The organism is Pseudomonas sp. NPDC089406, from assembly GCF_044900265.1.
Taxonomy (GTDB): Bacteria; Pseudomonadota; Gammaproteobacteria; order Pseudomonadales; family Pseudomonadaceae; genus Aquipseudomonas; species Aquipseudomonas fakonensis.
In genome coordinates this window covers 1-49,164 of sequence record NZ_JBJDNC010000043.1, presented here as the reverse complement: position 1 = coordinate 49,164, position 49,164 = coordinate 1, and the positions used below count along the sequence as shown (strand labels likewise).

Here is a 49,164-nt window from a genome sequence, read left to right as displayed (position 1 = left end):
AGCGCAGCGTAGGGGGCCGGATGATGGGAGCAGGCGGTTTTTGGTTACTTTTTTCCAAGAAAAAAAGTAACCCGCCGTAAGGGCGGAAAGGTGACGAAAAGCAGCCATCGTCAAGGAATGCGCATACATCTACCAAAGCAATCACCATGTACTACGAACCCGAACCCGAACCCGAACCCGAACCCGAACCCGAACCCGAACCCGAACCCGAACCCGAACCCGAACCCGACCCCGACCCCGACCCCGACCCCGACCCCAAAAAACCACCCCCTATCCCAACCCCACCCATTTCCCCTAACCTTGTAACCCTCGTCCAGTCACATGGCAGGCTCATGGAAAAGGTCATCATCATCACCGGCGCCAGCCGCGGCATAGGTGCCGCCACCGCAATCATGGCCGCACACCAGGGCTACCGCATCTGCATCAACTACCACGCCGACGACCAGGCCGCCGACTCGGTACTGGCCCAGGTCCGCGCCCTAGGCGCCACGGCCATCGCGGTACGTGCCGACGCCAGCGTCGAGGATGAAGTGGTGCAACTGTTCCAGCGCGTCGACCACGACCTCGGCCCGGTCACCGCGCTGGTCAACAACGCCGGCACCATCGCCACGCAAAGCCGCGTCGAGGACATGTCCGAATTCCGCCTGCTCAAGATCATGAAAACCAACGTGGTCGGCCCCATGCTCTGCGCCAAGCACGCGCTGCTGCGCATGTCCCGGCGCCACGGCGGGCAGGGCGGGGCGATCGTCAACGTATCCTCGGTGGCCGCGCGCCTGGGCTCGCCCAACGAATACGTCGACTACGCGGCCTCCAAGGGTGCACTGGACACCTTCACCCTTGGCCTGGCCAAGGAAGTGGCAGGCGAGGGCGTGCGCGTCAACGGCGTGCGCCCAGGCTACATCCACACCGGTTTCCACGCCCTGAGCGGCGACGCCGGGCGGGTCGCCAAGCTGGAACGTGGCCTGCCCATGGGCCGCGGCGGGCAGCCGGAGGAGGTGGCCGAAGCCATACTGTGGCTGCTGTCGGACAAGGCCTCCTATTCCACCGGCAGCTTTCTCGACCTGGGCGGTGGCCGCTGACTCAGTCCAGCGCCAACAGCTGGGCCACCTTGTCGACGATATCCGCCAGGTCGAAGGGTTTGAGCAACACCGCCGTGCGCGCCGGCAACTGGCCGTCGCGCAGCGCGGCACTCACGTCGTAACCGGTGATGAACAGCACCGGCAGGCCCGGCAACAATGCCCGGCTCGCTTCGGCGACCTGGCGGCCATCCAGGCCACCGGGCAGGCCGATGTCGCTGATCAGCAGTTGCGGGCGCAAGCCTTCGTGCAAGGCGGCGAGCGCGGCCTGGCCATGTTCGACGGCGCGCACCTGATAGCCGACTTCTTCCAGCACTTCGCCGATCACCATGCGCAGGGGCGCCTGGTCTTCCACCAGCAAAATGCTCGCGCAGCCTTGCGCAGGCGCAAGGGCGGGCGCAGGCCGCTGTTGCGAGGGTGCTGCCGCTTGGCTGTGGCGGGGCAGGTAGAGTTCGACCCGGGTGCCCTTGCCAAGGGTGGAATGGATCTGCAACTGGCCACCCGATTGGCGCACGAAACCATAGGCCATCGACAACCCCAGGCCGGTGCCCTGGCCCAGGGCCTTGGTGGTGAAGAACGGGTCGACGGCACGCTCCACCACATCCGCAGGCATGCCACGACCGTTGTCTTCGACGCTGACGCACAGGTACGGGCCGGCGGGCAGGTCGAGGGTTTCGCCCTGCACGGCATCAATTTCGCGGTTGTGGCACTGGATATCGATCCGCCCGCCGCCTGGCTGGGCGTCGCGCGCGTTGATGCACAAATTCAGCAGCGCGCTCTGCAACTGTGGCGGGTCGATGAAGGTGGGCCACAGCCCCGGTGCGCAGTGCACGCTGACGGCAATGGCCGGGCCGACGCTGCGCCGCACCAGGTCCTCCATCTCCAGGATCAGCCCATCGACGGCGGTGGCCTGGGGCACCAGGGTCTGGCGCCGCGAGAACGCCAGCAGGCGATGCACCAGTGCAGCCGCGCTTTTGGCTGAATGGCTGGCGGTTGCCAGCAAGCTTGCGACATCGTCCAGACGCGCCTGTTGCAGGCGTTGCTGGATCAGTTCATGGGCGCCGAGAATGCCGCCGAGCAGGTTGTTGAAGTCGTGGGCGATGCCCCCGGTCAGTTGGCCTACCGCTTCCATTTTCTGCGCCTGGCGCAGCGCCTCTTCGGCCTTGAGCAGGCGTTGCTGCTCACCCACCTGGCGCGTGATGTCATAGACGAACAGGTAGGCTGCGAACACAACGCCCGCGCTGTCGCGCAGCGGGTTGAAGCGCAGTTCGAAATGCCGCAGGCGGCCGCTGCGCCCGTACTCGATGACCTCGGTGAAGCTTTCACCGGCCAGCGCCCGGTGCCACAGGGCCAGGGCGCGCTGGCACTCGTCGGGGAAGCCCGCCATGCACTCGGGCAGGCTGTCGCCCGCCTTGAGGCTGCGCCCGAACAGGAATTCGAAATCCTTGACCGCGCGGGCGTTTACCGCCAGCAGGCGCAGCGAGGTGTCCAGCACCTGTACCCGCGCCACGCTGCGCTCGACCAGCTCGGCAAACAGGCCGCGCTCGGCCAGTGCCGCGCTGACGCGCTGCTCGAGCTGGTCATTGAGCTGTTGCAGCGCCGATTCGGCGCGATAACGGGCGGTGATGTCCTTGAACAGCACGGCAACCTGGCGCTTCTCGGCCGGCTCGATGCGAAAGGTGGTAACCGACAGTACGCGCCCGGTCGCCACCAGTTCCTGCTCGAACTGCAACTGCTCGCCGCTGCGCAGCACGTGGCCGTAGCGGGCAACCCACTGGTCGGCCTCGGCGGGCACCATTTGCCGCAGGTACTGGCCGACCACGTTGGGGATGCCGGCATGGCGGGCGTAGGCGGCGTTGGCCAGAATGTGCACGTAGTCGCTGTCGGGGCCGTGGGGGCCGTCGACGAACTCGATGATGCAAAAACCTTCTTCCATGGTTTCGAACAGAAAGCGGTAAAGCGCCACGTCCTCGACGTTGGCCTTCAGCTCGCGCACTTCGGCCTGCAGCCGCGCGTTGTCTTGCTCCAGCGCCTGCAGGCGCCGCAGCAGGGCGTCCTGAGCCGTGGTCTTTGGTGCTGGCATCAACGGGTCCGTCATGAAAGTTCGAAAGGGCTGGGGCTCAGGTCAGGGGGCGAGCAGGCCTCGGGTGACAGCAAGCATTGCGTCGAGCTGGAACGGCTTGCCGATGCTGGCCATCGCCTCGGTCAACGGGAAGTCGGCCAGTGCCTGCGCCTGATCATATCCGGTGATGAACACAATGCGCAGCTCAGGATGCAGTGCCAGCGCCTGCAGCGCCAGCTTTCGACCATCCAGCCCGCCCGGCAGGCCGATGTCGGTGATCAACAGGCCAGGGGCCGGGCCTTCACGCAGTGCATCGAGGGCCTCGATACCGCTACCGAAAGCCTCTAGCTGGTGGCCCTGGTCGAGCATCACCTCAGCGATCACCACCCGCAGAATCGGGTCGTCCTCCACCAGCACTACCCGGCAGGCGCTCAGGTGTTCGGGGGCTGCTGGCGCTTGCAGCACAGCCGCCGCAGGTGCCTCGGCGCTGCTGATGTGCCTGGGCAGATACAGGTGCACGCGTGTGCCTTGCCCGGGGCTTGAGTGGATATGCAACTGGCCACCGGACTGGCGCACGAAGCCGTACACCATCGACAGCCCCAGGCCAGTCCCCTGGCCGAGTGGCTTGGTGGTGAAGAACGGGTCGACGGCCCGGGCGCTGACGCTTTCGCTCATGCCCGAACCGTTGTCCAGCACCTTCAGTTGCAGGTAGTCGCCGCCAGGCAGCTGCAGCGCTTCGCCCTGGGCCTGTGACAGGCTGAGGTTGGCGCAAGCCAGGGTCAGGGTGCCGCCACCGGGCATGGCGTCACGGGCATTGATGCACAGGTTGAGCAGGGCGTTTTCCAGTTGCGAAGGGTCGACGCACGCCTGCCACTGGTCGGATTGCGTCAGGTCCACCAGGGTGATGTGTTCGCCCAGCGAGGTGAGGATCAGCGGCTGCATGCCCTGCAGCAGGGTATGCAGGTCGATCGGGCGGGGCTGCAGGGTCTGGTGCCTGGCGAAGGTCAGCAGGCGCTGCACCAATTGCGCGGCGCGGGCGGTGTTTTGCTGGGCGATGCCCAGCAGGTTGCGGGCATCGTCGTCACGGCCCTGGTCAAGGCGCATGCCGGCAAGCTCCAGGGCGCCGGAAATTCCCCCCAGCAGGTTGTTGAAGTCGTGGGCGATACCGCCGGTCAGTTGGCCCACGGCTTCCATTTTCTGGGCATTGCGCAGGGCCTGTTCGGTGTCGCGCAGGCGGTCCTGCTCGGCGACTCGCTGGCTGATGTCGTAGGCGAACAGGTAAGCCCCCAGCCTGACGCCCTGGGCATCACGCAGCAGGTTGAAGCGCATCTCGAAGTGCCGCTCGGCCGGGGGCACCTGCAGGGCGATGTTCTCGACGAACACCTCGCCGGCCAGCGCTCGCTCCCACAGTGCCAGCAATTGCGCCTTGGCTTGTGGGAACACAGGCGGGTAGTCGCGAAAACTCACCCCCGGCGGCGGCTCGGGCAGGCCCAGGGCGAGAAAGGTTTGCCGCGCGGTACGATTGATCGCCAGCAGGCGCATGTCGCGGTCAACCACCATCACGTTGGCCAGGCTGCTGTCGACCAGCTGGGCGAACAGCTTGTGCTGCGCCTGCGCCTCGTCCACTTGCTGGCCCAGTTGCTGATTCAGGTGCAGCAGGTCGGCGCGGGTTTCCCAGGCTGCGCTGCGTTCGTGCAACAGTACGGCCATGCGCCGCGCACTGGCAGGCTCCAGGCGGTGGATCGACAGCGCCAGGTTGCGCCCGGTGATTTGCAGGCGCTGTTCGATGTACTTGGGTTCGCCGCTGTGCAGCACCGAGGCGTAGTGCCCGATCCAGGCCTCTGCTTCGCCTGGCAGGGTTTCGCGTAGCGTACTGCCGATCACCTTGCGCAAGCCGGTATGGCGGGTGCAGGCTGTGTTGGCATAGATATAGCGATAATCGCTGAGCGGGCCGTGGGGCCCGTCTATCAGCTCGACGATGTACAACCCTTCGGCCATGTGTTCGCACAGCCAGTCCAGTTGGGACGATGCGTTACTCGCGGCCGGGGAAGGCCAGGCTGTTGAGTCGGGGCTGGGCATGACGTGGATCCAACGTGGCGAGCTTTCACTATAGCCAGCGGCCACGACACGCGCTCGGCACCTGCCTGTTCAATGCTGGGCGTTCAAAACGACCGGATGATTTTCCCCAGTGTTTCCATGGCGTGTTCCGCGCTGTCCCCCCACGGGCTGCCATAGTTGAGCCGGATGCAATTGGCAAAGCGCCGGGTGGGCGAGAAGATCGGCCCCGGGGCGATGCTGATGCCCTGGGCCTGGGCCATGTGGAACAGCTTCAGTGCGTCTATCTGCTCAGGCAGCTCCAGCCACAAAAAGTAACCACCGCTGGGCTGGCTGACCCGGGTCTGCGCCGGGAAGTGCCGGGTGATCGCCGCCAGCATGTTGGCCTGCTGGCCTTCCAGGGCGTAGCGCAGCTTGCGCAGGTGGCGGTCATAGCCGCCGTGCTGCAGGTAATCGGCAATCGCCGCCTGGGCCGGCATCGAGGCGCACAGCGAGGTCATCAACTTGAGCCGCTCGATCTTCTGGGCAAAGCGCCCGGCGGCCACCCAGCCGATGCGGTAGCCCGGTGCCAGGCTCTTGGCGAACGAGCCGCAGTGCATTACCAGGCCCTCTGTGTCGAAGGCCTTGGCTGGTTTGGGCGCCTGCTGCGAGTAGTACAGCTCGGCGTACACGTCGTCCTCGATCAGCGGCACCTGGTGGCGGCGCAGCAGCTCCACCAACTGCTGCTTCTTCGCCTCGGGCATGCTCGCACCCACCGGGTTCTGGAAGTTGGTCATGCACCACACCGCCTTGACCGGGTGCTTGTCCAATGTTTGTGCCAGCACCGCCAGGTCCATGCCTTCGCGCGGATGCACCGGAATTTCCACGGCCTTGAGCTTGAGGCGTTCGAGCACCTGCAGGCAGGCGTAAAAAGCCGGTGCCTCGATGGCCACCAGGTCGCCTGGCTGAGTGACTGCCTGCAGGCACAGGTTCAGGGCCTCCAGCGCGCCGTTGGTGATCAGCAGCTCTTCCATGGGCAGCATCAGCCCGCCGACCATGTAGCGCAGGGCGATCTGCCGGCGCAGCTGCGGGTTGCCCGGCGACAGGTCGGTGACCACCATGCGCGGGTCCATGGCGCGGCTGGCGCTGGCCAGCGAGCGCGACAGGCGTTGCAGCGGGAACAGCGTGGGGCTGGGGAAGGCCGAGCCGAACGGCACGGTGTGCGGGTCCTTGATCGAATCGAGGATCGAGAACACCAGGCCGCTGACATCCACCTCGGTGGACTCGCCCGCCGGCACCTGGGTGTCCGGCTCGCTGAACGGGCGCGGGGTGTGGGCGTTGACGAAATAGCCCGAGCGCGGCCGGGCGCGGATCAGCCCGCGGCGCTCCAGCAGGTAGTAGGCCTGGAACACCGTGGACGGGCTGACCCCGTGGGTCTGGCTGGCATAGCGCACCGACGGCACGCGTTCCCCGGGGCCAAGCACCCCGGTGCGGATCAGTTCGGCAATGTCATCGGCAAAGCGTTCGTAGCGTTTCATGGGGTCTGCACTGGCAAGGTGGTGGTGAGTGTATCGGCTCAGCGGTTCATTGGCGCGACGAAGCGGCTTTGTGCGCTGCTGTTGATGTCGGGCTGGTCGCTGTCCTGGATCTCGAAGGTCAGTACCTGCGAGCTGCTGGCCGGGCGCTCGGCGAGCATCGCCACCGACACTGGCAGCTCGCTCATCTCGCCTGCGCCGATGCTGAAGGTGGTGCTGCCGTGCAGCTCGAAGGCGTCGGCGTCCACCAGGCGCAGGTGGTACTGCTGGGGCTGCTGGGTCTTGTTGATGATCTTCAGCAGGTAGATGTTCTCGATCTGGCCCTGGGCATTTTCGCGGAACAGGCCGCGGTCCTTGATCACGTCCAGCGACACCATCGGGCGTTGCTGCAAGGCAATCACCAGCGCGACGATCATCACCAGCAGCGCGGCGGCATAGCCCAGCAGGCGCGGGCGCAGCCAGTGGGTGGTGCCGCCCTGCAGGGTGTGCTCGGACTTGTAGCCCACAAGGCCACGGGCGTAGCCCATCTTGTCCATTACCTCGTCGCAGGCGTCGATGCACGCCGCGCAGCCGATGCAGGCCATTTGCAGGCCGTCACGGATGTCGATGCCGGTGGGGCACACCTGCACGCACAGGGTGCAGTCGATGCAGTCGCCCAGGCCCTGGCTGCGCGGGTCGCTGCCTTTTTTGCGCGCCCCGCGCGCTTCGCCACGGGCCGGGTCGTAGGCCACCGCCAGGGTGTCCTTGTCGAACATCACGCTCTGAAAGCGCGCATAGGGGCACATGTGCAGGCACACCGCCTCGCGCAGCCAGCCGGCGTTGAGGTAGGTGGCGGCGGTGAAGAACACCACCCAGAACAGCGCCACGCCTTCGAGCTCGAAGCTCAGCAGCTCTGCCGCCAGCGGGCGAATCGGCGTGAAGTAGCCGACGAAGGTCAGCCCGGTGAGCAGGCCGATGGCCAGCCACAGCGTGTGCTTGAGGCTGCGCCGGGCGAGCTTTTGCAGGCCCCAGGGTGCGGCGGCGAGTTTGATGCGCTGGTTGCGGTCACCCTCGCAGACCTTCTCGCACCACATGTACAGCCAGGTCCAGGTGCTTTGCGGGCAGCTGTAACCGCACCACACCCGGCCTGCGAACACGGTAATGGCAAACAGGCCGAAGGCGCAGATGATCAGCAGCGCCGACAGCAGGATGAAGTCCTGCGGCCAGAAGGTCGCGCCGAAGATGTGGAACTTGCTCTCGGCCAGGTCCCAGAGCACGGCCTGGCGGCCTCCCCACTGCAGCCAGGCGGTGCCGAAGAACAGCGCGAACAACAGCCCCGCGAAGCCGATGCGCAGGTTGCGGTAAAACCCTGTGAAGCTGCGGGTATGGATGCCGCCGCCAGGCTGGCTTTTGCTCTGTTTGACGGCGGCGGGGGCAATCTCGATGACTCGGAAGGGAATACGGTCGCTCATGGTTCATCGCTCATCAGGCCTCGATCAGGCCTGGGCACTATGGCCGCCGATCTGTTTGCAGCACAGGCTCAGCTATTGCGATAAAAACCGTATCAGATTGCCCCCTGTTACCGCGCAGCCCCTAGATTACCGAGCCTGGCGTGCTGGCCTTGAGGTGCCTGCGGCTATCCACCGCACCTGCAACAGTCAGCGCATCGGCTTCGCTTTCGGTGATGGGGATGCGTTCACCGGCCAGGATCGCCACCGACATGCGTAGCTGTTCGTCGGTGACGATCTCGATTTCCGGGCCAGTGCCTTCCAGGCGGATATGGTCGCCGATCAGGGTGCAACGGCGGGTGCTGGGGTCGACTTCGACGGGCATGGGGGTGGCCTCCGTTGGGGTGTTACGCGGTGGACCGCAGGGGTGTGGCAGATGCTGCAATCATCCGCTGGGTGGTTGCCGTGGCACTTGCGGCACTCTGTGGGGTCGCTTTTTGTAGGGGCTGGCTTGCCAGCGATGGGGCCCGCCAGCTTTGTACTGCCCTTGCTGCCCTCATCGCCGGCAAGCCGGCTCCTACAAGGAACGCATGACCTTCAAAACTGCGCTGTACCTGTAGGAGCCGGCTTGCCGGCGATGAGGACGGTACAGGCAGCACAACACAGTTGCTTGCACAGAAGATCGCTGTTCAGGAGCCCCATGGACACCATCCTCGCAGCCATCCAGGCTGAATTCGCCGACATTACCGACGCCCGCCAGGTCACGCAGATCCTCGTGCGCCTGCTGATGGCCGCGCTGCTGGGCGCGGTGCTGGGTTTCGAGCGCGAGAGCAAGGGCAAGTCGGCCGGGGTGCGCACGCACATGCTGGTGTCGATGGGCGCGGCGTTGTTCGTGCTGGCGCCGAGCATGGCCGGCGCCGACGCGCAGGCATTGAGCCGGGTGATCCAGGGCATCGTTGCCGGTATCGGGTTTCTGGGGGCGGGTACCATTCTCAAGGGTAACGGCCAGGACACCAGCCACGTGAAGGGCCTGACCACCGCTGCCGGGCTATGGATGACCGCCGCCATCGGCACGGCCGCCGGCATGGGCCGCGAGGCCACGGCGTTGGTGAGTACGGTGCTGGCACTACTGGTGCTGGGCAGCATGCCATTGCTGGTGGAGAAGGTGGAGGGGGAAAGCGAGGAGAAGCGCAAGGAGGAGGAGGGCAGGAAGCACTGAGGGGAGCCGAAGCTCCCCTCAAAGCGTTGTTGCCTGCTCTTTTATTATTATTGGAGACTGGCCTGTTGTTGTTTTTGTCGGCCTTTGCCTCGGTGCTGCGGGGGCCCCTACCCGGGGCCAAGAGCAAACGTATTTTTTTGAGCGCTGACTTGCGTTCATCCAACGTGTGATCCAACCGTGACTGCCGCTACCTTGCAGGTAGTTTTATTGTTCTGTGACCGGTTGCGGGGCTTTTCTGCGAAAGCTTCCCTGGAAAGCACGTCGACTCCAAAAAAATCTGCTTGCTACGCCTCTGCCGTGTTGTTCTTGTTATGTCAGAGCCGTTACATGTTGTTTTTATTAGATGCCGCTGTTTTTTTGTTCTTGTTGTGCCAGAGATATAGCAGGTGCCGTGCCAACTTTTGAAAACCCTTTAAAATCAATGGCTTGATGATTTTTGCGGAAAAGCTGGCACCTGAAATTTTGTCGATTTGTTTCCCTGTTACCCGATTTTTTGCTGCCAACCGTGTAGGCGGTAACACTCGCGCCCACACTTGTGTGACAGCCGTGTGACCTAGCGGGCGCTGCGTGCCCGTGCCACCCGCGAGCCTGTGGCGCGGCCCAGCACCTCGCTGATGCGCAGGCCCGCTGCAATCAGCTTGTCGAGGTCGATGCCGGTGTCGATACCCAGCCCCTGCAGCAGGTACAGCACATCCTCGGTGGCGATATTGCCGGTGGCGCCCTTGGCGTAGGGGCAGCCGCCAAGGCCGGCCACCGAGCTGTCGAACACCGCAATGCCCTCCAGCAGGCTTGCGTAGACATTGGCCAGCGCCTGGCCGTAGGTGTCGTGGAAGTGCCCGGCCAACTGCTCGCGTGGCACCTGCGCCGAAACCACCTCGAACAGCCTGCGGGTATCACCGGCGGTGCCGGTGCCGATGGTGTCGCCCAGGGATACCTCGTAGCAGCCCATGTCGTGCAGGGCGCGGGCCACCGGGGCCACCTGCTCGGCCTTGACGGTGCCCTCGTAGGGGCAGCCCAGCACGCAGGATACATAGCCGCGCACACGCACGCCGTGGCTGCGCGCAGCACTCATGATTGGCTCGAAGCGCGTCAGGCTCTCGCTGACCGAGCAGTTGATGTTGCGCTGGGAGAACGCCTCGGTGGCGGCGGCGAACACCGCCACTTCCTTCACCCCGGCCGCCACGGCATCTTCGAAACCGCGCAGATTGGGCGCCAGTGCCGCGTAGGTAACCCCTTCACGTTGGCGAATGCCGGCGAACACCTCGGCGGAGCCGGCCATCTGCGGCACCCACTTGGGCGAGACGAAGCTGCCCACCTCGATATAGCCAACGCCTGCGTCGCTGAGGTCGTCCACCAGCCGCACCTTGTCGGCGACGCTGATGGGTTGGGCTTCGTTCTGCAGGCCGTCACGCGGGCCGACTTCGACCAGGCGCACTTTACGGGGCAATGACATGACAGGGTTCCTGTGGCAGTTCAACGGTGGTGGGGCTGCTTGTTCAGCGTGGCGGCCAGGGCCTGCTCGCAGCGCTCCTGGGCGGTGTCCAGCTCCAGGTGCATCTGCTGGATATCGAGCATCTGCTGCTCCAGCTGGGCGCGGCGCTCGGTGATTTTGGCCAGCATGCTGGTTAGCTGCTTGAGGTTACCGCCGGTGGGGTCGTACAGCTCGATCAGCTCGCGGCATTCGGCCAGCGAAAAGCCGATGCGCTTGCCGCGCAGGATGAGCTTGAGGGTCACCTTGTCGCGCGCCGAATAGATGCGTTCCAGGCCCTTGCGTTCGGGGCTGAGCAGGCCCTGTTCTTCGTAGAAGCGGATAGCCCGGGTGGTGATGTCCAGCTCGCGGGACAAATCGGAGATGCTGTAGGTCTGGCTGGTCATGGCGCGGCTCGAAGGGGCGGTCGCGCTAACCTAAAGCCAGCTTTACGTATACGTCAAGCTCAGCGCGCGCCGCCCGCGCCCCGCTCACGCAGGGCCTTGGCCACTTCGGCCTCGATCTTGTAGGCGGGTGCCTCTAGCTCGTCGTAGTTGCGGGTGTAGCGCCGGGCGAATTCCTCGACCCCCAGTTGCTGGTACTGCTGCACGTGCTTGAGCTCGTGGGCCCACAGCGCCACGTTGTCCTCGGCGTCGGTGCTGCGGCGGAAGACCACCGTGTCGATCAGCGTCACCGCATTCACGTCGGGGTTCTGCAGCAGGGCGTTGGCGGCGCTGATCTGCTGTTCGTTACCCACCTGGTAACGTGCGGCGTCCAGCACGGCGAAGTCGTACCAGGGTTCGAGCTGGGCGCGGATATGCAACGGCATCGGCTGAGTGCCGCTGGCGTTGGCATCGTCGCGGGCCTGGCGCAGGGCGAACACCAGGCTGGCGGTGGCCATGTTCTCGACATCCTTGAACACATCGCCCGGCTGGCCTTCGCCCACCGGCATGCAGAAACACACCACCACACAGGCCTCGTACTGGCCCTCGGGGCAGTTGCCGGCCAGCGCCGGAGTGGCGAGCAACAGGCCGAACAGTGCGCTAATCAGCTTCATCGAGCACCTGCTCCAGCAGCGTGCGGCTGGCCTGCAACACTTGTTCCTGCACCGGCTCGCTGGCAAGCATGCGCCCGACCACCAAGGCGCCGACACACTGGCTGATCAATGCCCAGGCCAGTTGCGGGTCGCCAAGGGTGGCGCCCCAGGCTTGCTGCAGTTGCACCAGCCAGTGTTCGGCTTCTTCGCGTACCGGGCGCTCGGCGCGGGCGATCTCCACCCCCAGTGGCGGCAGCGGGCAGCCGCCCTCGGCGTTGTGCAGGTGGGCCAGTGACAGGTACTGATCGAGCAGGCGCTTTAGCCGCGGGCGGTCGATGCTGGTACGGGCCAGCGGGCTGTTGCCCAGTTCGCGGCGCACCACCTCGGTGAACAGGTCGTCCTTGGACGGGAAGTGGTTGTAGAACGCACCGCCCGTCAGGCCGATGGCCTTCATCAGCCCGGCCACGCCAGTGCCGGCAAAACCGCCGCGCTTGGCCAGTGCACCACTGCTGGCCAACAGCTTTTCGCGGGTTTGCTGCTTGTGTTCGGTGGAGTAACGCATGGGGGTACCTGGCTTGACGATGGCGTGATCGTAGCATAGCGTTCGTTTACTAAACGATCATTCACCAATGGAGTGATTCATGGCAGAACAACAAAAAGTCGTGCTGGTGGTGGGGGCGGGCGATGCCACTGGCGGCGAGATTGCCAAGCGCTTTGCCCGTGAGGGTTACATTGCCTGTGTTACCCGGCGCCAGGCCGAGAAGCTGCAACCGCTGGTGGACGAGATCTTCGCCGCTGGCGGCCAGGCCCATGGCTTTGGCTCCGATGCGCGCAAGGAAGACGAGGTGGCCGAGCTGGTCGAGACCATCGAGCGCGATATCGGCCCGATCGAGGCGTTCGTGTTCAACATCGGCGCCAACGTGCCGTGCAGCATCCTCGACGAGACCCCGCGCAAGTATTTCAAGATTTGGGAAATGGCCTGCTTTGCAGGCTTTCTTACCGCCCAGGCAGTGGCCCGACGCATGGTGCAGCGCGAGCGCGGCACGCTCCTGTTCACCGGGGCTACTGCCGGCACCCGCGGCGCTGCCGGGTTTGCCGCATTCGCCGGGGCCAAGCACGGCCTGCGCGCCCTGGCTCAGAGCATGGCCCGCGAGCTTGGCCCGCGGAACATCCATGTCGCCCATGTGGTGGTGGACGGCGCCATCGACACGGCGTTCATCCGCGACAGCTTTCCCGAGCGTTACGCGCTGAAGGGCCAGGACGGCATTCTCGACCCTGCGCACATTGCCGACAGCTATTGGTACCTGCACAGCCAGCCGCGCGATGCCTGGACTTTCGAACTCGATCTGCGGCCGTGGATGGAGCGGTGGTAGGCCTGTGAGGGCCCTATCGCCGGCCCAGGCAGCACAACCCCCACAGGCATTCAAGGAACCCCCATGCACAAAACCCTCGACTTCTACTTCGACCTCGGCAGCCCCGCCAGCTACCTGGCCTGGACTCAACTGCCGGCCCTGTGCGCCCGCCATCAGGCACACCTGCTGTACCGCCCGATGCTGCTGGGCGGCGTGTTCCAGGCTACCGGCAACGCTTCGCCGGCAATGGTGCCGGCCAAGGGGCGCTACATGTTCATCGACCTTGCCCGCTACGCCGAGCGCTATGGCGTGCCGTTCGGCCTGCCGCCGGGCTTTCCGGTCAATACCCTGAACCTGATGCGCGGCTTGCTCGGTACGCAACTGCACGCACCCGAACGCTTCGAGGCCTTGCTCAAGGTGCTGTTCGAAGGGTTGTGGATGCAGCAGCGCAACCTGTCCGACCCCGAAGTGCTGGGCCGTACCCTGGCCGAGGGCGGGTTCGATGCGCAAGTCTTCCAGGCCCTGGCTGCACGTGCCGACGTCAAGGAGGCATTGAAGGTAGCGACGCAACAGGCGGTGGAAAGGGGCCTATTCGGCGCGCCTACCTGTTTTGTCGGCGAGCAGATGTTCTTCGGCCAGGACCGGCTGGACTTCGTCGAGCAGGCCTTGACCGGCCAGTAGCTGCTCGATCTGCCGGCGCTCCCACAGGCTCAGGTGGTCCACCGGGTTGGTGCCGTAGCGCGGCCAGTCGGCCAGGCTGGCCTGGCGCCCGTCGGGGCTGCGGGCCTGGCTGCAACTGGCCAGGCCTTCGTCATCCAGCACCAGGGCCAGCTGCCAGCCGTCGATGTGCAGGCGTTGCCCCTTGGCGACCACCTGCTGCGCAACGCCCAGCGCGGCGTCGCGCAGGCACTGGTACACCTCGCGGCTGCTGATCATCGCGCTATCAGAAGTTCGCCGGGGTGTTGGCGCTGATGATTTCGGCCTCGTCGGGGCCGATGTTCTTGAAGCTGTGGGGCAGGGTGGTGGGGATGTAATAGCCGTCACCGGCGTTGAGGATGCTCACCTGGCCATCGACCCACAGCTCCATGGTGCCACGGGTGACCAGGCCGCATTCTTCGCCCACCGAATGCACGATCGGCTCGCCGGAGTCGGCGCCGGGGGCATACAGCTCGCGCAGCATGCGCATCTGCCGGCCTTCGACGCTGGCGCCCACCAGCAGCATGCGCAGGCCGTTACGGCCAAGGTCCGGCTGGTCGCCGCCACGGAACACGAAGCGCTCTTCACGCACCGGCTCGTCGAAGCTGAAGAACTCGGCCAGCGACATGGGGATGCCTTCGAGCAGTTTTTTCAGCGAACTGACCGACGGGCTGACGCGGTTTTGCTCGATCTGCGAGATGGTCGAGTTGGTCAGGCCGCTGCGGCGGGCCAGTTCCCGTTGGGAGAGGTTGTTGCGTTCACGCACCAGTTTGAGTCGTGTCCCGGTGTCCATAGCCGCCTTGTTTGCAGAGGTGTCAAAAATAATGGGCGACGCATTAAAACACACTCTGCAGGCCTTGCGCCCCTGTGCGTCAGTGGCGCTTGTCCGCTGATGCCGGCCACAGCCCCAGCAGCACCAGCAAGGCGGCCACGGCAAGGAACGGCAGGCGCGGGTCAAGGGTGTACACCAGCGAGCCGGCCAATGGCCCGATCACCGCGCCCATGCCTTGGGCTGCGCCCACGGAGCCTGCGGTGGCACCCTGCTCGGACGCCTCCATGGCATTGGCCGCCAGGGCGGAAAACGCCGGGAACACGAAGCCCATGCCAAACGCCGCCACGGCGAATGCGGCCCACAGCCAGGGGGCGCTGCTGGCGAATGCAGCCGCCCCGAAGCCCAGCCCGGAGACGCAGGCGCCAATACGGATCATCTTCTGCGGCGGCCATTCCAGCTGGCGCAGCAGCACCTGGGCCAGCATCAGCGCCACGCCCACGGTGGTCAGGGCGATGCCGGCGGCTTGGGCGGCCTCGGTGGCCGGCAGTTGCAGGCGGTCGAGGGCGAAAAACCCCACCACGATCTGCGACACGGTCACGCTGAACATGGCGCAGAACGCCACCAGCAACGGCCGGCGCAGGCGCGGGTCGCCCAGGCGCACCGGCTGCGGGGCATGGGCGTGGGGCAGCGGTTGCGGCTTGAGCTTGAACAGCAGCACCACAAAGGCCAGCGCCGGCAGCACCGACAGCACGTAGAACGGCAGGCTCAGGCTGTAGCGCGCCAACAGCGCCGCCACCGCAGGGCCGAGCACCAGGCCGACGGCGTTGGCCGCGCCCAGCGAAGCCATGGCCCGGGCCCGGCGTTGTGGCTCGACATGGTCGGCGATCAAGGCATTGGCACCCACCGGCAGGGCGGCATAGCAGGCACCGATCAGCCCGCGCACCAGCATCAGGCCGACGAACGCTGTGGTGGCGCCCGGCAGCCAGCGCAGGGCACCGTCGATGAACAGGCACAGCGCCCAATAGGCCAGGGTGAAGCCGGCGCTGCCCAGTAGCAGTACCCGCCGCCGGCCATAACGGTCGGCCAGCTGGCCCCAGGGCCGGGCCAGCAGCACCCACACCACACCCGCCACGGTGACCGCTGCACCGGCCTGCCAGGTGGCCATGCCGAGCAGGCGGGCGATGGGGCCGATCAGGGCGACGAAGGCCATCATCGACAGGGTGCAAGCCATGCTGACCAGCATCAGTGGGCGCAGGTCGAGGGTACTGGCGGGGGTGAAGGTGGCAGGGTCCTTTGCAACGTTCATGGGCAATCCAGGGCAGTGGCGAAATGAGCGTCAATGTTAGTAATAATTATTTACATTTGTCGACCCTAGGGTTTGTACGAAAAGTCGCCGAGCGGCGATCAGGCAAGGCGAAAACAGGCGAGGAAGCGGAGTTGACTGGTTGTCAATGAGCATTCCGAGCCTGTTTTCAACGCAGCATGATCGTCGCGCAGGCACTTTTCGTACAAAGCCTGGACTGCCCCGGTGCTCATTCACCGCGCCGCAACGGGCCTGGCCACATGCTACGCAACACCCCGTCGCGGTGCACCAGCGCATGCATCAGCGCGGCGCCCAGGTGCACCAGCACCGTGGCGAACAGCAGGTAGCCGGCCCAGCCGTGGGCCTGGCGCAGCACCGCGTACAGCTGCAGGTCGTGGGGTGCGATGGCCGGCAGTTGCAGCGGGCGCGGGTAACCGCCGGCCGAGAGCATCGCCCAGCCCAGCAATGGCATGGCCAGCATCAAGGCATACAGCAGCAGGTGCGAGGCGCCGGCCGCCAGGCGCTGTATCGGCGGCAACTCACGGGGCAGCGGCGGGTGCGCCAGGCTCAGGCGCAGGGCGATGCGCAGCACCACCAGCACCAGTAGGGCAAGGCCGGTGGCCTTGTGCAGCTCGACCATCAGCGGGTGACGGGTGGACAGGTCGCCGACCATGCTCACGCCGATGAACAGCATGGCGATGATCAGCACGGCCATCAGCCAGTGCACCAGCCGGGCCAGGGGGTGGAAGGCGGTAGTGCTCATGGCTTGGCTCCTTCGCTCAGGGCTTCGTGGCTGCGGCGGTTGAACGACACCGAATAGGCGGCCGAGCGCGCGGCCAGGATCGGGTCGGCGGACGGCTCGATGCCGTGGGGCAGAATCAGCGGGTCGAAGTTCAGGTCACGGCAGGCGCCTTGCTCGGGGCCGTCGACCTGTTGCAGCACCAGGGTGCCGGCATCGATGCTGCGCCGCTCGGCCGGCCAGGGGCGGGCCGGGTCGTCCACCGGGTCACCGGGCTCGGCCAGGGTCAGGCGCAGGGTCCAGCGCAGCGGGCCTTGGGCCAGGCGCTGGGCGAGGTCGTGCTGGAGGAACTGCTTGTCATCCACCTGGCCCGGCAGGGGCGTGAACGGGGTTTGCGGCTCCAGCGCCCAGCGCACCGGGTGGGCCTTGCCGCTGGCGTCGATCAGCTGGAAGGCATTGATGCTGTTGTAGGCGGTGCTGGCGAAGCTGTCGCTGGGCTTGTAGCCCGCCGCCCACTGGCGAAACGCCGCGCTTTCCGGGTGGGCGGCGAAGAACGCCTGCATCTTCGCCGGGTCCGGCTTGCCGGTGGCAGGGTCCGGCGCGCCGGCCAGCACCTGGTCATAAAACCCCTGGGGGGTGCTGACCGCCAGCACCGGCGGGTTGTTCATGCCGGTGCGCCACACCTGGCCGTCGTCGCTGCTCAGCTGGATCGCCAGGCTGCGCACCGGCACTGCGGTGTCCGGGGCGAAGGGGTTGGCGCCGCCGATGGCGAAGCGGCCGATCACCGGCACATTCTGCTGGCTGAACACCCGGGCGCTGGACAAGCTGGCGGCCTGGCCACTGGCCTGGAAGTAGCCACTGACGCACAGGCCCTTGGCGTGGTTCTTGCGGTAGCCGGGGTGGTGCCCGGCCTGGGCTTCGAAGGTGTCGATGATGCGCTGCGGGGTGAGCTTGGCCGGGCCGACCCAGCCGGCGGCATAGGCAAAGCCTGCGCCCAGCGCCACCAGCGTGGCGCCGATGGCGGCCAGGCGCAGGGCCTTGGCGGGGCCGTTCAGGGGAGTGGTCATCAGGCAATCCGTTGTAGTGGGAATGAGCTGGTACGACGCAGCAGCACCGGGTTTATTCCCGCCTTCGCTCAAACCCGTTTCCTGTAGGAGATCACTCAGCCCTTGGAGCTGCGCTGTCGCGCAGAGAACAGAATTCGCAAGCGCGCCGCGTACCCTGTGGGAGCGGGTTCACCCGCGAAGCAAGCGACGCGGAGCTTGGCACCGGCTTCGCCGGTGTTCGCGGGTAAGCCCGCTCCCACAGGTCCCTGCTAAATCAGTGAGTTATGTGTTGTTCTATGAGAGCCGGCTTGCCGGCGATAGGGCCAGGCCTGCTAGCAAAAATGTATGCCGGGGCTTGCTGCCCTATCGCTGGCAAGCCAGCTCCTACAGGGGCGCGCAGGCTCATTGAGATATGCGCTCGGCGCAATGGAATAAAATCCCCTCAGCACCGTCTGCTGTTTACACTGACCGCCCACCGGGGCCCGAACATGCATGATCTGGACGACCAACACTGGCGCGAGCTGCTGCAGCGGCTGCGCCGTTTCGCCTTGTGGCTGTGCCGCGACGCCGCCAGCGCCGACGACCTGGTGCAGGCCACCGCCGAGCGCGCGCTGAGCCGCTGGAGCCAGCAGCGCACCCAGGAAAGCCTGCGCGCCTGGCTGTTCACCATCCTTTACCGGCTGTACCTGGACGGCAAACGCCGCGAGCGCCTGCACGCGCGCTGGCTGAACTGGTTCGGCCGCAGCCAGGCCGAGGAGCCGCTGGGCGGCGATACCGAAAGCATCGTCCTGGCCCAGGCCGACCTGCAGGCATTCGCCAAACTGTCGGACGAACAGCGCGCACTGCTGTTGCTGGTCAGCGTCGAAGGCCTGAGCTACAAGGAGGCCGCGCAAGCTCTGGGCATCCCTATCGGCACCGTGATGTCGCGCCTGTCGCGTGCCCGCGCCGCCCTGCGTGAACTGACCGACGGCAACCCCGCGCCCGCCACCCTGCGGAGACTCAAATGACACGCCTGATCCCCACCGAACACGAGCTGCACGCCTTCGTCGACGAGCGCCTGGAGCCGGCACGCCGGGCCGAGATCGAGGCCTGGCTGGCCGCCAACCCGCATGAGGCGCTGCGCCTGGAAGCCTGGCGCAACGATGCCCGGCGCCTGCGCACCGCCCTGGCCGGTTTTGCCGAGCAACCCAGTGACCCCGCCCTGGACCTGGCCCCGCTGCGCCGACGCCTGCGCCAGCGCGGGCAACGCCAGCTGGCCACGGCCGCGGTGCTGCTACTGGCCGTAGGTGTCGGTGGCCTGGGTGGCTGGCAGGCGCGCGAGGCGACCCTGGCCGCCATCGAGCAGCCCATGGCCGATGCGCTGCAGGCGCACCGCTTGTTCGCCGACACCACGGCGCTGGATATCCAGGCCAGCGACCCGGCCCGCCTGCAGGCCTGGCTGGGCCGGCACTTCAACCGCGTCGGCCGCCTGCCCGACCTGACCGGTTACGGCCTGCAACCGGTGGGCGCGCGGCTGCTCAGCAACGAGGCGGGGCCGGCGGCCTTGCTGGTATTCGAGGACGCCAAGGGGCAGCGCATCAGCCTGTTCCTGCGCTCGCCCGGCGAGCGTTTCGAGCGCATGCCCACCGGCCAGCGCACCGACGGCCAGCTGGAGGCGCGCTACTGGTCCCATGGCGACTACAACTTCGCCCTGGTCAGCGCCAGCGATGATGTGCGCGGCGAACCGGTACGCCAGGCGCTGCACCTCAGCCTGTAAGCAGCTCGAGCAACTGCTGGCGGGCCAGGCAGCCGTCGCCGGCACGCCAGGCCAGGTACAGCGGCAGCGGCGCCTGCACATCGTGCAACGGGCGAAAGCACACGCCCGGTTGCGCATTGGCCTGGGCTGCCGAGGCCGGCACCAGGGCCACGCCAAAGCCACAGGCCACCAGGCCCACCACGGTTTGCAACTGCGCCGCCTCCTGCACGATGCGCGGCTCAAAGCCTGCAGCGCGGCACAGGTCGAGCAGGTGCTGGTGATAGCGGCCGCCCAACGCCCGTGGGGTGAACACGAAGGGTTGCTCGGCGCAGTCGGCCAGGGCCACGCTGGCCTGGGCGGCCTGCGGGTGATCGCTTGGCAGGGCCAGCAGCAGCGCTTCTTCGCGCCACAGGTGGCGGTGCAGGCGCTCGTCCAGCTCCGGCACGTCGCGCAACACCGCCAGCTCCAGTTGCTCATCCAGCAGCAGGCGCGCCAGTTGTGCCGAGCTTGCCTGTTGCAGGCTCAACTGCACCGCCGGCCAACGCTTGCGAAAACGCTTCAAACCCTCGAGCAACGCCGGGTGGCCGGCCAGGGCCAGGCTGCCGATGCGCAGCTCGCCGGCCTGGCCCTGGGCGATACGCCGCGCTTGCTGCACGCCCAGCTCCAGGTGTTGCAAGGTGGTGCGGGCAGTGCCCAGCAGGTGGTTGCCGGCCGGGGTCAGGCGCACGCCGCGGGAGTGGCGCACGAACAGGGCAAAGCCCAGGCGCTGTTCCAGCCGGGCGATGGCCTGGCTCAGCGGCGGCTGGGCCATGTGCAGGCGCTCGGCGGCGCGGTGAAAGTGCAGCTCTTCGGCCACGGCCACGAACTGGCGCAGCAGGCGGGTCTCGATCACGGCAGGCGTCCTTGTCCGGCGGCGATATCAGGCGGATATCGCCAAGCACGGCCGATAGTATTCAACTTTACCCGGCGTGCTGGATAGGCTCGGGGCTGGACAAGGAGCGCCAAGATGACCCACACCAAGACTGTATTGATTACCGGAGCCGCCCGCGGCCTGGGCCTGGCCGCCGCGCAGGCGCTGGCCGCGACCGGCGCACGGCTGATGCTCTGCGACCTGGGGGCCGACAGCCACGGCCGTGGCCGCGACCCGCAGGTGGTGGAGGCGGCCGCCGCGCAGCTGCGCGCCCAGGGCCACTGGGTAGAGGGGCAGTGCCTCGACATTACCGACGAGCAGCAGTGCCGCGAGCTGGTGGAGGCCTGCGTGGCCAGCTTCGGCGGCCTGGATGTGCTGGTGCACAACGCCGGCTGGGTGGACTACCAGATGGTCGAGCAAACCAGCACCGCGTTCATCGATCGCGCCCTGGCCATCAACGTGCATGCGCCGATGTGGCTGTGCAAGTACGCCTGGCCGCACCTCAAGCGCTCGCCGGCGCCGCGCATCGTGCTGGGTACCTCGGACCGGGCGATGTACCGCTGCCACGCGCGCCCGGGCCTGGCCGCCTATGCGGCGGGCAAAATGGCGCAACTGGGCCTGATGAACGCCCTGGCCGCCGAGGGCGCGCCCCATGGCATTCTGGTCAACGCCTTGTCGCCGGTGGCGCGCACGCGCATGTGGGGCGAGCAGGGCGAGCCGGACGACCTCAAGCCCGAGTGGGTGGCGCCGGGCTTCGTCTACCTGGCCAGCGACGCCTGCCAGGCCAGCGGCCATGTGCTGCGGGCGAGCAACGGGCAGTTCGTGGCCACGCGGTTCGAGGAGGGCGAGGATGTGGAGTACCCGCGCAACCTGCGCGGGATGAAGGCCCGCTCGGCGCAGGAACTGGCGGCGTTGGTGCCTTTGTAGTGGTGTAGGAGCGGCCTTGCCGGGGCGCCGGACCGGTCGGAAAGGGCTGCGCAGCAGCCCCGACGATTTATGCGGCAACGCTGAAATCCTGGGGCTGCTTAGCAGCCCTTTCGCGACACGAGGCCGCTCCTACAGGAGGGGGCGCGACAGTTTCAGGCTTCGCACCACAAACTGTCCCGCCTGTTATATCCCCTGGCCCTTCGGCATTGGTACATGTACCGCTCCAGCCATCCGCCCGAAGGACCCGCCCCCGATGAAGCTCGTACCCGCCGAACAGATCAACGCCGTACTGGACTGGCAGGGCGTGCTCGATGCCATGCACCAGGTACACCTCGGGCCACGGCCGAGCATCGATGACTACTTCATCGGCGACAGCACCTACGGCCTGTTCAGCCGCGGGGTGATCCTGCCCGGCGCTGGCGCCGGGGTGAAGATCGCCTCCATGTACCCGGCCAACCTGGCTGCGCAGCCGCCACTGCCGGCCGAGCACGCGGCTTTTGTGGTGATCGACGAACACAGCAAGGCCATCAGCGCCATCTGCGACGGCCCGGCGGTGACCGCCTGGAAAACCGCCGGCGACTCAGCCCTGGCCGGCCGTTACTTAAGCCGCCCCGACAGCGAGGTGTTGTTGGTGCTGGGGGCCGGGCCGGTGGCGCGGGCGCTGGTCGAGGCCTACCTGCACATTCGCCCGGGGCTGCACCAGGTGCTGCTGTGGAACCGCACCCTGGCCAAGCTCGAACCCCTGGCCGGGCAATTGCAGGCGCGGGGTATCGAAGCTGCGCTGGTGAGTGACCTGGATGCGGCGGTGGCCCGTGCCGACATCATCGCCTCGGCTACCGCTGCTGCGGCGCCGTTGATCAAGGGTGCGTTCGTTCGCCCTGGCACCCATGTGGATGTGGTCGGCGGCTTTCGCCCGGACATGCGCGAGGTGGACAGCGAGCTGGTGGGCAAGGCGCGGCTGTTCACCGATGACCGGGTGGGCGCGCTGAATGCCGGCGACTTGGCGGTGCCGTTGCAAGAGGGCGTGATCGGCGAGGACAGTATCGAGGCCGATCTGTTCGAGCTCTGCCAGGCAGGCGGCGTGCTGCGGGCGGCGGGCGACATTACTTTGTACAAGAATGCCGGCGGGGCGCATCAGGACCTGGCGGTGTGTTTGTGTGCGTTGCAGCGGATTGAGTCGCAGGCCTGAGTAAGCGGGGCCGCGTTGCGGCCCTTCGCGGGTAAACCCGCTCCCACAGGAGCAGTGCAGTACCTGTAGGAGCGGGTTTACCCGCGAAGGGCTGCAACGCAGCCCCAATACACCGAACATGCTACGCCATAACAACAATAACCCCGGAGCCTCCCTGCATGAGCACCACCAACCCGCGCCTGGGCATCGTCCTGTGCCTGCTGTCCATGCTGGTGTTCGCCAGCCAGGACGGCATCACCAAGATCCTCGTCCAGCACTTGCCCGTCGCCCAGCTGGTGATGGTGCGCTACTGGTTCTTCCTGGTTTTCGCCCTGGTGTTCGTGCACTTCAATGGCGGCATCCGCCCGGCGTTCAATAGCGCCCACCCTTGGCTGCAGTTGGGCCGCTCGCTGCTGGGCATCTTCGAAATCGTGGTGTTCGGCCTGGCCCTGCGCTACCTGGGGCTGGCCGAAACCCATGCCATCTACGCGGTGTTCCCGCTGCTGACCATGGCCCTGGCGGCCATCACCCTGCGCGAGGCGTTGAGCCTCAAGCAGGTACTGGCCGGGCTGATCGGCTTTGCCGGCACCCTGGTGATCCTCAAGCCTGGCCTGGGGGTGTTCAGCGTGGCGTCGCTGATCCCGCTGCTGGCCGCTGGCATGTTCGCCTGCTTCAACGTACTCACCCGCAAGATCAGCAGTGCCGACAGCTTCGGCACCAACATGCTGTACATGGGCCTGTGGGGCGCCGTTGCTGCCACCGTCATCGGCCTGCCCCAGTGGGTCACCCCCGAGCCCTGGGAGCTGGGGCTGATGCTGGTGCTGTCGACCACCGGGGTCATCGCCCAGCTGCTGCTGTTGCAGGCGCTCAAGCATGCCGAGGCGGTGGCCTTGCAGCCGTTCAACTACGCGTTGCTGGTGTTCGCTTCGGTGATCGGCGTGGTGGGCTTTGGCGAGCGGCTGGAGCTGTCGCTGGTGGCGGGGGCGCTGCTGGTGGTGCTGGGCGGGATGTTCGCGTTCAGGCGGTGAATGCCCAGCGCGAACGGGCGCACTGCCAACGGCTTTGGCAAACGCACGCGCATACCCTGTAGGAGCGGCCTTGTGTCGCGAAAGGGCCGCAGCGCGGCCCCACGGTATTGGCATCATGCAAAATTGCCGGGGCTGCGTTGCAGCCCATTCGCGACACAAGGCCGCTCCTACAGGTATGGTGTTTTTCACTAGTCAGAGGCGCTAAAGTGGCACCATGTGATTGCACAAGGCCATGCCATGAAACGCCTAACCGCTCTGCTGGGTGCCCTGTTGTTCAGCTTGCCCTCGGCCCCGCTGCTGGCCGACAGCTGCCGGCAAAACATCTACGGCGGCGAAGACTGCCGCTACAGCGACGGCACCCGCTCGTCCAGCCGTTCGAACATTCATGGTGGTTTCGACACCACCTACAGCGACGGCCGCCGTTCCAGCAGCCGCGCCAACCTCAATGGCGGGCAGGATACGCGCTACAACGACGGCAGCTCGTCCAGCAGCCGTGCCAACCTGTACGGTGGCCAGGACACCCGCTACAGCAATGGCGCATCGTCCAGCAGCCGCTCGAACCTGTACGGCGGCGAGGATACCCGTTACAGCGACGGCAGCCGTTCGCGCAGCCGCCAGGGCCTGGGCGGCGAGCGCCAGACCGACCGTCAGGGCGAGCAGGGGCGGCGCTGGTAGGCGTGTTTCACAACAAGCCAATCTGCACATGCACCTCGCGCAGCCGCGCCGGGGTGACGTCGTACTCGCGCTTGAACCAGTGGATCATGTGCGAGCTGTCGGTAAAGCCGCACTCATAGGCAATCTGGGTGATCGAGCGGCTGCTGTTGAGCACCATCCAGTGCGCCGCCTTCAGGCGCATCTGCCGCCAGTAGCCGGCCGGGGTGGCGCGCAGGTGCTTCTTGAACAGCCGGCTCAGCTCGCGCTCGCTGGTGCCCACCGCCGCAGCCAGCTCGGCGATGGTGCAGGTTTCGAGCATGCGCTGGCGCATCAGCCCCACCGCGTTCACCACCCGCGCATCCAGGCAGCGCAGGCCGCTTTCCGGGCTTTGCCGGCGCGCCTGCATGTCGTCGAAGCCACGCTCCGAAAGCACGTAGTGCAGGGTCTTGTCGGCCCGTGACTGGCCGCAGTGTTCGGCCACCAGGTGCATGGCCAGGTTGATCGCCGCCAGGCCACCGGGGCAAGTGATGAATGGGCCGTCGCTGACCACCGGCACATCGTTGACGGTGATCACCTTCGGGTGCACCTGGTTCATCGCCGCCGCCATGGAAAACTGCACCGCGCAATGGCGCCCGTCCAGCAGGCCCAGTTCGGCCAGCACGAAGGTGCCGGTGCACAGGCCGATCACCGGCACGTCGGCAGCCACGGCCCGGCGCACGTAGTCGTACAGCTCAGGGGGGAAGGGCCGGGTGCCTTGCAGCAGGCCGCCGTGCACCACGATGTAGTCGTAGTCGGCGGGGTCGCCGTAGCGCGCGGTGGGCAGCACCGGGAAGCCGCAGCTGGAGATGATCGGCGCATCGTCGTGGGACAGCAGCGCCCAGGCGCAGTAGATCGGCCGGCTGAAGTCGCGCTCATCGGCGGCCAGGCGCAGGCAGTCGACGAAGCAGCCGAGCGACAGCAGGGTGAAATCCGGGGTGGCGACGATGCCGAAACGTATCGGCGTGACGGCTTCGGGCGGGGGTTTGAGCGGGGCGAGAAAGGCGTAGTCGGCGCGCATGATCGGGCGTGGGCCTCGGTAAATGGTCGCTGGCGGCCCTGTTGTGGCCTGAACGAGACATTGCGTGATTACGTACCGCGAGTTGTCTGGATCCTACAATCGTGGGCCCTGCAATGTCACTACATTGAAATCACTGCGCGGGCCTGTGGAGGCCCAATCGCCGGCAAGCCGGCCCCTGTAGGAGCCGGCTTGCCGGCGATAGCGCCAGTACAGGCAACACCGCATTTCAAGCCCAACAAGAACAACAGCTTTGCCATCTCGAACACCTGCCTTTCAAAAGAACAAAGGGTGTAACTCATGATGCAAACCGTCTTGAAAAGTGTGACCAATACCGCCCACCCCGACCAGCTGCGCCAGCACGCCCTGGTGGATATCCAGGGCCTGGGCAAGGACTACGGCGACACCACCGTCCTCAACGACATCAACCTCAGCGTGGCCAAGGGCGAAGTCATCGCCATCATCGGCCCCAGCGGCTCGGGCAAGAGCACCTTGCTGCGCTGCGTCAACCTGCTCGACCCACCCACCCGGGGCATTTTGCGGGTCGCCGACACCACTATCGATGCCAGCCAGCCGATCACTGACCGCCAGGTGCTTGCCCTGCGCCAGCCGGTGGGCATGGTGTTCCAGTCGTTCAACCTGTTCCCGCACCTGTCGGTGCTGCGCAACGTCAGCCTGGCCCAGGAGCGGGTGCTGGGGCGCAGCCGCAAGGAGGCCGATGAAGTCTCGCGCCAGTTGCTCGACCGGGTCGGTTTGCTGAACAAGGCCGACCAATACCCCTCGCGCTGCTCCGGCGGCCAGCAACAGCGTATCGCCATCGCCCGGGCACTGGCGCTTGAGCCGAGCCTGATGCTGTTCGACGAACCCACCTCGGCGCTCGACCCCGAGCTGGGCCTGGAAGTGCTCAACGTGATGCAGGAGCTGGCCGGGCAGGGCATGACCATGATCGTCGTCACCCACGAGATGCACTTTGCCGAAAGCGTGTCGGACCGGGTGCTGATCATGGCCGACGGCCGGGTCATCGAAGAGGGCAAGAGCGCCCAGGTGATGCGCAAGCCCCAGACCGAACGGGCGCAGCGCTTTCTCAGCGCGGTGATGAACCGATGAGCCGGGAAATGCTCGTCACCATTCTGGGCGGCATCCAGTGGACGGTGGCGGTCACCGTCGCGGCGCTGGCGCTCGGTGTGCTGCTGGGGGCGCTGCTGTGCGCCATGCGGGTGTCCGGCAACCGCCTGCTCGACACCCTGGCGGCGGCGCTGATTCTGGTGCTGCGCGCGGTGCCGCCGATTGTCTGGCTGTTCCTGATCTTCTTCGGCATCGGCACCGGCCTGATGGAGGTCAGCCCGTTCCAGGCGGCGGTCCTCGGGCTTGGCTTGATCACCGCGGCCAATATGGCGGAGATCTTCCGCGGCGCCCTGGCGGCGGTGCACAAGGGCCAATGGGAGGCGGCCCGGGCGCTGAGCATGCCGGCGCGCTACCGGCTGCTGGATGTGATCGCGCCGCAGTTGCTGCGGGTGTCGTTGCCGTCGATTGCCAGCTACGCCATCGGCCTTTTGAAGGACACCGCCATCGCTTCGACCATCGGCGTGCCGGAAATCGCCTTCCAGGCCACCCATGTGTCCCAGGTGAGCTTCCAGGGCCTGGCCACCTTCGCCTTTGCCGGCGTGCTGTACATCGCCCTGAGCATCCCGGTGGCCTGGGCCAGCCGCTGGGCCGACCAACGCATGCGCCTGAGGGTAGCCCGATGAACCAGACCCTGGAGTTCTGGCGGCAGATCCTGCCGCAACTGCTCGACGGCTTCAGCCAGTCGCTGCAGGTGACCGCTGTCTCGCTGCTACTGGGCGTGCCACTCGGGTTGCTGCTGGCCCTGGGCCTGCGCAGCCGCAAGCTGGCCCTGCGCGCGCCGCTGCTGGCACTGATTGAAGTGGGCCGTGGCGCCTCGGTGCTGGTGCTGCTGCAGTTCGTCTACTTCGGCATGCCCACGGCAGGGTTCACCTTCACCTCGTTCGTGTCGGTGGCCATCGCTTTTACCTGGTGCACGGCGGCCTACACCAGCGAGATCCTGCGTGCCGGCATGGAGGCGGTGCCCCAGGGCCAGCGTGAAGCGGCCCAGGCGCTGCGCCTGAACCGCCTCGACACCCTGCGCTTGATCATCCTGCCGCAAGGCTTGCCGATCTCGATCCCGGCCTTGCTCGGCTTTGCCATCCTCATGCTCCAGGCCTCGTCGCTGGCCTTTGTGGTGGCGCTGCCGGAGCTGATGAGCAAGGCCCAGCTGATCGGCTCGAACACCTTCCAGTACATGCCGATCTTCATCCTCGTGGCGCTGCTGTTTGCGGTGATCTGCCTGCCCGCCACCGTGGTGGTCGGCCACCTCGAACGGCGCCTTGGCCGCCACCTCTGACCTGACAACACACAACAAACCGGAGTGACACGACATGCGCATTTTCAGCCTCGCATCGCTAGCTGCTGCCTGCCTGTTGGCCGGCCAGGCCTTCGCCGCCGACAGCTGCACCCCGAGTGAGCAGTTCAAGACCATCAAGCCCGGCGCCCTCACCGTGGCGGTGTACAACTACCCGCCGTTCACCACCGTGGCCGGCCCCAACGACATCGGCGGTGTGGACACCGACGTGGTGCGCGAAATCGCCAAGCGCAACTGCCTGACCCTGGTGCCGGTGATCGTCGACCCCTCGGCGGTGATCCAGAACGTGCTCAGCAAAAAAGTCGACTTAGGCATTGGCGACTGGTTCCGCACCGCTGCCCGGGCCAAGGTGCTGGGCATGACAACGCCGCTGTATATCGACCAGATGGCGTTTTATTCCCGCGATGGCTACAGCGAGATCGGCCAGCTCAACGGCAAGCGGGTCGGGGCGGTGTCGGGCTTCCTGTATGCAGGCCAGGTGCAGGCCAGCCTGGACAAACCGGTGGTGCTGTACCCCAACCCGGTCGCCCTGGCCCAGGACCTGGCCGCCGGGCGTCTGGACGTGGCGGTGGACAGCTACAGCACCGGCAAGTACGCACAGGGCAAGGGCGCCTACGACGGCATCAAGATCGAAGTGGCCAAGCCCGATCCACGGGTGCCGCTGTCGGTGGAGCCGGCGCAGATCGCCTTCCTGTACCACATCGACAAGCCCGACCTGGGGGCTGCGCTGGATAAAGAGATCAAGCAGCTGCACGCCGAAGGCCGCATCGCGCAAATTCTCGAAGCCAACGGCCTGGCGGCCAGCGGCGCGCAGACCGGCGAGCCGCGGTTGATCCAGTAGTTGATCTTGTAGGAGCGGCTTTAGCCGCGAACACCGGCGCAGCCGGTGCCATACACCGAGTCGCTTGCTTCGCGGGCAAGCCCGCTCCCACAGGGGACGCGTGTTGTCTGCAACCTCTACCTACCCCGAACCTGCAAGGAATAACCGAACATGGCCCGCAACGTTTTCTTCTGCATCGATTCCCACGCCTGCGCCAACCCGGTACGTGTCGTCGCCGGCGGCGGCCCGCTGTTGCCCAACGTACCCATGGCCGAAAAGCGCATGCTGTTTCTCGAAAAACACGACTGGGTGCGCAAGGCCCTGATGTTCGAGCCCCGTGGCCATGACGCCATGTCCGGCTCGATCCTGTACCCCTCCACCCGCGACGATTGTGACGTCGGCGTGCTGTTCATCGAGGTCAGCGGCTGCCTGCCGATGTGCGGCGCTGGCACCGTCGGTACGGTGACCGTGGCCATCGAAGAGGGCCTTGTAGTGCCCCGCGAAGAGGGCCGCCTGGCCCTGGAAACCCCGGCCGGCCGAGTGGATATCGAGTACAAGCGCAACGGCGCCTTCGTCGAGGAGGTACGCCTGTTCAACGTCAACAGCTACCTGCATGCCCGTGACATCCAGCTTGAGGTGCCGCAGATCGGTACCCTGACCGTGGACCTGAGCTACGGCGGCAACTACTACATCATCGTCGAGCCGCAGCAGAACTACGCCGGGCTCGATGGCCTGAAGGCCGACGACCTGGTGCGCATGAGCCACCTGGTGCGCGAGGCGGCGCAGAAGGTGCTGCACCCGGTGCACCCGGAGGACGAACGCATTCGCGGGGTCAAGCACGTGATGTGGTGCGACAAGCCCAAGGCCCCCGGCGCCTCGGCACGCAACGCGGTGTTCTACGGTGACAAGGCCATCGACCGCTCGCCTTGCGGCACTGGTTCGTCGGCGCGAGTGGCGCAGCTGGTGGCGCGCGGGCGGCTCAAGGTGGGCGAGACCTTTGTGCACGAGAGCATCACCGGCACCACCTTCAACTGCCGGGCCGAGGAGGTGGCCCGGGTGGGTGAGTTCGATGCGGTGCGGCCGAGTGTGGCGGGGTGGGCGCGGGTGATCGGGTACAACACCATCGTGGTCGATGACCGCGACCCGTTGGCCCATGGGTTCCAGATTGCTTGATGTGAGTTGAGCACGCCTGGCGACAGGCGCTAGAGTCATCGCGGGGCAAGCCCGCTCCCATGCTACCTGTGGGAGCGGGCTTGCCCCGCGATGCTTTGTGTCCCCCAACGATCCTTCAAAGGAAGCTGAAGATCCATGCCCGACTACAAGCTCCACTGCTTCGCCGAATCCGGCAACGCCTACAAAGCCGCACTGATGCTCGAACTTACCGGCCAGCCGTGGCAGGCGGTGTTCGTCGACTTTTTCAACGGCCAGACCCGTGATCAGCAATGGCGCGACGAGGTCAACGAGCAAGGCGAAGTGCCGGTGCTGGAGCACGGCGAGCAGCGCCTGACCCAGTCGGCGCTGATTCTTGAGTACCTGGCTGAACGCACCGGGCAGTTTGGCCCGCAGGATGAGGCCGAAAGGCGCGAGATCTGGCGCTGGATGCTGTTCGACAACCACAAGTTCACCGCTTACTACGCGGCGTTGCGGTTTATTTTCTGCCTGAAGAATTCTGGCGAGACCCCGGTCGTTCAGTTTTTGCGCGAGCGGGCGACGGCGGCTTACCGCATTGTCGATGCGCACCTGGCCAAGACACCGTTCATGGTGGGCGGGCGGCTGACCATTGCTGACCTGTCGTTGGCGGGGTATGTGTTCATGCCGGAGGATACCGGGATCGATCTGGCTGAGTTCAAGCATATCGAGGCTTGGAAGGCGCGGATCATGGCGGTGCCGGGGTGGAGGCATCCTTATGAGCTGATGCCGCGGGTGGCGGGGTGAGGCGGGTTGGGGGCTTTGATTGGGTGTGATTGGGTGAGGGCTTGCAGGTGTTCGCCATGACCTGTGTGTCAGGGCTTACAGGTGTTCGCCACAATCTCTGCATCATGGCTTACAGGTGCTTGCCGACAGGTTTGCAGCGCCTATGAGATCGAGCGCCGCCCGCGCGGCGCATCGCGACACAAGGCCGCTCCTACATCTGTTTCGGGCCAATTATTCCTGTGAAAGTATCGGCGCCTGCCTTGGCGCATGTCTTGAGTCATGTGCAGCGGCGGCAACGCACACGCTGAAACCGCGTTGTACAAACAAGGCGGACCAGGCAATGGCACAGGATAGACTGGCCCGAAACAAATGTAGGAGCGGCCTTGTGTCGCGATGCGCCGCGCGGGCGGCGCTCGATCTGATAGGCGCTGCAAGGTTTGTGGCGGGCACCTGCAAGCCCTCACGCGGTCCCATCCCCGACTGTTTGACAGCAGTTCCGCTGACAGCTCAATCCCCACCATTGTTGGAGTACGAGCATGCTGAAGATTGTCCCCGATCCACCCCATCCCCACCTGTTCGAAGACACCCTGGTACAAACCACCGAGCACGTGAACTGTGCCCTGGCCGTCACCCATCAATCCCTGTTGCTCAGCACCCGCTCACCGGGCTCGTTCCTGCTGTTGGCGGCGATACACGAGCTGGAAAGCGTGCGTACCTTGTTGGAGACGCTGCTGGCGCAGGTGCAGCAGGTATCCGAAGCGCCGCAGACGTTGCATTGATGGCTGTGTAGGCAGGTTTGGCCCTATCGCCGGCAAGCCGGCTCCTACAGGTGATAGGGCCCTTGGATGAAACCCAGGGAGACAGGCAAATGACCACGGACACCCCCCACACCACCCCCGGCAAGACCCGCTTCAGTCAGGGTGAAAGCAACCCCCAGCCGCTGTTTCGCATCGAACCCGGCATCCCCTGCAACCACGTCCGTGAACAGGCCTCGGAGCTGATGGGCTATGTCAGCCACCTGACCTTGGTAGGGGTGATGGATGAAGACCCGAAGATGGTCTGGGCAGCGCACTACCTCAGCGCCTTGGCCAAGGCCCTGATGGACGATGCCGAATTGGGCCTGAAACACTAAGGCCACGCGGTCCCCTGTAGGAGCGGGGGGGGGGGGGGGGGGGGGGGGGGGGGGGGGGGCGCCCGCGCGGCGGGGGGGGGGGGGGGGGGGGGGGGGGGGGGGGGGGCGGGGGGGGGGGCCCGGGCCCCCCCCCCCCCCCCCCCCCCCCCGCCCCCCGCCCGCGCCCGCCCCCCCCCCCCCCCGCCCCCCCCCCCCCCCCCCCCCCCCCCCCCCCCCCCCCGCTCCTACAGGGGGCGCAGCCATTGTTCAGCCTGCCTGCACCCGCCGGTAGCCATTCGGCGTCTGCCCGCTGAGCCGTTTGAAAAACCGCGCAAAATACGTCGGGTCGCTGAACCCCAGGCTGTCAGACAACTGCCCGATGCTCATGCGCGTGTACACAAGGCTGCGCCGGGCCTCCAGCAACAGCCGCTGGTGAATCACCTGCAACGCCGTCTGCCCGGCCAGCTCGCGGCACAGCTGGTTCAGCTGCAGGCTGGTCACCCCCAGCCGCGCGGCGAACACCTCCACGGCCAGGTGCTCACGGTAGTGCGCCTCCACCAGCCGCAGGTACTGGCCAAGCAACTGCCGGTCGCGCTCGCTGCGGTTGCGCGGCGGCAGGCCATGCTGCTGGCGGCCGATCCACACCATCAACGCGGTCACCAGCGCTTGTAACAGTGCCGCCCGGCCCGGGGCGCTGCCCTGGTACTCCTGCTGCAGGCTGGCAATCAGCGTGTGCAGGCGCCGGCGGTCGCGCCCCAGCGCATAGCAGCCCGGCGCTGCCAGCACGCTCAGCGGCGCGCCCAGGCGCTGCTCCAGGTCGGCCACCAGCGCGGTGCCAAAGGTCAGCACATGGCCCTGGATATCGGCACTGAAACGAAAGCCATGCACGGTCAGCGGCGGCACCACCTGGATCGCCGCCTGGCGGATCACGCTGCGCACGCCCTCGATCTCCACCTGCGCCTCGCCGCGCTGTACATACAGCAACTGGAACAGCTCGGCGTGCTGGTGCGGCTTGATCTCCCAGTGGTGCAGGCGGCTGCGCGCGGGGATGGTTTCGCAGTGCAGCAGGTCGGTGCCGGGCCAGGCGTGGTTTTCGCCGTACAGCTGGAACAGCGGGACGCCGGGGAGGGGGCTGTGCATGGGGTATCTGCCTGTCCGTTAATCGAACCGATTTTGTAAAAGTGCAGGTTTTGCAGTGGATAGCACACTTTAACGGCCGTGATCGGACGTAAAAATGCAGGAGCGAACCGTAACAGCACAAAGAGACAACAACAATGAAGACTCAGGTTGCAATCATCGGCGCAGGCCCATCCGGCCTGCTGCTGGGCCAACTGCTGCACAAGGCCGGTATCGACACGCTGATCGTCGAGCGGCAAACCCCCGACTACGTGCTGGGGCGCATCCGCGCCGGGGTGCTGGAGCAAGGCACGGTCGACCTGCTGCGCGAGGCCGGGGTGTCGGCGCGCATGGACGCCGAAGGCCTGGTGCACGAAGGCGTCGAACTGCTGGTGGGCGGGCGCCGCCAGCGCCTGGACCTCAAGCGCCTGACTGGCGGCAAGACGGTGATGGTCTACGGCCAGACCGAAGTCACCCGCGACCTGATGCAGGCCCGCGAGCACAACGGCGCGCCGATCATCTATTCGGCCAGCAACGTGCAGCCCCACGACATTGCCGGTGAGCGCCCGTACCTCACCTATGAAAAAGACGGCCAGCAGCACCGTGTGGACTGCGACTACATCGCCGGTTGCGACGGCTTCCACGGCGTGGCCCGGCAGAGCATCCCGGCCGGGGTGCTGAAGGAGTACGAACGCATCTACCCGTTCGGCTGGCTGGGCCTGCTGGCCGACACGCCGCCGGTGAACCACGAACTGATCTACGCCCACCACGAGCGCGGCTTTGTGCTTTGCAGCCAGCGCTCGCAGACCCGCAGCCGCTACTACCTGCAGGTGCCGCTGGAGGAGCGCGTGGAGGACTGGTCGGATGCGCGCTTCTGGGGCGAGCTGAAGGCGCGCCTGCCGGCGGATGTGGCCGAGCGCCTGGTTACGGGCCCGGCGCTGGAAAAAAGCATTGCGCCACTGCGCAGCCATGTGGTCGAGCCCATGCAGCATGGCCGGCTGTTTTTGGTGGGGGATGCCGCGCACATCGTCCCGCCCACCGGGGCCAAGGGGCTCAACCTGGCGGCCTCGGACGTCAACTACCTGTATCGCATCCTGGTCAAGGTGTACCGCGAAGGGCGTACCGACCTGCTGGCGCAGTATTCGCCCATGGCCTTGCGCCGGGTGTGGAAGGGCGAGCGTTTCAGCTGGTTCATGACCCAGCTGCTGCATGATTTCGGCGAACACCAGGACGACTGGGACCGCAAGATGCAGGCCGCGGACCGCGAGTACTACCTGGGGTCGGAGGCGGGGTTGTTGAACATTGCCGAGAACTACGTGGGGTTGCCGTTCGAGGAGGTGGCGTAGGGCGGGCTGCACGCGCCGCATCGGCATACCTGGGACCTGTAGGAGCGGCCTTGTGTCGCGAAAGGGGCGCGTAGCGGCCCCAGGATTTGAGCATCATGCAAAATCGCCGGGGCTGCTCTGCAGCCCTTTCGCGACGCAAGGCCGCTCCTACAGGTACCGCGCCTGATTCAGGCTCTGCGCAATCCTGTGGGAGCGAGTGCTATTGCTCCAGCACCTCGACCATCTCCCCATACCCGCGCTGGCGCGCATGCTCCAGCGCGGTCACGCCGTCCTTGTCGGCAATCGCCCGGTCCGCCCCGGCCGCCAGCAGGCGACGTACGATCTCGACATGGCGCGGCCCGCCATCACCGAGAATCACCGCCTCCAGCAACGCGGTCCAGTGCAGGCGGTTGAGGTGGTTCACCTGCACCCCGGCATCGATCAGCATCTGCACGGTCTCTACATGCCCGCGCTCGGCCGCCGGGATCAGCGCGGTGCCGCCGTAGCGGTTGGTACTGTTGAGGTCGGCGCCGTGGGCCAGGGTCAGGCGCAGGATCTGGTTCAGCCCGCGGGCGCCGGCATACAGGTAGGGGCTGTCCTGGATGTTGTCCTTGGCATTGACGTCGGCCCCGGCCGCGATCAGCGCCTCGGCCGCCGCCACCTGGTTGGCATGGGTGGCCACCAGCAGTGCGGTTTGGCCCTGGCCGTTGCGGGCATCGACCGGGGCGCCCTGGGCAAGCAGTTCACCAATGGCTTGGGCATCGCCGCGCTGGGCGGCTTCGAGCAGGCGGGTGTCCATGGGGCGCTCCTTGGCAAGGGTGGGCAGGCTGAGCAGGGCCAGCAGGAGGGCGACGATCATCGTGCGCATGGTGGCGATTCCTGGGGGGCGAGGGGCCATCCTAGGCAAGCGTTAGCGGCAGCGGAAGTGAAGTATCCGCATGACTTTGAGTCGATTTGTGAATGGTTGCCCGGGGCAGGGGGCCGTGATAGAAGTCAGGCCTGCCATTCAGAAGTTGAATTTCAAGATGTCCATCAGCGTTAAATCGAATAGAGCCCTGTTCGACCTCGACCTGCTGCGCGCCATCGTGGTGGTGGCCGATTGCGGCAGCTTCACCACCGCCGCCGCGCGCCTGCATTCCACCCAGTCGACCATCAGCCAGAAGGTGCGCCGCCTCGAAGAGATGGTCGGCCACCGCCTGCTGGTGCGCGGCAACCGCGACGTGCTGCCCACCGACGCCGGCCAGACCCTGCTCGGCTACGCCCGCCACATGCTGGCGCTGAACGACCAGATGCTCGAAGCCCTGGCCGGTGCCATGGTCGGGGTGACCGTGCGCCTGGGCGTGCCCGAGGACTTCGTCGGCGGGCGCACCACCAATGCGCTGTCGGCCTTCAGCCGCTGCCACCCGCAGGTCAAGCTGGAAGTCACCAGCGGCCTGTGCCGCGACCTCAGCCAGGCCTACGACAACGGCGAGCTCGACCTGGTGTTGCTCAAGCAGCGGCGCAACAGCCGCGAAGGCGTGGCCTGCTGGCCCGAGCGTTTGCAGTGGATCGACAGTGCGCGCATGCCATCCTTCGAGCTGGACCCGATCCCGTTGGTGACCTTCCCCCCGCGCGGCCTGTACCGCGACGACATGATCAACGCCATCGAAGGCATGGGCCGGCGCTGGCGCATCAGCTTCACCAGCTCGAGCCTGAGCGGCATCCAGGCCGCAGTGGCCGACGGCATGGGCATCAGCCTGCTGCCACCGCGGGCGGCAACCGCCGAACACCGGGTGCTGGGCGCTGCTGAGGGGCTGCCGGAGGTGGACAGCTACGAGATCGTCATTGTCTGCCGGCCGACGGCCGATGTGATGGTCAAGGCGCTGGCCGATGTGCTGACAGAGCTGTTGGGCGAGCAGGCGATTTAGGCTTTGTACGAAAAGTGCCTGCGCGACGATCATGCTGCGTTGAAAACAGGCTCGGAATGCTCATTTACAACCCGTAAACTCCGCTTCCTCGCCTGTTTTCGCCTTGCCTGATCGCCGCTCGGCGACTTTTCGTACAAACCCTAAGTAGCGGGCACGCCACAAGGCCGCTCCTTGGCAGGAGCGGCCTTGTGGCGGTATCACGCGGTTACTGCAGGTGCACCTTCAATTCCCCAGCCGCCTGGCGCATGGCGGCTTGCACGGCTGGCACCTGGTTCAGCGGGTTGAGCAGCCCGTAGTCGTGGATCATGCCGTTGTAGCGCACTGCAGTCACCGTCACGCCTGCTGCATTGAGGTGGCGGGCATAGGCTTCGCCTTCGTCGCGCAGCACATCGAACTCGGCGGTCTGCACCAGCGCAGGCGGCAGGCCCTTGAGCTGTTCAGGGGTGGCGCGCAGCGGCGAGGCGTAGATCTGCGCTCGCTGGCCGGCGTCGGTGGTGTAGCTGTCCCAGAACCATTTCATCATGCCGGTGGTCAGGAAGTGGCCCTCGGCGAACTGTTTGTACGAAGCAGTCTCGAAGCTGGCATCGGTCACCGGCCACAGCAGCAGCTGGAAGCGCAGTTTTGGCGTGCCGGCTTCTTTCGCCTTCAGCGCTACCACCGCCGCCATGTTGCCGCCGACGCTGTTGCCGGCCACCGCCAGACGGCTGCTGTCCACGCCGATCTGCTTGCCGTGCTCGGCAACCCAACGGGTGGCGGCGTAAGCCTGGTTGATGGCGGTGGGGTAGTGGGCTTCGGGGGACGGGGTGTAATCGACATACACCGCCACTGCGCCAGAGCCGACCACCAGGTCGCGGATCAGGCGCTGGTGGGTGGGGTAGTCGCCCAGTACCCAGCCGCCGCCGTGGAAGAACATGAACACTGGCAAATCACCCTTGACCTTGGCCGGGCGCACGATGGTCAGCTTCAGCGGCTGGCCGTCGGCCTGGATGCTGCGCTCGCTCACCTCGATACCCGACAGGTCGACCTTCACCGAAGCCTGGGCGCCGGTCAGCACCGCACGGGCGTCTTTCGGGCTGAGCTGCTCGAGGGGCTTGCCGCCACCCTGGGCGAGGGCGTCGAGGAAGGCCTGGGTGTGTTGTTCCACACCGGTGTTGCCGGCGGCGAAGGCGCTGCTGACCGAAAGGGCGAGAAGGCTGGTGGCGAGGGTTTTGCGGACAATGTTCATGGCGAATCCTTTTCAATTTAAGTGTGGGTAGTGGGCGTCTTGCCTGGCTTTGGGGCCATCGCTGCGACTTGTGTGTAGATTAAGCAGATGCCATGTGCGGAAAAAGCGGCTATAAAGCGTTTGACTGTCAATCAGAGCGTGACAATGAACCCCTACGAAGACATGCGAATTTTTGCCCAGGTGATGGAGGCCGGCAGCTTCACCGCTGCGGCCGAGCGCCTGGGGCTGTCTAAACAGTTTGTCAGCCGCCGGCTGATGCAGCTGGAAGAGCGCCTTGGCGTGCGCCTGCTCAACCGCTCGACCCGGCGCCTGGACGCCACCCCGCTGGGTGAGCGCTACTACCAGAACGCCCTGCGCCTGCTGGACGAGGTGCAGTTGCTGGAGCAGGACATCAGCGGGCAGACGCAGCAATTGCGCGGCACCTTGCGCCTGAGCGCGCCGCTGTCATTCGCCATTGCTCACCTGGGCTGCCTGCTCACCGAGTTCTTGCGCGTGCACCCCGGCGTGGATGTGGAGGTGGACCTGAGCGACCGCGCGGTCGACCTGATCGGCGAGGGTTACGACCTGGCGCTGCGCATCGGTACCCTGGAAGACTCCAGCCTGATCGCCCGGCGTATCGCCGCGGTGGAGCGGGTGTACTGCGCAAGCCCGGCTTACCTGACGGCCCGGGGCACGCCCGAGGCGCCGGAGCAGCTGGCCGGGCACGATTGCCTGCCTTACGGGCATGCGCGCCAGGTGCAGTGGCAGTTCAGCGCCGAGGGCAAGGCGCGCAGCATTGCCGTGAGCGGGCGCATGCGTGCCAACAACGGCGAGATGCTGCGCGATGCGGCGGTGGCGGGGATGGGGGTGACCTACCTGCCGACCTTCATCGTCGGCCAGGCGCTGGCCGAGGGGCGGCTGGTGCAGGTGCTGGAGGGGTGGGCACCGCCTGCGCTGCAGCTGTCGGCGGTGTATCCGCAGCACCGCCAGGTGGCCCGGCCGGTGCAGGTGTTCGTGGAGTTCTTGCGTGAGCGGTTGGTGGCTTTATAACGCTTGCGGGCGCTATCGCCGGCAAGCCGGCTCCTACAGGTTCAGCGCAGGCCTGAAGGTTACGCGGTCTCTGTGGGAGCGGCTTCAGCCGCGAACACCGGCGAAGCCGGTGCCATGTACCGCGGCGCTTGCTTCGCGGCTAAAGCCGCTCCTACAGGAGTTGCACAAGCTTTAGGCCAGTGCCGTACCTGTAGGAGCCGGCTTGCCGGCGATTGGGCCGGTCAGGCCGCCGCAGCCAGCTTGGCGCTGGTCTGCCGGCGGCGGTAGGCGCTGTCACGGCTGGCCAGCCACCAGTACAGCGGCGAGGTCACCGCCAGGCCCACCAGCCACGAAAGGTCCGCACCGTTGATGTACTCGGACACCGGGCCCACGTACAGCGGGGTGTTCATGAACGGCACCTGCACCACGATGCCCACTGCATAGGCCAGCAGCGCCTGCGGGTTGTAGCGCCCGTAGATGCCGCCATCGACCTTGAAGATCGACTGGATGTCGTAGTCGCCCTTGTGAATGGCATAGAAGTCGATCAGGTTGATCGCGGTCCACGGCACCAGCACCACTAGCAGCACCAGCACCATGTCGACGAAGTGGCCGATGAAGTCTGCCGAGGCGAACACCGCCACCACGCAGCAAGCCGCCAGCACCACCAGCGACAGCACGGCGCGGCTGCGCGCGGTGGGGATCCAGCGGTAGGCGAAGGTCTGGATCAGGGTGATGATCGACAGCACCGCGCCATACAGGTTGAGGGCGTTGTGGCTGATCACGCTGAGCAGGAACAGCACCAGCATCAGCGGGCCGAGGGTACCGGTGGCGAGCTTCACCGCATCCATGGTGTCCATGCCTGCCGGGATGGCCAGCACCGCCACCGCGCCGAAGATGAATGACAGGCTCGAACCCAGGGCCGAGCCCAGGTAGGTGGTCCAGAAGGTCGAGCTGACCTTGACGTCGGCCGGCAGGTAGCGCGAGTAGTCCGACACGTAGGGGGCGAAGGCGATCTGCCGCAGCGCCGCCAGCGACACGGTGGCCAGCCAGCCGGCCAGGTTGAAGCCGCCGCGGGTGAGGAAGTCGTCGCTTTGCACATGGCTGAAGATGTAGCCAAAGCCGACCACGATGCCGATACCCAGCACCCAGGTGCCGATGCGGTTGAGCACGTGGATGAAGCGGTAGCCGATGATGCCGATGATGCCCGAGCCCAGCGCACCGATGACGATGCCCACCGGCACCGGCACGCTGTCGACCACCCCGTGCAGCGACTTGCCGGCCAGCACGATGTTGGAGGCGAAGAAGCCGATGTACATCACGCCGGCGATCACCACCACCAGCAACGCACCGAGCGAGCCGAACTGGGCGCGGCTCTGGATCATCTGCGGGATGCCCATTTGCGGGCCCTGGGCCGAGTGCAGCGCCATCAGCACGCCGCCGAGCAGGTGGCCGACCAGAATGGCGACGATGCCCCAGACCAGGTTCAGGTGGAACAGCTGCACGCCGAGCGCGCCGGTGACGATGGGCAGCGGCGCGATGTTGCCGCCGAACCACAGTGTGAACAGATCCCTTACCTTTCCATGGCGGTCTTGCGGCGGCACGTAGCCGATCGTGTGTTTCTCGATGAGGGGTGCCGAATTGGCTGCACTGGTCATGACTGACTCCAAGGCAAGGAGGGGCAACCGCAGCTGCCCGGGGGCGTGCCGGCAAGGGGCGACGCGTTCTTGTTGGAGCGATGATGGGGGCCGGGCAGGGAACGGGAAATTAGTAAATTTGTGCTCATGAACCTTAAAAAAGCTAAGGCTGGCAAAAGCTTAAGGGATGAGTGGTAGCAAGGAGGGTGCCAGCTGGCTGGCGGCTGCGTGTGGCTTGGGTTTGCAGGTGCCGGCAGTGTTGCGGGTGGTCGGTGATGGTGCATGGTGCACAGTGTTGGCGCGCAGTCAGAGCATCGCACGCTCCTGTGGAATAAATCACAACTCGTTGATTTGACGAAGATTCTGTGGGAGCGGCTTCAGCCGCGAACACCGGCGAAGCCGGTGCCATCTAGCGCGGTGCCTGCTTCGCGGCTAAAGCCGCTCCCACAGGTACAGCGCTGGACCCAGGCTGCACGCAATCCTGTGGGAGCGGGTTCACCCGCGAAGCAGCCGACGCGGTGCCTGGCACCGGCTTCGCCGGTGTTCGCGGTGGCCCGGCACTCCGGCAAGCCCGCCCCCACACAGGTCGCGCCAGATTATAGAAATTGAGCAAGACAGTTGCTCCCACAGGTGCCGGGGCGCGCTTGCGGCCGCAGTTCCTTGCGCGACAGCGCAGCCCGAAGGGCCGGGTGCTCTCCTACATCGGCAACAACCGGTCCTGAATCACGTCTTTCATCACCAGCGTCGAACTCAGCCGTTTCACATTGGGAATGCTGGTCAGCTGTTCGTCATACAGCTTCTGGAACGCCGGCAAATCCTTGGCCACCACATGCAGCAGGTAGTCCGGGTCGCCGAACAGGCGCTGGGCCTCGACAATCTGCGCAATCTGCGCCACCGCCGCTTCGAAGTCCGCCACCGGCTGGCGGGTCACCTCGCGCAGGGTGACGAACACCAGGGCGGCGAAGTTCAGCCCCAGGGCAGCGGGGGCCAAGCGGGCGTGGTAGCCGAGGATCGCGCCAGACTCCTCCAGCGCCTTGAGCCGGCGGTGGCAGGGTGACAGGCTCAGCCCCACGCGTTCGGCCAGCTCGGTCACGGACAGCCGGCCATCCTTTTGCAGCTCGGCAAGTATCTTGCGGTCTGTGCGGTCCATTGAGGGAGATTCTTCCAGTAATCGGGATTCAGCTGGAAATATACGAAAGAAAATCCCTGGGCGATATCCGTAATCTTTCTTTCACACAAACCACCGTGAAAGGAAAAATTCAAATGGCCATGAGTGTTCTGGCGGCGTTCTGGGCCGTGTCGTTCCTGTTCGTGATCACCCCCGGCGCCGACTGGGCCTACGCCATCTCGGCCGGCATGCGCGGGCGCTGGGTGGTGCCGGCGGTGGCCGGCATGCTCTCGGGGCATTTTGCGGCGACCCTGGTGGTGGCTGCCGGGGTGGGCAGCCTGCTGGCCGGCCACCCGCTGGCACTGACCCTGCTGACCTTCGCCGGCTGCACCTACCTGCTGTGGCTGGGCGCCAACCTGGTGCTCAGCCCGGCGCTGCCCGAGGGCGGCGAGGAGCAGCAAGCGAGCGGCTCGCGCTGGGCGCTCAAGGGCTTTTGCGTCAGCGGCTTGAACCCCAAGGTGTTTCTGCTGTTCCTGGCCTTGCTGCCGCAGTTCACCGACCCGCAATCGGCGTGGCCGGTGGGGTTGCAAATTTTGCTGCTGGGGCTGGTGCACCTGGGCAGCTCACTGGTGATCTACCTGATGGTGGGGTATGGCGCCAAGGCGGTGTTGAGCACCCGGCCGGCGGCGGCGCGGGTGGTCGGGCGGGTGTCGGGGCTGGTGATGATCGGCGTGGCGGTGCTGCTGGCGCTGGGGCAACTGCGCTGAGCCCTTACTCGCCCAGGCGCTGCTCGCGCGATGGCGGGTAGCCGAAGTAGGCGGCGTAGCACTTGCTGAAGTGCGACACCGAAACGAAGCCGCAGGCCACCGCCACTTCCATCACCGACAGGTCCGAATACTGCAGCAGGCGCCGGCTCTTGGTGATGCGCAGCTCCATGTAGTAGCGCCGCGGCGAGGTGCCCAGCTGGGCCTGGAACAGGCGGTCGATCTGGCGCCGCGAGCGGCCGGAATAAGAGGCCAACTGGTCGAGGCTGAGGGTTTCTTCGAGGTTGTTTTCCATCAGCTCGACGATGGTGCGCAGGTGCAGGCTCATGGACTTTTTCGCCCCCGGCCCGACCTGGCGATAACGTGCGCCAGAGAACGACAGGATCTCCTCGACCCCTTCGGCCAGGCCATCGCCGTGCAGGCGGCGCACCAGGCCGAGCATCAGTTCCATGGCGCCATTGGGGCTGGCGGCGGTGAGGCGGTCGCGGTCGAGGGTGAAGCTGGCCGGGGTGATGCGCGTTTGCGGGCTGGTTTCGGCCAGGCTTGCGCGCTGCTCGGGGTGCACGCTGCAGCCGTAGTCATCGAGCACCCCGGCGCGGCCGAGGAACCAGGCGCCGTTCCACAGCCCGCCCAGGGTCATGCCGTGGCTGGCGCAGTCGGCCAGCAGGCGGTCCAGGCCAGGGTACTTGAGCGCGGTGCGCAGGCCGCCGCAAATCACCAGCAGGTCGAGGTCGTGCAGGGTGTGCGGGTCGAGGGGCGTGGCCACCAGTTCCAGGCCCAGGTCGCTGAGCACCCGGTCGCCACCCAGCGACAGCGGGGTGAAGGCGAAGCTGTCGGCGCGCAGCAGGTTGGCGGTGACCAGCACGTCCATGGCCACGGTGAAGCTGGCCATGGAGAAATGCTCCAGCAGCACGAAGTCGACCCGGTACGGGCGCTGGGCGCTGCCGTCGTTGCTTTTCAGGCGCAGCATGTTGCTGGTGCTGGTCTTCTTGCTGAACTGGCGTGGTGTGGGCACTGCGGACTCCGCTTCCTGGCTGGCGCGATGAGTGTGCAAGGCGGCGCCGGGAAAGACAACACCGGGTGGCATTGGGCTATGCTGGCGGCCTTTTGCTGCCTGGAGCCTTTGCCATGAAATACCTCGCCGTACTGCTGTTCAGCCTGCTGCCGGTGCTGGCCCATGCCGTGGAGCCGGGCGAGCGCCTGGCGCCCTGGACCTTGCTCGACCAGCACGACCAGCCCTACAGCCTGGGCAGCGACACCCGCCTCTTGCTGGTGGCCCGCGACATGGACGGCGCCAAGCTGGTCAAGGCGGCCCTGGCCGGGCAGCCCAAGGGGTATCTGGAGGCGCGGGGCGCGGTGTTCGTGGCGGATATCCAGCGCATGCCAGCGCTGATCAGCAAACTGTTCGCCATCCCGGCGATGCGTGACTACAGCTACCGGGTGCTGCTGGACCGCGAAGGGCGGGTGGCCAGCCGTTATGCCGGGGCCGAAGGCCAGGTGCTGTGGCTGGTGCTGGACCACGGTGTGCTGGTAACGCTGCGCGAATTTGCCGATGCGCCAGAGCTGAAGGCGGCGCTGGAAGGGGCTGCTGCCCAGTAGCAGCCTGTGCCGGCCTCATCGCCGGCAAGCCGGCTCCTACAGGTACGGCGCAGGCCGAAGCAAACGCCGTACCTGTGGAAGCAACTGTCTTGCTCAGCTTCTAAAAGCTGGTGCGATCCCTGTAGGAGCCGACACTGGCCTGAAGCTTATGCAATTCCTGTGGGAGCAACTGTCTTGCTCAATCTCTAAAGCTGGGCACCGCGTCGTCATCTTCGCGGGTAAACCCGCTCCCACAGGATCGCACTAGGCGCGAATCAGGCGCCGTACCTGTGGGAGCGGCTTTAGCCGCGAAGCAGGCGACGCGGTGCATGGCACCGGCTGCGCCGGTGTTCGCGGGTCAAGCCCGCTCCTACAGGGGGCGGGTCAACTCGTTGCTTTGAGGTTGGGGCGCTGGCGGTAAACCCCGGGGGTCACCCCGGCATGCGCCTTGAACACCCGCTGAAAATGCGCCTGGTCGGCAAAGCCCAGGCGATAGGCTACATCCGCAAGCTGCACTCCCTGGCGCAGCAGTTCGCGCGCCTGGTTCACCCGTGCATTGAGCAAATAGGCGTGGGGCGTCATGCCGGTGGCACTGGCGAAGGCGCGGATCAGCGCATAACGGCCAAGCCCGGCCTGCGCTGCCAGCCCGTCCAGCGTGACTGCGGCCAGGTCCTGGTGCTGCAGGCGCTCCAGCAGTTCGGCCAGCATCGAGGGCGCCAGGGCCGGTGCTTCGGCCAGGCACTGATGCGCGGAGAAATCATGCTCGCCGATGAACGCCACCAGCGCGGCGTCTTTCTCCAGTGGCGCGGCGGACGAAAACAGCAGCGCGTTCAGCGCGCAGAACTGCCGGTACAAGCGCGGCGAGCGGCTGACCCGGGCCGGCGCGCCAGGTGCCGCGGCTTCGAGGCCCGACTCCAGGCGCAGGCGCTGCAGCCATTCGGCGTCCAGGTGCAGCATCTGGTAGCTCCAGGCCTGCCCGGGCTCGGGGTTGCAGGCATGCACCCGCTGCGCCGGCACCAGCACCAGGGTGCCCGGGGTCAGGCGGGTTTCACCCATGCCGGCCCCGGTAAAGCGGCTGAACCCGGCGTCCACCGCGCCGATGGAGAAGGTCGGGTGGCTGTGGGCCTTGTAGCAGGCACGGCTGTGGCAGGCGCGCCGGCTTTCCACGTGGGGCAGGGCCGGGTCGTGCCAGATTTCGCGGCGGGCAGTGGGCATGGCGAATGGCCTGAAGTGCAGTGGCAGCGGGCAGTCTACTGTTCTGGCCAATTGCCGCGCCACTGTGCTTGACGCAAGGCCCGGCCGGGCGCGACGCTGCCCGGCCTGTGAAGGAGAAGAATAATGGACCTGTCGAGCCTGCTGCTGTTTATCCCCGCCTGCTTCGCCCTGAACATGGCCCCGGGGCCGAACAACCTGTTGTCCCTGCACAATGCCAGCCGCTATGGCCTGCGCACCGCCTGTGTGGCGGGCGGCGGTCGGCTGCTGGCCTTCAGCGGCATGATCGCCCTGGCGGCGATGGGCCTGGCGGTGGTGCTGCACACCAGCGAATACCTGTTCCTGGCGGTCAAGGTGCTGGGGGCGGGTTACCTGTTCTACATTGCCTGGCAGCTGTGGCGGGCGCCGGTGGGCGAAGCGCAGGTGGCGGGCGAGCAGCCGTGTGGCACCTGGAAGCTGGCGCGCCAGGAGTTCTGGGTGGCGGCAGGCAACCCCAAGGCTATCTTGATCTTCACCGCCTTCCTGCCGCAGTTCGTCAGCGTGGGCGGCAGCACCCCGGTGGGTGAGCAGTTCCTGCAACTGGGTGTGCTGTTCCTGTTGCTGGAATGGGCGGCCATTGCCATCTATGCCGGGCTCGGCGCCTACCTGCAGCGCTGGTTCGAACGGCCCGGGCCGCGCCGGGTGTTCAACCGGGTCAGCGCGTCGTTGCTCGGCTGTGCAGGAGTTGGGTTGCTGGCAGCGCGGCGCTAGAACTGCCAGCGTAGTCCCAGGTTCACACCGCTGGCGCGTTGCTGGCGGCTGTCGAGGTTGCTGCTGTATTGCACGCCGCCGTGCAGGGTCAAGGCTTCGCTGGCTTGCCACAGCACGCCGCTCTCCAGCTGCAGCGAGGTGTAGCGGTAGTCGGTGTTGATCCGGTCCGCGTCATCGAACACCAAGCTGTCGCGGCCGCCATCGCCATGCCACAGGTTCACTTGCGCATAGGGTTGCAGGAGGCGTTGCGCGGCTCCGGCGAATGAACCGACCAGGCGCAGGCCCAGGCGCGCGGTCAGCTCGACCTGAGCGTCATGCTCGATGCGCGAGACCGCGTCATGGGCACTGTCCAGGTTGACCTTCTGTGCGATCACTTGCGCCTGGGGTTCGAGCGACCAGCGTGGTGACAGTGCCAGTGGCAGCCCGGTTTCGAGCGAGACGCTCCAGGCCTGGCCCTCGACGTCGAGCTTGCCGCCGCGGTCGGAGCGGGCGCGGCCTTCGAGCCTGCTGTACTGCAGCACCGCATCCACATAGCCACCCTGTGCACCAACCCGTGTCCAGTAAGCCCCCAGGCTGTCGCTGGCCAGTTCAAGGTCGCCCACCGGGTTGTCCGCGACCGCAAGGGCAAAGCCTTTCACCTGGGCGTCCAGGCGGCTGTGCCCGAGGTACAGGCCGGCCTGTTGGCGCACGCCATTCTCGGTCACCTTGGCGTACAGGTCGTGGCCAACGCGAAAGCCGTAGACGTCGCCATCCAGGCTCGGGTCGACGGTGCCGCTCCAGCTTTGGCGCAGGTTGCCGCCATAGGCCTGGCCCCAGGCGGCGCTGCCGGCCAGGGCACGTTGGTCGCCCTGGCGCTGGTGGAAGGTGCCCAGGGCCTGGCGGGCGATGACCGCCGCGCCGCGCGGGGCGGCTGCATACACCGGCACTTCCGGGCGGTACAGCGGGATGCTGGCAACCGGCGCTGCCGTGGGCCCGGCGCCGGGCTCGAACACCAGCAGCACCGAGCGCAGGTACCAGTTCTGCGCACTGCCGGCGCTGACGCCGCCTTTGAACAACTGGTAGTCGTAGGCCCCGGCAGAGACCGGTGCGGCCAGGCTGAATGCCCCCTCGGCAGTGTTTGCCCCGTTCCGGGTCTCGACCACCATGATGCCGTCCTGCAGGGTGGCGGCGCCGGCCCCGCCCAGGTTGGCCACCTGTACCCGGGTACTGCCACTGGCGCTGCCCTGGTCGATCACCAGGCGATCTGCCGGCGCCCCGTCACCTGCCAGCACGCTGTTCAGGCGTAGCAGGCCGTTGGCACTCTGGTAGTCACCGGCCACGGTCAGGCGGCCCTGGGCATCGTTGCCGGTTGCAAGGTCCACAGTCCCGGCATTGAGCAAGGTTGCCCGTTGCCCCGCGCCGAAGGCCATTACCGTGCCCTGGCGCGAAGCGAGGGTGCTGCCGGCGTCGATGCGCAAGGTACCGGTACCTGTGTCGTTGTCGCCCAGATGCAGGGTGTCATCGAGGTCGAGGCGGCTGCCACCGCCCAGGGTGACCTGCTCCCAGTTGGTGTAGTGCGTGCCGCCAACGGCATGGCTGCCGATCAACGCCAGGCTGTCGTTGCCTGCGCCGCCGTCCACGACGATGTTCAACAGCTCGGGCGTAAGCCCCTGCAGCAGGGCGACATCGTCACCAGAGTCCATCTGCACTTGCCCGGCAATGTGCCCGCCGTTCCAGGTGAACTGGTCGTTGCCGGTACTCATCAGCACGTTGCCGCCGAGTTGGCCGCCATGTATCAGCACCCGGTCGTCGCCGCCGCTGACGCTGATGTTGCCGCCCACGGTGCCGGCGAAGAGCTCCACAAGGTCGGTGTCGAAGCCGGTGATGATGTTCTGGTCGATGCTGCCGCCGCGCATGATGAAGGTGTTCTTGTCCAGGCGCATGTTGACGTTGCCGATACGCCCGCCGTCCATTTCGGCGAAGTCGCCGCTGTCGAAGGTGCCCTTGATCCAGCCGCCGGTCATATGAAAGGTGTCCAGGCCATCGCCCTGGTTGAGGCTGCCTTCGATGACCCCGCCGCTCATGTTGAAGGCGTCTACGCCATCCCCCTGGTTGACGCTGCCGCCGATACTGCCGGAGGCCATGTCGATGCGGTCGCGGCCGGCGCCGAAGGTCAGGTTGCCGGTGATGCTGCCGCTGCCACCGGCGGGGAAGGTCAGGCTGTTGTTGCCGCTGGTATCGGTCAGGGATGCGGCACTGGCGCTGTCGCAAACGTAGCTGTCGTCACCGGCGCTGGTGATGAAGCTGCAGGCGGCATGGGCGGTGGGGGTGGTTGAGAGGTATAGCGTGACCAGCGGGAGCAGCATGCGCGCGACCATGGCCGGGGCCTCCACTTGCCAGAGGGGCCCGCACGACTGGCGCGCTGTGCAGGGTTACTCCGGTTGTATAGAGGCCGCCACACAGGGCGCAACTGGCAAAAATGATGGGTGGCAAAGCGCCACGCCGGTCAATCGCGGTAGAAGGTTTGCACCAGGTGGTAGCCGAACTTGCTCTTGATCGGCCCGTGTACCACGCGCAGGGGCTTTTTGAAGATCACCTGGTCGATGGCGCCGACCATCTGGCCGGGGCGCACTTCGCCCAGGTCGCCGCCGCGCTTGCCCGACGGGCAGGTGGAGAACTTTTTGGCCAGCACGTCGAAGGCTTCGCCATTGGCGATGCGCTGCTTGAGCTTTTCGGCTTCTTCAGCGGTCTTGACCAGGATGTGGCGGGCTTGGGCTTTCATGGGGGAGGTACCTGTGCTGCGGGGTGAAAAAGGGCGCCATTATGCCTGATGTCGGGTGGTCGGGGGCTTCAAGGCTGGTTGAGCTGTGGCTGCTGCTGCCTTGTGCTGGCTGTGGCGGCCTCATCGCCGGCAAGCCGGCTCCTACAGGTGGCGCGCAGGTTTGCAGGTTTGGTGATAGCAGCGGGTTTGCCCGCGCGCTGATTCAATGGCGCATCAATCGCTGCCTGACGCAGTCCTTGGCCTCCAGCGCCAGCCCGTCCAGCCGTTCGTCGCGCAATTGCTCGGCTTCCATCATTGCCTCATCGCCATGCTGTTTGAGCAGGTAGGCGTGGATCTGCATCACTTCGACGGTCTGGTAGATCGGGGCAATGTCCAGCCGCCCGATCAGCGCACCGCTGGCGCGCCCGGTACTGCTCATCAGCACTTGTGGCCCGGCGCTGGCCACCACCTGCAGGCCCATGGCCTCGAACCAGGGCACCTGGTTGGCGAAGGTGCTCAGTTCGACGCAGGCAAAGCGTGCGCGCAGGTCATCCAGCAGGCCCTGGGCGATGCCTTGGCGGCGATGGCTGGGGCTGACGGCGAGGTAGGCGAGGGCGCATGCCTGGGGGTCGTCCTGTGCCGGCAGCGCCAGGGCGAAGCCCAGCAGTTGGTCCGGGGCCTCGGCGTCCAGTGCGAGCGTCACCTGCACGGCCAGGCCGCGGGTACCGTCCAGGGCCATCAGATATTGGTGTACCTCAAGCCCCACGCCGTACTGGTACAGCGGGTAGAGCGGGTTGTCCTGGGTGATGGCGACGCTGCTGAGTTGGCCGACATGGTCGATCACCAGCTGACGAATCTGGCTCTGGAAGGATTCTGGCGGAACGCCGTCCAGGCGGCGGAGGATGAACATCTCGGGGTGGGCTCCGGGTGGGGGCGGTGTACGGGGTGGGCATTCTACCTGCTTAGCGGGTGGGGTGCGTATTTACCTGTCGGTGCTTGCTGGCGGGGGGTATGTTGTGATGGCGCGTTATCGTTTTTTGATTTGGTTTAATTGGTTTGGTTGGTTTTGAAAGTTGTATGCGCATTCATTATTTGTAGTGACGCTTATTCACCTTTCCGCCCTTACGGCGGCTCACTTTTTGAGGGATCAAAAAGTAAGCAAAAAATCCTCGCTCCATTCATCCGGCCCCTGCGCTTCGCTCCGGGGTTCCCTCACTCCGGGCTTGCTCCGGGGGTACGCGCCGACGGGCCGTCCCTGGCCCGATCGGCGCTCGACCGGCATCCATGCCGGT

50 protein-coding genes are annotated in these 49,164 nt (G+C 66.3%); 24 read left to right on the top strand and 26 right to left on the bottom strand.

Annotation, left to right across the window (positions count from 1 at the left end; translation table 11 throughout):
- The first annotated feature begins 332 nt into the window (after positions 1–332).
- Positions 333–1,079, top strand: coding sequence for an SDR family oxidoreductase (locus ACI2KK_RS24200; RefSeq protein ID WP_404670931.1), 747 nt, complete (start codon positions 333–335; stop codon positions 1,077–1,079).
- Position 1,080: 1 nt separating this feature from the next.
- On the opposite strand, the gene ACI2KK_RS24195 is transcribed toward ACI2KK_RS24200, so the two are convergent.
- The 5 genes from ACI2KK_RS24195 to ACI2KK_RS24175 form a co-directional block, all read right to left on the bottom strand.
- The gene (locus ACI2KK_RS24195; protein ID WP_404670930.1) at positions 1,081–3,159 is read right to left on the bottom strand and encodes a PAS domain-containing protein; all 2,079 of its coding nucleotides are present in this window, start codon (positions 3,157–3,159) and stop codon (positions 1,081–1,083) included.
- A gap of 42 nt (positions 3,160–3,201) precedes the next feature.
- On the bottom strand, positions 3,202–5,217 hold the full coding sequence (locus ACI2KK_RS24190; protein ID WP_404670929.1) for a PAS domain-containing protein: 2,016 nt from the start codon (positions 5,215–5,217) through the stop codon (positions 3,202–3,204).
- 83 nt (positions 5,218–5,300) lie between these two features.
- Entirely contained in the window at positions 5,301–6,710 is a 1,410-nt protein-coding gene (mapR, locus tag ACI2KK_RS24185) for a GntR family transcriptional regulator MpaR (RefSeq protein ID WP_404670928.1), read from the bottom strand.
- A 38-nt stretch (positions 6,711–6,748) separates the two neighbouring features.
- Positions 6,749–8,158, bottom strand: coding sequence for a cytochrome c oxidase accessory protein CcoG (gene ccoG / locus ACI2KK_RS24180; protein WP_404670927.1), 1,410 nt, complete (start codon positions 8,156–8,158; stop codon positions 6,749–6,751).
- 121 nt (positions 8,159–8,279) lie between these two features.
- The gene (locus ACI2KK_RS24175; protein WP_217839138.1) at positions 8,280–8,519 is read right to left on the bottom strand and encodes a DUF3203 family protein; all 240 of its coding nucleotides are present in this window, start codon (positions 8,517–8,519) and stop codon (positions 8,280–8,282) included.
- Between the two features lie 315 nt (positions 8,520–8,834).
- Here ACI2KK_RS24175 and ACI2KK_RS24170 point away from each other — a divergent pair, with 315 nt between their 5' ends.
- Positions 8,835–9,353: an MgtC/SapB family protein gene (locus ACI2KK_RS24170; protein ID WP_217885468.1), complete on the top strand. Its 519-nt coding sequence runs from the start codon at positions 8,835–8,837 to the stop codon at positions 9,351–9,353.
- 553 nt (positions 9,354–9,906) lie between these two features.
- Here ACI2KK_RS24170 and ACI2KK_RS24165 read toward each other — a convergent pair.
- The 4 genes from ACI2KK_RS24165 to ACI2KK_RS24150 are packed head-to-tail and all read right to left on the bottom strand — an operon-like array spanning position 9,907 to position 12,419.
- Positions 9,907–10,806, bottom strand: coding sequence for a hydroxymethylglutaryl-CoA lyase (locus ACI2KK_RS24165; protein WP_404670926.1), 900 nt, complete (start codon positions 10,804–10,806; stop codon positions 9,907–9,909).
- 20 nt (positions 10,807–10,826) lie between these two features.
- Positions 10,827–11,228 carry a MerR family DNA-binding transcriptional regulator gene (locus ACI2KK_RS24160; protein WP_404670925.1) on the bottom strand — a complete coding sequence of 134 codons (402 nt, stop codon included), beginning with the start codon at positions 11,226–11,228 and terminating at the stop codon, positions 10,827–10,829.
- A 59-nt stretch (positions 11,229–11,287) separates the two neighbouring features.
- A complete protein-coding gene (locus ACI2KK_RS24155; protein ID WP_404670924.1) occupies positions 11,288–11,878 on the bottom strand; it encodes a DUF4157 domain-containing protein in 591 nt (196 codons plus the stop codon).
- Positions 11,865–12,419 (bottom strand): TetR/AcrR family transcriptional regulator, encoded by a 555-nt coding sequence (locus ACI2KK_RS24150; protein ID WP_404670923.1) that lies wholly within the window; start codon positions 12,417–12,419, stop codon positions 11,865–11,867. The genes ACI2KK_RS24155 and ACI2KK_RS24150 overlap by 14 nt, the downstream gene beginning before the upstream one ends.
- Positions 12,420–12,498: 79 nt before the next feature.
- Between ACI2KK_RS24150 and ACI2KK_RS24145 the strand changes: the two genes are divergently transcribed.
- Positions 12,499–13,230, top strand: coding sequence for an SDR family oxidoreductase (locus tag ACI2KK_RS24145; protein ID WP_404670922.1), 732 nt, complete (start codon positions 12,499–12,501; stop codon positions 13,228–13,230).
- A gap of 63 nt (positions 13,231–13,293) precedes the next feature.
- Positions 13,294–13,890 carry a 2-hydroxychromene-2-carboxylate isomerase gene (locus ACI2KK_RS24140; protein ID WP_404670921.1) on the top strand — a complete coding sequence of 199 codons (597 nt, stop codon included), beginning with the start codon at positions 13,294–13,296 and terminating at the stop codon, positions 13,888–13,890.
- Here the strand turns inward: ACI2KK_RS24140 and ACI2KK_RS24135 are convergent.
- The 5 genes from ACI2KK_RS24135 to ACI2KK_RS24115 all read right to left on the bottom strand — a co-directional run bounded on the left by ACI2KK_RS24135 (position 13,798) and on the right by ACI2KK_RS24115 (position 17,786).
- Positions 13,798–14,145 carry a hypothetical protein gene (locus ACI2KK_RS24135; RefSeq protein WP_404670920.1) on the bottom strand — a complete coding sequence of 116 codons (348 nt, stop codon included), beginning with the start codon at positions 14,143–14,145 and terminating at the stop codon, positions 13,798–13,800. The genes ACI2KK_RS24140 and ACI2KK_RS24135 overlap by 93 nt on opposite strands.
- Positions 14,146–14,152: 7 nt before the next feature.
- A complete protein-coding gene (locus ACI2KK_RS24130; RefSeq protein ID WP_217885461.1) occupies positions 14,153–14,698 on the bottom strand; it encodes a cupin domain-containing protein in 546 nt (181 codons plus the stop codon).
- 79 nt (positions 14,699–14,777) lie between these two features.
- A complete protein-coding gene (locus tag ACI2KK_RS24125; protein WP_404670919.1) occupies positions 14,778–15,983 on the bottom strand; it encodes an MFS transporter in 1,206 nt (401 codons plus the stop codon).
- A gap of 226 nt (positions 15,984–16,209) precedes the next feature.
- On the bottom strand, positions 16,210–16,743 hold the full coding sequence (locus ACI2KK_RS24120; RefSeq protein WP_404670918.1) for a cytochrome b: 534 nt from the start codon (positions 16,741–16,743) through the stop codon (positions 16,210–16,212).
- Positions 16,740–17,786 carry a catalase family peroxidase gene (locus ACI2KK_RS24115; RefSeq protein ID WP_404670917.1) on the bottom strand — a complete coding sequence of 349 codons (1,047 nt, stop codon included), beginning with the start codon at positions 17,784–17,786 and terminating at the stop codon, positions 16,740–16,742. The genes ACI2KK_RS24120 and ACI2KK_RS24115 overlap by 4 nt, the downstream gene beginning before the upstream one ends.
- Before the next feature lie 467 nt (positions 17,787–18,253).
- On the opposite strand from ACI2KK_RS24115, the gene ACI2KK_RS24110 reads away from it, so the two are divergent.
- Both ACI2KK_RS24110 and ACI2KK_RS24105 read left to right on the top strand, forming a co-directional pair.
- On the top strand, positions 18,254–18,772 hold the full coding sequence (locus ACI2KK_RS24110) for a sigma-70 family RNA polymerase sigma factor (protein WP_404670916.1): 519 nt from the start codon (positions 18,254–18,256) through the stop codon (positions 18,770–18,772).
- Positions 18,769–19,521: an anti-sigma factor family protein gene (locus ACI2KK_RS24105; RefSeq protein WP_404670915.1), complete on the top strand. Its 753-nt coding sequence runs from the start codon at positions 18,769–18,771 to the stop codon at positions 19,519–19,521. Before ACI2KK_RS24110 ends, ACI2KK_RS24105 begins: the two co-directional genes overlap by 4 nt.
- Here ACI2KK_RS24105 and ACI2KK_RS24100 read toward each other — a convergent pair.
- On the bottom strand, positions 19,511–20,392 hold the full coding sequence (locus ACI2KK_RS24100) for a LysR substrate-binding domain-containing protein (protein ID WP_404670914.1): 882 nt from the start codon (positions 20,390–20,392) through the stop codon (positions 19,511–19,513). The two genes, ACI2KK_RS24105 and ACI2KK_RS24100, sit on opposite strands and share 11 nt — an antisense overlap.
- A gap of 114 nt (positions 20,393–20,506) precedes the next feature.
- On the opposite strand from ACI2KK_RS24100, the gene ACI2KK_RS24095 reads away from it, so the two are divergent.
- The 4 genes from ACI2KK_RS24095 to ACI2KK_RS24080 all read left to right on the top strand — a co-directional run bounded on the left by ACI2KK_RS24095 (position 20,507) and on the right by ACI2KK_RS24080 (position 24,208).
- Positions 20,507–21,337, top strand: a complete 831-nt coding sequence (locus tag ACI2KK_RS24095) for an SDR family NAD(P)-dependent oxidoreductase (protein WP_404670913.1) — start codon at positions 20,507–20,509, stop codon at positions 21,335–21,337.
- 253 nt (positions 21,338–21,590) lie between these two features.
- Positions 21,591–22,526 (top strand): ornithine cyclodeaminase family protein, encoded by a 936-nt coding sequence (locus tag ACI2KK_RS24090; RefSeq protein ID WP_404670912.1) that lies wholly within the window; start codon positions 21,591–21,593, stop codon positions 22,524–22,526.
- A gap of 158 nt (positions 22,527–22,684) precedes the next feature.
- Positions 22,685–23,533: a DMT family transporter gene (locus tag ACI2KK_RS24085; protein WP_369986843.1), complete on the top strand. Its 849-nt coding sequence runs from the start codon at positions 22,685–22,687 to the stop codon at positions 23,531–23,533.
- 237 nt (positions 23,534–23,770) lie between these two features.
- A complete protein-coding gene (locus tag ACI2KK_RS24080; RefSeq protein ID WP_404670911.1) occupies positions 23,771–24,208 on the top strand; it encodes a hypothetical protein in 438 nt (145 codons plus the stop codon).
- Positions 24,209–24,215: 7 nt separating this feature from the next.
- Here the strand turns inward: ACI2KK_RS24080 and ACI2KK_RS24075 are convergent, their stop codons facing one another.
- The gene (locus ACI2KK_RS24075) at positions 24,216–25,244 is read right to left on the bottom strand and encodes a GlxA family transcriptional regulator (RefSeq protein WP_369986841.1); all 1,029 of its coding nucleotides are present in this window, start codon (positions 25,242–25,244) and stop codon (positions 24,216–24,218) included.
- A gap of 300 nt (positions 25,245–25,544) precedes the next feature.
- On the opposite strand from ACI2KK_RS24075, the gene ACI2KK_RS24070 reads away from it, so the two are divergent.
- The 8 genes from ACI2KK_RS24070 (at position 25,545) to ACI2KK_RS24035 (ending at position 31,526) form a co-directional block, all read left to right on the top strand.
- A complete protein-coding gene (locus ACI2KK_RS24070; protein ID WP_369992235.1) occupies positions 25,545–26,348 on the top strand; it encodes an amino acid ABC transporter ATP-binding protein in 804 nt (267 codons plus the stop codon).
- An 8-nt stretch (positions 26,349–26,356) separates the two neighbouring features.
- Positions 26,357–26,989 (top strand): amino acid ABC transporter permease, encoded by a 633-nt coding sequence (locus ACI2KK_RS24065; protein ID WP_404670910.1) that lies wholly within the window; start codon positions 26,357–26,359, stop codon positions 26,987–26,989.
- A complete protein-coding gene (locus ACI2KK_RS24060) occupies positions 26,986–27,642 on the top strand; it encodes an amino acid ABC transporter permease (protein WP_404670909.1) in 657 nt (218 codons plus the stop codon). Before ACI2KK_RS24065 ends, ACI2KK_RS24060 begins: the two co-directional genes overlap by 4 nt.
- A gap of 34 nt (positions 27,643–27,676) precedes the next feature.
- A complete protein-coding gene (locus tag ACI2KK_RS24055; RefSeq protein WP_404670908.1) occupies positions 27,677–28,501 on the top strand; it encodes a substrate-binding periplasmic protein in 825 nt (274 codons plus the stop codon).
- Positions 28,502–28,651: 150 nt separating this feature from the next.
- Entirely contained in the window at positions 28,652–29,653 is a 1,002-nt protein-coding gene (locus tag ACI2KK_RS24050; RefSeq protein ID WP_404670907.1) for a 4-hydroxyproline epimerase, read from the top strand.
- 135 nt (positions 29,654–29,788) lie between these two features.
- On the top strand, positions 29,789–30,415 hold the full coding sequence (locus ACI2KK_RS24045) for a glutathione S-transferase family protein (protein ID WP_404670906.1): 627 nt from the start codon (positions 29,789–29,791) through the stop codon (positions 30,413–30,415).
- Positions 30,416–30,930: 515 nt separating this feature from the next.
- Positions 30,931–31,173 carry a hypothetical protein gene (locus ACI2KK_RS24040; RefSeq protein ID WP_404670905.1) on the top strand — a complete coding sequence of 81 codons (243 nt, stop codon included), beginning with the start codon at positions 30,931–30,933 and terminating at the stop codon, positions 31,171–31,173.
- A gap of 89 nt (positions 31,174–31,262) precedes the next feature.
- Entirely contained in the window at positions 31,263–31,526 is a 264-nt protein-coding gene (locus tag ACI2KK_RS24035; RefSeq protein WP_404670904.1) for a DUF3077 domain-containing protein, read from the top strand.
- 246 nt (positions 31,527–31,772) lie between these two features.
- On the opposite strand, the gene ACI2KK_RS24030 is transcribed toward ACI2KK_RS24035, so the two are convergent.
- Positions 31,773–32,645, bottom strand: a complete 873-nt coding sequence (locus ACI2KK_RS24030; RefSeq protein WP_404670903.1) for a helix-turn-helix domain-containing protein — start codon at positions 32,643–32,645, stop codon at positions 31,773–31,775.
- A 134-nt stretch (positions 32,646–32,779) separates the two neighbouring features.
- On the opposite strand from ACI2KK_RS24030, the gene pobA reads away from it, so the two are divergent.
- The gene (gene pobA, locus ACI2KK_RS24025; RefSeq protein ID WP_404670902.1) at positions 32,780–33,967 is read left to right on the top strand and encodes a 4-hydroxybenzoate 3-monooxygenase; all 1,188 of its coding nucleotides are present in this window, start codon (positions 32,780–32,782) and stop codon (positions 33,965–33,967) included.
- A 199-nt stretch (positions 33,968–34,166) separates the two neighbouring features.
- Here pobA and ACI2KK_RS24020 read toward each other — a convergent pair whose 3' ends face one another.
- On the bottom strand, positions 34,167–34,814 hold the full coding sequence (locus ACI2KK_RS24020) for an ankyrin repeat domain-containing protein (RefSeq protein ID WP_404670901.1): 648 nt from the start codon (positions 34,812–34,814) through the stop codon (positions 34,167–34,169).
- Between the two features lie 157 nt (positions 34,815–34,971).
- Here ACI2KK_RS24020 and ACI2KK_RS24015 point away from each other — a divergent pair, with 157 nt between their 5' ends.
- On the top strand, positions 34,972–35,853 hold the full coding sequence (locus tag ACI2KK_RS24015) for a LysR substrate-binding domain-containing protein (RefSeq protein WP_217839081.1): 882 nt from the start codon (positions 34,972–34,974) through the stop codon (positions 35,851–35,853).
- A 205-nt stretch (positions 35,854–36,058) separates the two neighbouring features.
- Here ACI2KK_RS24015 and ACI2KK_RS24010 read toward each other — a convergent pair whose 3' ends face one another.
- Positions 36,059–37,078: an alpha/beta hydrolase gene (locus ACI2KK_RS24010; protein ID WP_404670900.1), complete on the bottom strand. Its 1,020-nt coding sequence runs from the start codon at positions 37,076–37,078 to the stop codon at positions 36,059–36,061.
- 144 nt (positions 37,079–37,222) lie between these two features.
- Between ACI2KK_RS24010 and ACI2KK_RS24005 the strand changes: the two genes are divergently transcribed.
- The gene (locus ACI2KK_RS24005) at positions 37,223–38,107 is read left to right on the top strand and encodes a LysR family transcriptional regulator (protein WP_404670899.1); all 885 of its coding nucleotides are present in this window, start codon (positions 37,223–37,225) and stop codon (positions 38,105–38,107) included.
- A gap of 221 nt (positions 38,108–38,328) precedes the next feature.
- On the opposite strand, the gene ACI2KK_RS24000 is transcribed toward ACI2KK_RS24005, so the two are convergent.
- A complete protein-coding gene (locus tag ACI2KK_RS24000; RefSeq protein ID WP_404670898.1) occupies positions 38,329–39,741 on the bottom strand; it encodes a purine-cytosine permease family protein in 1,413 nt (470 codons plus the stop codon).
- Between the two features lie 676 nt (positions 39,742–40,417).
- The gene (locus ACI2KK_RS23995) at positions 40,418–40,870 is read right to left on the bottom strand and encodes an Lrp/AsnC family transcriptional regulator (protein ID WP_404670897.1); all 453 of its coding nucleotides are present in this window, start codon (positions 40,868–40,870) and stop codon (positions 40,418–40,420) included.
- Positions 40,871–40,983: 113 nt separating this feature from the next.
- Here ACI2KK_RS23995 and ACI2KK_RS23990 point away from each other — a divergent pair, with 113 nt between their 5' ends.
- Complete coding sequence (locus ACI2KK_RS23990) at positions 40,984–41,595, top strand: LysE family translocator (protein WP_404670896.1); 612 nt, start codon at positions 40,984–40,986, stop codon at positions 41,593–41,595.
- A 4-nt stretch (positions 41,596–41,599) separates the two neighbouring features.
- On the opposite strand, the gene ACI2KK_RS23985 is transcribed toward ACI2KK_RS23990, so the two are convergent.
- Entirely contained in the window at positions 41,600–42,607 is a 1,008-nt protein-coding gene (locus tag ACI2KK_RS23985) for a GlxA family transcriptional regulator (RefSeq protein ID WP_404670895.1), read from the bottom strand.
- A 113-nt stretch (positions 42,608–42,720) separates the two neighbouring features.
- On the opposite strand from ACI2KK_RS23985, the gene ACI2KK_RS23980 reads away from it, so the two are divergent.
- A complete protein-coding gene (locus tag ACI2KK_RS23980; protein WP_404670894.1) occupies positions 42,721–43,191 on the top strand; it encodes an FAD/FMN-containing dehydrogenase in 471 nt (156 codons plus the stop codon).
- Positions 43,192–43,554: 363 nt separating this feature from the next.
- On the opposite strand, the gene ACI2KK_RS23975 is transcribed toward ACI2KK_RS23980, so the two are convergent.
- Entirely contained in the window at positions 43,555–44,385 is an 831-nt protein-coding gene (locus ACI2KK_RS23975; protein WP_404670893.1) for an AraC family transcriptional regulator, read from the bottom strand.
- A gap of 123 nt (positions 44,386–44,508) precedes the next feature.
- On the opposite strand from ACI2KK_RS23975, the gene ACI2KK_RS23970 reads away from it, so the two are divergent.
- Entirely contained in the window at positions 44,509–45,132 is a 624-nt protein-coding gene (locus tag ACI2KK_RS23970; RefSeq protein WP_404670892.1) for a LysE family translocator, read from the top strand.
- On the opposite strand, the gene ACI2KK_RS23965 is transcribed toward ACI2KK_RS23970, so the two are convergent.
- From ACI2KK_RS23965 to ACI2KK_RS23955, 3 genes are all read right to left on the bottom strand, one after another.
- On the bottom strand, positions 45,129–47,489 hold the full coding sequence (locus ACI2KK_RS23965) for an autotransporter outer membrane beta-barrel domain-containing protein (protein ID WP_404670891.1): 2,361 nt from the start codon (positions 47,487–47,489) through the stop codon (positions 45,129–45,131). The genes ACI2KK_RS23970 and ACI2KK_RS23965 overlap by 4 nt on opposite strands.
- Before the next feature lie 128 nt (positions 47,490–47,617).
- The gene (locus ACI2KK_RS23960) at positions 47,618–47,893 is read right to left on the bottom strand and encodes a peptidylprolyl isomerase (RefSeq protein WP_133323846.1); all 276 of its coding nucleotides are present in this window, start codon (positions 47,891–47,893) and stop codon (positions 47,618–47,620) included.
- A gap of 202 nt (positions 47,894–48,095) precedes the next feature.
- A complete protein-coding gene (locus ACI2KK_RS23955) occupies positions 48,096–48,782 on the bottom strand; it encodes a GNAT family N-acetyltransferase (protein WP_404670890.1) in 687 nt (228 codons plus the stop codon).
- Positions 48,783–49,164 lie beyond the last annotated feature (382 nt).

What these genes read in the sequence shown, in the direction of transcription:
- ACI2KK_RS24120 (WP_404670918.1), bottom strand. Translation starts at nt 16,743, where the DNA reads ATGAGCACTACCGCCTTCCACCCCCTGGCCCGGCTGGTGCACTGGCTG.
- ACI2KK_RS23995 (WP_404670897.1), bottom strand. Translation starts at nt 40,870, where the DNA reads ATGGACCGCACAGACCGCAAGATACTTGCCGAGCTGCAAAAGGATGGC.
- ACI2KK_RS23980 (WP_404670894.1), top strand. Translation starts at nt 42,721, where the DNA reads ATGAAATACCTCGCCGTACTGCTGTTCAGCCTGCTGCCGGTGCTGGCC.
- ACI2KK_RS24155 (WP_404670924.1), bottom strand. Translation starts at nt 11,878, where the DNA reads ATGAAGCTGATTAGCGCACTGTTCGGCCTGTTGCTCGCCACTCCGGCG.
- ACI2KK_RS23990 (WP_404670896.1), top strand. Translation starts at nt 40,984, where the DNA reads ATGGCCATGAGTGTTCTGGCGGCGTTCTGGGCCGTGTCGTTCCTGTTC.
- ACI2KK_RS24175 (WP_217839138.1), bottom strand. Translation starts at nt 8,519, where the DNA reads ATGCCCGTCGAAGTCGACCCCAGCACCCGCCGTTGCACCCTGATCGGC.
- ACI2KK_RS23970 (WP_404670892.1), top strand. Translation starts at nt 44,509, where the DNA reads ATGGACCTGTCGAGCCTGCTGCTGTTTATCCCCGCCTGCTTCGCCCTG.
- ACI2KK_RS24200 (WP_404670931.1), top strand. Translation starts at nt 333, where the DNA reads ATGGAAAAGGTCATCATCATCACCGGCGCCAGCCGCGGCATAGGTGCC.
- ACI2KK_RS24010 (WP_404670900.1), bottom strand. Translation starts at nt 37,078, where the DNA reads ATGAACATTGTCCGCAAAACCCTCGCCACCAGCCTTCTCGCCCTTTCG.
- ACI2KK_RS24035 (WP_404670904.1), top strand. Translation starts at nt 31,263, where the DNA reads ATGACCACGGACACCCCCCACACCACCCCCGGCAAGACCCGCTTCAGT.
- ACI2KK_RS23975 (WP_404670893.1), bottom strand. Translation starts at nt 44,385, where the DNA reads ATGCCCACTGCCCGCCGCGAAATCTGGCACGACCCGGCCCTGCCCCAC.
- ACI2KK_RS24020 (WP_404670901.1), bottom strand. Translation starts at nt 34,814, where the DNA reads ATGCGCACGATGATCGTCGCCCTCCTGCTGGCCCTGCTCAGCCTGCCC.
- mapR (WP_404670928.1), bottom strand. Translation starts at nt 6,710, where the DNA reads ATGAAACGCTACGAACGCTTTGCCGATGACATTGCCGAACTGATCCGC.
- ACI2KK_RS24055 (WP_404670908.1), top strand. Translation starts at nt 27,677, where the DNA reads ATGCGCATTTTCAGCCTCGCATCGCTAGCTGCTGCCTGCCTGTTGGCC.
- ACI2KK_RS24095 (WP_404670913.1), top strand. Translation starts at nt 20,507, where the DNA reads ATGACCCACACCAAGACTGTATTGATTACCGGAGCCGCCCGCGGCCTG.
- ACI2KK_RS23965 (WP_404670891.1), bottom strand. Translation starts at nt 47,489, where the DNA reads ATGGTCGCGCGCATGCTGCTCCCGCTGGTCACGCTATACCTCTCAACC.
- ACI2KK_RS24040 (WP_404670905.1), top strand. Translation starts at nt 30,931, where the DNA reads ATGCTGAAGATTGTCCCCGATCCACCCCATCCCCACCTGTTCGAAGAC.
- ACI2KK_RS24050 (WP_404670907.1), top strand. Translation starts at nt 28,652, where the DNA reads ATGGCCCGCAACGTTTTCTTCTGCATCGATTCCCACGCCTGCGCCAAC.
- ACI2KK_RS24110 (WP_404670916.1), top strand. Translation starts at nt 18,254, where the DNA reads ATGCATGATCTGGACGACCAACACTGGCGCGAGCTGCTGCAGCGGCTG.
- ACI2KK_RS23960 (WP_133323846.1), bottom strand. Translation starts at nt 47,893, where the DNA reads ATGAAAGCCCAAGCCCGCCACATCCTGGTCAAGACCGCTGAAGAAGCC.
- ACI2KK_RS23955 (WP_404670890.1), bottom strand. Translation starts at nt 48,782, where the DNA reads ATGTTCATCCTCCGCCGCCTGGACGGCGTTCCGCCAGAATCCTTCCAG.
- ACI2KK_RS24165 (WP_404670926.1), bottom strand. Translation starts at nt 10,806, where the DNA reads ATGTCATTGCCCCGTAAAGTGCGCCTGGTCGAAGTCGGCCCGCGTGAC.
- ACI2KK_RS24090 (WP_404670912.1), top strand. Translation starts at nt 21,591, where the DNA reads ATGAAGCTCGTACCCGCCGAACAGATCAACGCCGTACTGGACTGGCAG.
- pobA (WP_404670902.1), top strand. Translation starts at nt 32,780, where the DNA reads ATGAAGACTCAGGTTGCAATCATCGGCGCAGGCCCATCCGGCCTGCTG.
- ACI2KK_RS24070 (WP_369992235.1), top strand. Translation starts at nt 25,545, where the DNA reads ATGCAAACCGTCTTGAAAAGTGTGACCAATACCGCCCACCCCGACCAG.
- ACI2KK_RS24195 (WP_404670930.1), bottom strand. Translation starts at nt 3,159, where the DNA reads ATGCCAGCACCAAAGACCACGGCTCAGGACGCCCTGCTGCGGCGCCTG.
- ACI2KK_RS24105 (WP_404670915.1), top strand. Translation starts at nt 18,769, where the DNA reads ATGACACGCCTGATCCCCACCGAACACGAGCTGCACGCCTTCGTCGAC.
- ACI2KK_RS24190 (WP_404670929.1), bottom strand. Translation starts at nt 5,217, where the DNA reads ATGCCCAGCCCCGACTCAACAGCCTGGCCTTCCCCGGCCGCGAGTAAC.
- ACI2KK_RS24080 (WP_404670911.1), top strand. Translation starts at nt 23,771, where the DNA reads ATGAAACGCCTAACCGCTCTGCTGGGTGCCCTGTTGTTCAGCTTGCCC.
- ACI2KK_RS24130 (WP_217885461.1), bottom strand. Translation starts at nt 14,698, where the DNA reads ATGGACACCGGGACACGACTCAAACTGGTGCGTGAACGCAACAACCTC.
- ACI2KK_RS24065 (WP_404670910.1), top strand. Translation starts at nt 26,357, where the DNA reads ATGCTCGTCACCATTCTGGGCGGCATCCAGTGGACGGTGGCGGTCACC.
- ACI2KK_RS24170 (WP_217885468.1), top strand. Translation starts at nt 8,835, where the DNA reads ATGGACACCATCCTCGCAGCCATCCAGGCTGAATTCGCCGACATTACC.
- ACI2KK_RS24150 (WP_404670923.1), bottom strand. Translation starts at nt 12,419, where the DNA reads ATGCGTTACTCCACCGAACACAAGCAGCAAACCCGCGAAAAGCTGTTG.
- ACI2KK_RS24030 (WP_404670903.1), bottom strand. Translation starts at nt 32,645, where the DNA reads ATGCACAGCCCCCTCCCCGGCGTCCCGCTGTTCCAGCTGTACGGCGAA.
- ACI2KK_RS24135 (WP_404670920.1), bottom strand. Translation starts at nt 14,145, where the DNA reads ATGATCAGCAGCCGCGAGGTGTACCAGTGCCTGCGCGACGCCGCGCTG.
- ACI2KK_RS24115 (WP_404670917.1), bottom strand. Translation starts at nt 17,786, where the DNA reads ATGACCACTCCCCTGAACGGCCCCGCCAAGGCCCTGCGCCTGGCCGCC.
- ccoG (WP_404670927.1), bottom strand. Translation starts at nt 8,158, where the DNA reads ATGAGCGACCGTATTCCCTTCCGAGTCATCGAGATTGCCCCCGCCGCC.
- ACI2KK_RS24075 (WP_369986841.1), bottom strand. Translation starts at nt 25,244, where the DNA reads ATGCGCGCCGACTACGCCTTTCTCGCCCCGCTCAAACCCCCGCCCGAA.
- ACI2KK_RS24125 (WP_404670919.1), bottom strand. Translation starts at nt 15,983, where the DNA reads ATGAACGTTGCAAAGGACCCTGCCACCTTCACCCCCGCCAGTACCCTC.
- ACI2KK_RS24160 (WP_404670925.1), bottom strand. Translation starts at nt 11,228, where the DNA reads ATGACCAGCCAGACCTACAGCATCTCCGATTTGTCCCGCGAGCTGGAC.
- ACI2KK_RS24015 (WP_217839081.1), top strand. Translation starts at nt 34,972, where the DNA reads ATGTCCATCAGCGTTAAATCGAATAGAGCCCTGTTCGACCTCGACCTG.
- ACI2KK_RS24145 (WP_404670922.1), top strand. Translation starts at nt 12,499, where the DNA reads ATGGCAGAACAACAAAAAGTCGTGCTGGTGGTGGGGGCGGGCGATGCC.
- ACI2KK_RS24060 (WP_404670909.1), top strand. Translation starts at nt 26,986, where the DNA reads ATGAACCAGACCCTGGAGTTCTGGCGGCAGATCCTGCCGCAACTGCTC.
- ACI2KK_RS24000 (WP_404670898.1), bottom strand. Translation starts at nt 39,741, where the DNA reads ATGACCAGTGCAGCCAATTCGGCACCCCTCATCGAGAAACACACGATC.
- ACI2KK_RS24085 (WP_369986843.1), top strand. Translation starts at nt 22,685, where the DNA reads ATGAGCACCACCAACCCGCGCCTGGGCATCGTCCTGTGCCTGCTGTCC.
- ACI2KK_RS24005 (WP_404670899.1), top strand. Translation starts at nt 37,223, where the DNA reads ATGAACCCCTACGAAGACATGCGAATTTTTGCCCAGGTGATGGAGGCC.
- ACI2KK_RS24140 (WP_404670921.1), top strand. Translation starts at nt 13,294, where the DNA reads ATGCACAAAACCCTCGACTTCTACTTCGACCTCGGCAGCCCCGCCAGC.
- ACI2KK_RS24045 (WP_404670906.1), top strand. Translation starts at nt 29,789, where the DNA reads ATGCCCGACTACAAGCTCCACTGCTTCGCCGAATCCGGCAACGCCTAC.